We start from the raw sequence: 55345 nt of genomic DNA, 5'->3' as shown, positions 1-55345 counted from the left end.
ACAGCGAGCCACCGTTCTGACGCTGAAAAAAGGCGCAATAACCTTATAATCCGCGCAATTTCAGTCCCTTAGCGCGATCATGCTGATCTGGTTCGTCGTCCTCTACCTGCTCGTTTCCATCGGCATCGGCCTCGTCGCCGCCACCCGCGTCCATAGCGCCAAGGACTTCGCCATTGCCGGCCGCCACCTGCCGCTGCCGGTCGTCACCGCCACCGTCTTTGCCACCTGGTTCGGTGCCGAGGCCATCTTCGGCGTCTCCGCCACCTTCGTGAAGGAAGGCCTGCATGGCGTCGTCGCCGATCCGTTCGGCGCCTCGCTGTGCCTGATCATCGCCGGCATCTTCTTCTCGCGGAAGCTGTACAAGCTCAACGTGCTGACCCTGGGCGACTATTTTCGCCTGCGCTACAACCGCACCGTCGAAATCCTCACCACGCTGTGCATCGTGATTGCCTACCTCGGCTGGGTCTCGGCCCAGATCAAGGCGCTCGGCCTGCTGTTCAATGTCGTCACCGACGGCGCGATCAGCCAGACGGCAGGCATGATCCTCGGCGCCGCCATCGTCCTCACGTACACCACGCTGGGCGGCATGCTCTCGGTGGCCATTCTCGATTTCGTCCAGATGGGCGTCATCATGGGTGGCATGCTATTCATCGCCTGGCTGATTTCCGGCCAGACCGGCGGCGTCATGCCGGTCATCGCGCATGCCTCCGCCGCCGGCAAGCTCGATTTCTTCCCCGAGCCCGACCCGTGGAAGTGGATCGCCTTCATCGGTGCCGGGCTGACCATGATGCTCGGCTCCATCCCGCAGCAGGACGTCTTCCAGCGCATCACCTCGGCGCGCACGGCGAAGATCGCACTCTGGGGCTCGATTCTCGGCGGCAGCATCTATTTCTGCTTCACCTTCGTGCCGATGTTCATCGCCTACTCGGCGACGCTGATCAATCCCGCGCAGTACACCGCGCTGATGGCCAGCGACTCGCAGCTCGTGCTACCGACACTGGTCCTCGAACAGACGCCGGTCTTCGCCCAGGCCATTTTCTTCGGTGCCGTGCTGTCGGCCATCATGTCCTGCTCGTCGGCGACACTGCTCGCGCCGTCAGTGGCCTTCGCCGAGAACATCCTGCGCGGCTTCTTGCCGCAGATGGGCGACCACGAGTTCCTGCGCCTGATGCGCATCACCATCATCTGCTTCGCCGGCGCCGTGCTCGCCTTCGCGCTCAATTCCAACGCCAGCATCTTCAAGATGGTCGAGAATGCCTACAAGGTCACGCTGGCGGGCGCCTTCGTACCACTTTTCTTCGGCGCCTTCTGGAAACGGGCAACGACGCAGGGCGCGCTGGCCGCCATTTTCGGCGGTGTCGGCAGCTGGGTGCTGATCGAGGTGCTGGTCGGCGAAGCCAGCCCGGTACCGCCGCAACTGATCGGCCTGCTGGTCAGCATGGCCGGCATGGTGCTTGGCTCGCTAGTGCCGCAGTGGGTCGGCCACCGCCTGCCGGGCGAGGACATCCACGAGGCGCTGCACCACCGGGCAGCGGCGGAAACCCACCACACCGCCGAGCATCCACCCCACTAGCCAGTCAGCGGTCCCAATACGGCTCGCTACCGATGTGGGCAACTAGGAAATCGATGAACACCCGGACCTTGCTCGGCAGATGGCGCGTCGGCAGGTAGAGGGCATACACATGCCGCTCGACCGGGATATATTCCGACAGCACGGCCTGCAGATTGCCGTCCTGCAACGCCCGGCCAATGATGAAGGTTGGTAGCAGGCCCACCCCGAGTCCGCCCAGAACCGCCTGCGACAAGGCCTCGTCGTCATCGACATGGAGCGTGCCATTAACCGGCACGACAATCTCGCCCTGCGGGCCGGTAAAGCGCCAGCGGCCCGGTTCGCCGGAGCGGGTGTAGTCCAGGCAGTTGTGCCGGACCAGATCGGCCGGACTTTGCGGAATGCCGTGCCGCCGGAAATACTCGGGCGTCGCGCACAGCTTGCGGCGAACCGGCGCCAGCGGGCGGGCCACCAGATTCAGCTGCGGATCACCGGTAACGTGGATGGCCAGATCGAACCCCTCCTCGGCCAGATTGACCCAGCGGTCGGTGATGCTCAGATCGATCGTGAGTTCGGGATGAAGCGGCAGGAAGCGGGCGAGGGCCGGCGCGACATGCAGCGTCCCGAAGGCAACCGAGGCGCTGACGCGGAGCGTGCCGCGCACTTCACTGCTCAGACTGCCCACCAGCTTCTCCGCCTCGCTCGCTTCCTCCAGCATGCGGGTGCAGTGCTCGGCCACCGAGGCACCGATTTCGGTCAGGCTGAGATAACGTGTCGTCCGGTTCAGCAAATGGGCGCCGAGCGCCCTTTCCAGCTTGGCCACGGCCTTGCTGACCGCCGAACGGGAAGTCCCCATCCGCCGCGCTGCTTCGGCAAAGCTGCCGGCTTCAACGACACGGGCGAAAATCGCCATCAGATTCAAATCCGCCACTGCCCCTCCTCCCGGCTCCGCAGCAAGCATTGTTGCCAAAATGGATACATTCTGATGCCCGGCCAGGGGCTACCGTGAAGCCTGGTCGGGCATTAGCATTCATCCCCATGATGAATCAGAATATTCATTCTCGCCAGGGTTTTCCCGGCGAGACGACCGATCACGAGCCCCCTGTCGTCAGCTCCGCCGACCTGCTGCGCCTGCGTCAGTGGCCGCTGAGCGACGAGCTCGCCGACGAAATCGACCGGGCGATTGTCGTTCCTCAGGAACTGGTGCCGGATGATGTGGTGACCATGCACACCCGCTGCACCTACATCGACGAGGTGACGGGAACGCAGCGGGAAATCGAACTGGTCTACCCGGATGAAGCCGACCCGGCACGCGGCCGGATTTCGGTGCTGACGCCGGTCGGCAGCGCCCTGCTCGGATTGCGCGTCGGCCAGGAGATCGCCTGGAATTTCCCCGACGGCTCGGTACGCTGCCTGAAAATCGCCAGCGTCAACCGCAGCCCCCGCTGAAGGCGGGTACGACCAGCCCATTCATGACGGGAGGAGACCATGAACATGTTGCTTGAAACCATGACCGACAGCCAGCACCACACCCTGCGCGCCGCCGCCGACTGGACAGAAGCCTGCCTGGCGATGACCGAGCGGCAAACCCTCCTGACGCTCGAGGTCACCCGCACGACACTGGAACAATCGTCCGAGCTGCTCCTGCTTTGCTGGCAGGCCTGTTTGCCCGAGTCGTCCGCCGCACGCACACTCGCCCCGCTCTGGGCGCTACCCTGGTTGGTCGACGCCAGCGTGCTGGAATCGACATCCGACTAGCCACCCGAAGGCTTCCAGAGAAAGGGTTTCCAGCACCAGCAAAGGGGCGGAACAGGCTCGGCAAGACCGGCCGTAGGTATCGGCCGGGCGGGGTGCCGGGCGGCAGCGGAGCAGTCTGCTCCGGGTACAATCGGGCCATGCCTCATCACGGTATCGGTCCCATCCGCTTCGCCAGCTATCTGGCCCTCGCCTGGTGCGGGCTGGTGGTTTACGGCAGCCTGCACCCCTTCACCGGCTGGCGGGACACCGGGGTCTCGCCGATCGCCTTCCTCGAGGGCGGCTGGCCGCGCTACTGGACGGCATTCGACCTCGCGGCCAACGTCGCGGTCTATCTGCCGCTCGGCTTTTTCCTGACCCTGGCCCTCAGCCGACTGCCGGGACGTTTGACGGCGGCGGCGCTGGCCACGCTGTGCGCCGGCGGCCTCAGCTTCGGGCTGGAAACGGTGCAGACCTGGCTGCCCTCACGCGTACCGTCCAACCTCGACCTGGTCTGCAACACGCTCGGCGGGCTGCTCGGCGCGCTGGCCGGGAAGGCGCTCGGACCGCGCCTCTTCGCCCGCATCCTTGCCCTCGAACAACGGCTGATCGCACCGATTCCACATGCCGAACTGGGCCTGACCCTGCTCGGCCTGTGGCTACTCGTGCCCCTGTCGCCGGAAACGCTGTTGTTCGGGGCCGGCGATCTGCGCCAGATGACGGGGTTGACCGGCGCCGTGCCCTTCGTCGCCGAGAGCTTCGTGCTGATCGAGGCGAGCATCACCGCCTTCAACACGCTGGCTGTTGGCCTCATCCTGCGCCAGCTCTGCGCCCGGCTGCTCGTCGCCTATGCCGTGGTGCCGCTTTTCCTGCTGCTCTGCCTGATCATCGCCACGCTGTCGGCCGCCATCCTGGTCAGCCCGGCCGATGCGCTGGCCTGGCTGACGCCCGGCTCGCAGCTCGGGCTGACGGTCGGCACCGTCATCCTCGCCCTGGCCATGGCACTGCCCGCCACGCCGCGCCTGATGATCGCCGCGCTGGCCCTGATGGCGGGTACCGTGCTGGTCAACCTGGCGCCGCCCAACCCGTATTCCGCCGCCGCGCTGGCCGCCTGGCGGCAGGGGCATTTCCTCAATTTCAACGGCCTGACCCGCCTGATCGCCACGCTATGGCCCTTCCTGACCCTGCCCTTCCTGATGCTGACAGCGCGCCGCCGCTAGCCTGGCATGCCGACACGGCAGACAACGCCAGCCGCCGGCTGGGGGTCGACCACGCTGCGGGCCTCGACGATGGCGAAGCCGCCGAACGCCTGCGCCAGCATGGCCCGAACCGGCTGACCGAGCGGCCGGGCAAGCCGGCCTGGCGGCGCTTCGCGGCACAACTGGCGCAGCCGCTGGTCCTCGTCCTCATCGCGGCCGGCGCGGTGACGGCCGGGCTGGGCGAGGGCGTCGATGCCGGGGTGATCTTCGGCGTCGTACTGGTCAATGCGCTGATCGGCTACTGGCAGGAAGCCAAGGCGGAAGGGGCGCTGGCCGCCCTGGCACGCAGCGTCGCCACGCCGGTCACCGTGCGCCGGAGCGGGCATCGCCGGCAACTCGACGCCAGCCAGCTGGTGCCCGGCGACATCGTGCTGCTCGCCGCCGGTGACCGTGTTCCGGCCGACCTGCGCCTGATGCACCAGAACGAGTTGCAGACCGACGAATCACCGTTGACCGGGGAATCACAGCCGGTCAGCAAGCAGGCCGCTGCCCTGGCGGCCGATACGCTGCTCGCCGACCGCAGCAACATGGCCTGGGCCGGTACGACGGTGGTTGCCGGGCAGGGTAGCGGCCTGGTCGTCGCCACCGGCGACGCTACCGAAACCGGCCGCATCGCCGGCCTGATCGCTGCCGCCCCCGATCTGGCGACACCGCTCACCCGCAAGATGGCGCGCTTCTCCAACTGGCTGCTCTGGGCGATCGGCGGGCTGGCCGGGCTGACCTTCGCCGTCGGGCTGGCCCGCGGCGAGTCGGCCTTCGACATGTTCATGGCCGCCGTCGCGCTCGCCGTCGGCGCCATTCCGGAAGGCCTGCCGGCCGCCGTCACCGTCACGCTGGCCATCGGCGTCGCCCGCATGGCGCGACGCCGCGCCATCATCCGCCACCTGCCGGCGGTCGAGACGCTGGGCAGCACGACGGTGATCTGCTCCGACAAGACCGGCACGCTGACCGAGAACGCCATGACGGTGCGCGTCCTGTGGTGCGGCGGCGAAGGCTATGCGGTGGAGGGCCAGGGCTACACGCCCGACGGCGCCATCCGGCACGACGAAATGCCGGCGACAATCGCCGGCGCGGTGCGCGAATGCCTGATCGCCGGCGCCCTGTGCAACGACGCCTCGCTGCGCCACGAACGCGGCCGCTGGCAGATCACCGGCGACCCGACCGAGGCGGCGCTGCTGGTGGCGGCACGCAAGGGCGGGCTGGACGAGCGTACGCTGGCCGCCCTGTTCCCGCGGCACGACGTGCTGCCCTTCGACGCCTGCCGGCAGTACATGGCGACCGCCCATGGCGCCGACGGCGGCAACATGCTTTACATCAAGGGTGCCCTCGAACGCCTGTTGCCCCTGTGCGTCGCCCAACTGGCGACGAATGGCGATACGGTGCCGCTCGATGGCAACGCCGTCGAACAGGCCGCCCGCGCCTATGCCGGACAGGGCATGCGCGTACTGCTCCTCGCCCGGCGCCACATCGCCGCCGATGCCTCGCTCGCCGACGCGGTACGGGCCGACCTGACGCTGATCGGCCTGGTCGGCATGATCGATCCGCCGCGCCGCGCAGCCATCGCCGCCATCCGCAACTGCCACTCGGCCGGCATCCGGGTCAAGATGATCACCGGCGACCACGCCATCACCGCCCAGGCCATCGCCGGGCAGATCGGCCTCGCCGCCGAACGGGTGCTGACCGGCCGCGACCTGGCCGGGCTTGACGACGCGGCGCTGGCCGAAGCCGCGCTGGCCGTCGATGTCTTCGCCCGGGTCGAACCGGAACAGAAACTGCGCCTGGTGCGCGCCCTGCAGGGCAAGGGCGAGGTGGTGGCGATGACCGGCGACGGCGTCAATGATGCGCCGGCCCTCAAGCAGGCCGACATTGGGGTCGCGATGGGACTGGGCGGCACCGAGGTGGCCAAGGAAGCGGCCGCCATGGTGCTCACCGATGACAATTTCGCCAGCATCGAGGCGGCGGTCGAGGAGGGCCGGGGCGTCTGGGACAACCTGGTCAAGTTCATCACCTGGACGCTGCCGACCAATTTCGGCGAGGGCCTGGTCATCGTCGCCGCCATCCTGGCCGGCGCGACGCTGCCGATCACGCCGCTGCAGATCCTCTGGATCAACATGACCACTGCCGTGCTGCTCGGCCTGCCGCTCGCCTTCGAGCCGATCGAGCAGCGCATCATGCGCCGCCCGCCCCGCCGGCTCGACCAACCAGTGCTCGATGGCGCCCTGATCCGCCGCATCGTGCTGGTTTCCTGCCTGCTGCTGGCCGGTGCCTTCGGCCTCTTCCTGCGCGAACTGCAGCAGGGCCACACGCTGGCCGAGGCGCGCACCGTCGCCGTCAATCTTTTCGTTATGGTCGAGGCGGCCTACCTGTTCAACTGCCGCTCGCTGAGTCGCGGCTTCTGGCAGCAGGGTCTGTTCAGCAATCTATGGGTGTGGGGCGGACTGGGCGCCATGCTCGTCCTGCAACTGGCGATGACCTACCTGCCGGCGATGAACGCCGCTTTCGGCACGGCACCGATCGGCCTGCAGGCCTGGGCCGAGATCGGCGCCTTCGCGCTGTTCAGCTCGCTGCTCATCGGACTGGAGAAATGGCTGACCATCTCCCGCCGCCCAGCCGGCTGAAGGCTTGTGAAATGGTCCAATCCACCGCAAAAAAATCAGGGGAAAAACCGCAGCTTCCCTTGGTGGGGTCTTTCCGTCTTCGCGCCTTGACGGTCGGTTTTATCGCGTGAACCTCAGGCCGCCGGTGCCTTGACGCAAACCACCGGCACCTTGGCCAGGTGCAGCACCTTGTTGGCGACCGAGCCCAGCGTCAACGAGGCGACGCGACCCAGGCCGCGCGTTCCCATCACGATGGTGTCGCAGCCCAGTGCGTCGCACAGTTCGACGATGCTTTCCGCCGCATCGCCCAGTCGGACATGCGCGTGATGCGTCACGCCCGCCTCGCTCAGGGCATGCAGGACGGGCTTCATGGCCAGCATCGCCCGCGTCGACAGATGGCTGTGGATGGCTTCGGGCTCCATGCCATGCGTCTGCCAATCCATCGGCTTCGGTTCGATCGCCACGACATGCGCCTCAAGCTCGGCAATCCGGCGCTGCAGGCCGATCACGAAACAGGCAGCCTCGAAGGCATGCGGCGAACCATCAACCGGCAACAGGATCTTGCGCATTGCGTACTCCTTTCATTGGAAATCAATGACTGCTGCTTCCTACTTTACAAGCGAACGCGGGAATGGAACAGGCGCATCGCGAGACGCCAGAGGCAACCGATTGATGCCCGGGAATTGACGCGGACGGTATGACAATGCCACCATCCCGTACTCTGAAACGCCCATCTGGAGGGGAAATGCAGCGTTTTATCACTTTGATCATCACGGCCATCATGGCACTCAGCCTGGTCGGTTGCGCCAACCGGGCAAGCGCCCGGGTCGATCCGTCTGCCGACCTGAAGTCGCTCAAGACCATGCACGTCGTCAAGATACCGAACGAAACAGCCGGCATCAGCACGCTGATCGCCGACGACCTGCGCCGCCGCGGCTACACCGTCAGCGAAAGCACCGAGAAAGTCAGCACGGTGGATGCCGTGGTGACCTACGTTGACCGCTGGATGTGGGACATCACCATGTACCTGCTGGAACTGACGATCACCATTCGCGATGCCAAAACGGAGTTCCCGATGGCCTCCGGCAACTCCCTGCATGGCTCGCTGACCCGCAAATCGGCACCGGAAATGGTCGAGGAAGTCATGGGCAATATTTTCAACGAGGGGAAAAAATGAAATTCCGTCAGAGCATCACCCTGACCTGCTCGGCACTGCTCGTGATCGGTCTTGCCGGTTGCGCCTCGTCGGCCAACAAGGACGCGATGGTTGCTGCCAACCTGCAAACACTGAAGAAGCATGAACGTAGCGTCTCTGTCCGGACTGCCGGCGGCGCCGAGACGACGGCGATGGACAGCAGCAATATTGCCGACGCCGACCTGAAAGCCGCCATCGAGGAATCGATCATCCAAAGCAGACTCTTCCAATCGGTCGTCCAGGGCAAGGATGGCGACTACGACCTGGCGGTCAGCATCGTCCGGCTCGACAAGCCGATTTTCGGACTGACCTTTACGGTCGACATGGAGGCGACCTGGGTACTCGTCAAGCAGTCCGACAAGAGCATCGTCTTGAAGAAGAGCATTCAGTCGACCAGCACGGCGAGCTTCAGCGATGCAGCGGCCGCCGTCACCCGCTTGCGGCTGGCCGTCGAACGCGCCGCCAAGGCCAACATCGAACAAGGCCTGCAGGCGATTTCCGGTTTGACGCTGTAAACGCAAGCCCAGCCCGACACAAAGCGCGCCACCCGGCGCGCTTTTGCTTTCTGCGCCAGTCACTTGCCGCGCCTATAATCACGCTCCTGAAAGGAGAATCCGCATGAGCTACTTCAAACACCACGTCTTCGTCTGCACCAACCAGCGCGAGGCTGGCGAGCAGTGCTGCAACAACCTCGGCGGCGGCGACATGTTTGCCTATGCCAAGGACCGCATCGGCGCCCTGAAATTGAACGGCCCGGGTGCCGTCCGCATCAACAAGGCCGGCTGCCTCGGTCGCTGCGACAACGGTCCGGTGATGGTCGTCTACCCGGAGGAGACCTGGTATTCCTTCATCGACAAGGACGATGTCGATGAAATCATCGACCAGCACCTGATCGGCGGCAAAGTCGTCGAGCGTCTGAAGATCTGAACCATGCGCGTCGTCGAAGAGAAGATTCTGGTCGATGGCCCGGTCGGCAAGATCGAGGTCATCATGGAGCGGCCGGATGCGCCGAAGGGCATCGCGCTGATCGCCCATCCGCACCCGCTGGGCGGCGGCGCCAACACCAACAAGGTGGCCTACACGCTGGCCAAGACCTTCACCAACCTCGGCTATGCCGCCTTCCGCCCGAATTTCCGCGGCGTGGGCGGCAGCGAAGGCGTGCATGACGAAGGGCGGGGCGAGACCGACGACCTGCTGGCCGTGATCGAGGATGCGAAGTGCCGCTGCGGCAACATCCCGGTCGCCCTGGCCGGCTTCTCCTTCGGCGCCTATTGCCAGACGCGCGTCGCCAAGCGCCTGGCCGAGGCCGGCCATCCGGCGCAGCGCCTGGTGCTGGTCGGTACCGCCGCCGGCTTCGTCGAGGGCACGCGCCAATACGACACCGAAGCCGTGCCGCACGACACCATCGTCATCCACGGTTCCAAGGACGAGACGGTGCCGCTCGACAACGTCTTCGACTGGGCCCTGCCGCTCGACCTGCCGGTCGTCGTCGTGCCGGGTGCCGACCATTTCTTCCACCGTCGCCTGCACGTCATCCGCGACATCATCAGCCGGGCATGGCGGCACTAGACGTCCGCGACCTGCGCAAGACCTATGGCGACCAGGCCGTGGTCGCCGGTCTGTCGTTCGCCGTTGAACCGGGCACCTGCTTCGGGCTGCTCGGTCCGAACGGTGCCGGCAAGACGACGACCTTGCGCCTCTGCCTCGGCCTGACGGCGCCGGACAGTGGCCGCATCACGCTGAACGGTTTTGCCATTCCGGCCGATGGGCAACAGGCGAGGGCGCGGGTCGGCGTCGTGCCGCAGTTCGACAACCTCGACCCGGACTTCACCTGCGCCGAAAACCTGCTCGTCTTCGGCCGCTATTTCGGCCTGCGGGATGCCGACATCAAGGGCCGCATCCCGCAATTGCTCGATTTCGCCGGCCTCGGCAGCAAGGCAGACGCCCGCATCGCGACGCTCTCCGGCGGCATGAAACGGCGCCTGACCCTGGCCCGGGCGTTGGTCAACGACCCGGACATCGTCTTTCTCGACGAACCGACCACCGGCCTCGACCCTCAGGCCCGCCACCTGATCTGGGATCGCCTGAAGCAGCTCAAGGCGGCCGGCAAGACACTGATCCTGACCACGCATTTCATGGACGAGGCGGAGCGCCTGTGCGACACGCTGATCGTCATCGACCACGGCCGCAAGATCGCCGAGGGCAGCCCGCGCGGCCTGATCGCCGAACACATCGAGCCGCAGGTGATCGAGGTCTTCGACGAACTGCGCGGCCAGCTCGCTCCTTTCGTCGACGCCCACCGCAGCCTGGCCGAGCGCGTCGAAACCAGCGGCGAAACCGCCTTCTTCTATTGCCGTGCGCCGCAGCCGCTGCTCGCCAGACTGGCCGAGGCCGACGGGCTGCGCTACGTGCATCGTGCCTCCAACCTTGAAGACGTCTTCATCAAGCTGACCGGCCGCGAATTGCGGGATTGACCGCAGGCCGGGGGAAAGCGCCTCCCCTATCACCAAAGGACTAGTCCGTAAGAGTTTACTGATATTGATCTCGATCAACATCAGTAAATTACCGGTCGCTAATATAGCGTCAGGATTGTGTCTTTTGTCGACACAAGGGGTGCCGGACGACGGTCCGGAAGGGGGAGAGATATGAATTTCATCAAGTACACGCTGGCGACCATTGCCGCTCTGGCACTGATTGCGCCAGCCCAGGCCAACAATGCGCCGGAAAATCCGAAACCGAGTCCGAAACTGCTGAAGTCCACCGCTGACCACAGCAAGTTCAAGGAATTGCAACAGACCTTCAACTCCGGTCCGGAAGTGACCAAGGTCTGCCTGTCCTGCCACACCGAGGCAGCCAAGCAGGTGCACATGACCAAGCACTGGACCTGGGAATACCGTAACCCGGAAACCAACCAGTTGCTCGGCAAGAAGCACGTCATCAACAATTTCTGCACGTCGACCGCATCGAATTACGGCTTCTGCGCCACCTGCCACATCGGCTACGGCACCGAGAACCAGCATTTCGACCTGACCTCGGAAACGAACGTCGATTGCCTGGTCTGCCATGACCAGACCGGCAAGTACAAGAAGCCTTCCGGCTTCTTCGGCAGCCCGGTTGCCAAGGACACCGAATTCCCGCCGGGCTCCGGCAAGATCGTCAAGGGCATCAACCTGGCCGAAATCGCCCAGAAGATCGGCAAGACCCGCCGTCAGAACTGCGGCGGCTGCCACTACAACGGCGGCGGCGGCGACGGCGTCAAGCACGGCGATCTCGACAGCACGCTCGACAACCCGGACAAGGATCTCGACGTCCACATGTCGGCCGACGGGGGCAACTTCACCTGTGCCACTTGCCACAAGACGGACGGCCACCAGGTGCCGGGCAGCCGCTACGCGCCGACGGCGATGGACAAGGGCAGCCCGGAGATACGCGGCAAGCATGGCCACGACAACCCGAGCACCTGCCAGTCCTGCCACGGCCAGGCACCGCACAAGAAGGAAGCCAAGCTGAACACGCACACCGCCAAGGTGGCCTGCCAGACCTGCCACATCCCGGCCTTCGCCCGCGGCGACGTGCCGACCAAGATGTCCTGGGACTGGTCCACCGCCGGCAAGCGCGACAAGGACGGCAAGCCGCTCGTCATCAAGAACGAGGAGGGTCACACCACCTACATCGGCACCAAGGGGGATTTCGTCTATGGCGAGAACGTCCGTCCGGAGTACCTGTGGTTCAACGGCACCGTGAAGTACACGCTGGCTGACGACAAGATCGACAAGGCCAACGAGCCGATCTTCATCAACAAGTTCGAAGGCAGCCCGGATGACGGCAAGTCGATGATCTGGCCGGTCAAGGTTTTCAAGGGAAAGCAGCCGTACGACGTCGAGAACAAGACGCTGACCACCAATCACCTGGCCGGTGCCGACGACAGCGCCTACTGGACCAACCTCGACTGGCCGAAGGCGCTGCATGCCGGTGCCGCATCGGTCGGCAAGACCTTCTCGGGCAAGTACGACTTCATCGAGACACGCGGCATGTGGCCGATCACCCACATGGTCGCCCCCAAGGACAAGGCCGTTCCCTGCCAGGAATGCCATACCCGTGCCGACGACGGCCGCCTGAAGTCGATCACCGGCGTCTATATCCCCGGCCGCGACACCAAGGGCTGGCTCGACCTGCTCGGCGGCTTGATGATCGCCGGCGCCATCGGCGGTGGCCTGTTGCATGGCGTGGTTCGTATCGCGACCCGTCGCAAGGAGAAATGAACATGAGCAATCGCATCTACATCTACAAGCGTTATGAGCGTTTCTGGCACTGGTCGCAGGCCCTGCTGATCATCACCATGATGATCACCGGCTTCGAGGTGCATGGCAGCTACCTGCTGCTCGGCTTCAAGAAGGCCGTGCAGCTGCACACCCTGGCCGCCTGGACGCTGCTCACGCTGTGGGCCTTCACCATCTTCTGGCAATTCACCACCGGCGAGTGGCGGCAGTACCTGCCCTCGCTGAAGAATGTCGGCGCGATGATCAAGTACTACACGGTCGGCATCTTCACCAACGCGCCGCACCCGTTCAAGAAGACGGTCAGCCAGAAGCACAATCCGCTGCAGCGCCTGGCCTACCTGGCCCTGCTCGCCTTCATTTCGCCCCTGATCTGGGGCAGCGGGCTGTTCTACCTGTTCTACGGTGACTGGGCCCGCCTCGGCATCGACAAGAGCCTGTCGCTCGAGGTGATCGCCAGCCTGCACGTGCTGGGGGCCTACATGATCACCGCCTTCTTCTTCATCCACGTCTACCTGACCACCACCGGCCACACCGTCTTCGCCCACATCAAGGCGATGATCACCGGCTGGGAGGAAGAAGACGACCATCACCAGCCGCAAGCTGCCAAGAGCCGCTAACGCATTGTTCAAGGAAATAGTCACCATGACGCGCCCATTCATCACGCGCACGCGGCTGGCCGGCCTGGTCGCCAGCCTCTTCATTCCGTTCGGCGCCCAGGCCGCCGACGCCGAACTGTTGAAAAAGATCGAAGCCCTGACGCAGCAGCTGGAGCAGTTGAAATCGCAGGTCCAGGCCAGCCAGGAAGCCAGCAAGCAGGCGGTCGCCGCCGTCAGCGAAGTCAAGGACAAGGTCAAAAAGAACGAGGACAAGGCCCTCGACAAGTGGCTCACCGTCAGCGGCGACTACCAGTTCCGCATGGATAGTCTGAGCGGCGAGACCAAGGCCTACACTCAGCTTGGCATGGACAGCAGCGGCAATCCGACCTACACCGCCATGCCCGGCTACAAGCCGAAGAACGAAACGATGTACACCAACCGTTTCGGCCTGAACCTGAATGCCAAGGCAACGGAAAACGTCTCGGTCACCGCCCGCCTGATGATGTACAAGACCTTCGGCAACAACGACGACAGCGCCTCCACCGGCCCGTTCTTCGCCGATCGCCTCGGCGTCTTCGACGGCACCATCGGCCACATTCCGTCGAGCAACTACCTGAATGTCGACCGCGTCTATGCCTCGTGGAACAACATCGCCGACGAAGGCATCTGGTTCTCGGTCGGTCGTCGTCCGTCCACCAACGGCACCCCGGCCCACCTGCGCCAGAACGATCCACGCCCTGGTACCGGCGGCGCGCCGGCCCTACTGGTCGACTACGCCTTCGACGGCATGACCCTGGGCTGGGCGCCGGATATCGACGCGTTGCCCGGCGCCTTCGCCAAGATCTGCTATGGCCGGGGTTATGAGAGCGGTTTCAGCCGGGTGACCGGCAATTCGCTCAAGGATACCGACATGCTCGGCGTCTCCATCGTGCCGATCGATACCGACCAGCTGCGTTTCTGGCTGCAATGGAACCGCGGCATGAACGTCTTTGATTCGCCCAGCCTCTACGCGTCGCACTTTGCCAGCCTCGGCATGTCCAGCATGTCGCCGCGAACGAATGTGGGCGATATCGACTGGTATGGCGTCGGTGCGCTCGGCACCATCAAACGCGTCGGTCCGGGCGAACTCAACTGGTTTGCCGATTTCGGCCTGAGCCAGACGCATCCGAATGACAACCGCAACGGCTTGAACATGGGCCTGCTGACCGGCCAGGTCGGCGTCGCCGAAGGCGCCACCGACAAGACCGGCACCGCCGTCTATCTTGGCCTGCGCTACGACCTGCCGTCGAAGACCAAGCTGGGCGTCGAATACAACCACGGCTCGAAGAACTGGATCACTTTCTCGCCGGCGTCGTCGGATGCCTGGACCTCCAAGGTCGGCACGCGCGGCAACGTTTATGAGATCTACGCCATCCAGGAACTCGACCAGAAGCCGATCTCGTCCCGCCTGGCCAAGGCCTTCTTCCGCCTCGGCTTCCAGTATTACGATTTCCAGTACACCGGCAGCAACAACTGGATGGGCGCCCCGATCAGGCTGTCCGACGTAAGCGCCTCGACGGTGTTGCCGATGACGCCGCTGTCCAAGGCCTATAACGCCTATGCGACTTTCGAGGTCAGATTCTGATCATTTCATCATCTACAGGAGAACCCCATGCGTAAAATCACCCAGCTGTTCGTTTCCATCGCCCTCGCTTCCGCCGCCCTGACCATGTCGCCGATTGCCTCGGCCGAAGACATCAAGATGGTCGGCACCATCACCAAGCTGAAGGTCGCCGGCGACGGCAAGTCGGCCGAAGCCACCCTGAAGGACGTCAAGTCCGGCAATTCCGTCACCATCAACATCAACGATGACGAGACCCTCGACAAGTTCAAGGACAAGCGCATCCAGGAAGGTGACGAGATCCGCGCCAAATACGACAGCAACGGCAACAAGAGCAAGTCGTTCAAGCGTACTTCCGGCTGCTGATCCCCCCGGGCCGGCCAGCCCGGCCATCGACGAATGCCCCCGCTGTCGGCGCATAGCCGACAGCGGGGGCATTTTCCTTTCCGCCCGGGCCCTGGGTGCGACAAATCAAGGAACGGCCGAACCGGCCCGGCTACAGTGCAGCCTCGCTGACGCACGTCCTATAATCCTCTGCACCCAACCTGCCCGTATCGAACATGGAAGCCAGCCCGCACTCACCCGGCGCCCCGCATAAGCCGACGGCCGAAACCGTCGAGGCACGCATGAAAATCGCCGTACGCGACATCGGCATTCCGCCGCGACCAACCATCCTGAGCCAGATCGAGCAGGAAGCCGCGAAGGACGAGCCGGATTTCCTCCATCTCGCCCGCCTGCTCAGCCAGGATGTCGGCTTGTCGGCCGGCATCATCAAGGTCGCCAATTCCCCGTTCTTCTCCTTCCGCAAGAAGATCCCGACGGTCCAGGAAGCGCTGCTCGTCCTTGGCCTCAAACTGGTCGTCAACACCATCGCCGGCCTCGCCCTGAGACAGACTTTCCAGCATGTGCCGAACATGGAACGCTTCTGGGATGCCTCGGCCGCGACAGCGGAAACGTCAGCCATGCTGGTCCGGGAAATCGGCGGCGATCTCGGCCTACGCCCGGCGGACGCCCACACCTTCGCGCTGTTCCGCGATTGCGGCATTCCGATGCTGATGATTCCCTTCCCGGAATACCGGGAGATCCTGGCCAGCGCCAATCAGGAAGCCAGCCGGCCGTTCACCGCCGTCGAGGACGAGGCGATCGGGCTCAACCATGCCCTGGTCGGCGCCGAACTGGCCGAGGACTGGTTGCTGCAGCGGGACACCTGCCTCGCCATCCGCCATCATCACGACCGGGCGGTGCTCGACGGTGAACACGACGTATCGCTCCGCGCCCGCCGCCTGATCGCCATCGCCCAGCTGGCCGAATACCTGATCCAGCAAAGGACCGCCCAGTCCCAGACCAGCGAATGGCAGAAGCTGGGCAGCGCCTGCCTGGCCTGCCTCGACCTGCGGGAAGACGATCTGCCGGCGCTGGCCGAGGCCTGCCTGCCGGCCACCGCCACCTGAGTCGCCCCGGCGGCGTCACAAAGCATTACGACCGGGCGGGCCGGCTGGCCCTAGAATGGCGGTCTGTTCCCTGCCGCCCATCCGCCATCGCCCGATGTCCGCCACGCTGCCCGCCCATCGCCCGAATCCGCTCGGCTTCCTGCCCGTCTGGCAACGCAATTTCCTGGTCTGGCGCAAGCTGGCGCTGCCCTCCATCCTCGGCAACCTGGCCGATCCGCTGATCTACATGCTCGGCCTCGGCTACGGCCTGGGTGCCATGCTGCCCAGCATCGACGGCCAGCCCTACGTCGCCTTCCTCGCCGCCGGCACGGTGTGCGCCTCGACGATGAATGCCGCCACCTTCGAGGCCCTCTATTCGGCCTTCTCCCGCATGCATGTGCAGAAGACCTGGGACGCCATCCTCAACACGCCGCTCGGCCTGGCCGACGTGGTGGCCGGCGAGCTGTTCTGGGCGGCGACCAAGTCGCTGTTCTCCGGCGCCGCCATCCTCATCGTCATCACCGGCATGGGCCTGACCAACGGCCCGCTGGCCCTGTGGGCGCTGCCCGCCATCGTGCTGACCGGCCTCGCTTTTGCGGCGCTCGGCCTGATCTGGAACGCGCTGGCGCCGAGCTACGATTTCTTCATGTATTACTTCACGCTGTTCATCACGCCGATGACGCTGATTTCCGGCGTCTTCTTCCCGACTGACCAGCTGCCCGGCTGGCTGGCCGCCGTCGGCCAGTGGCTGCCACTCGCCCAGGGCGTCGCGCTGATCCGTCCGCTGCTCGCCGGGCAGGTGCCGGCCGACGCCCTGATCCACATCATGGCGCTGCTCGCCACCACCGCCGTAGCCTTCGCCATCGCCCTGCGCCTGACCCGGCGCCGCCTGCTAAAGTAGAATTCGCTTATGGATATCCGCCTCGTCATCACCAACTGCCCGGACGAAGAAACGGCCAACCGCATCGCGCTGGCCGTGGTCGAGGCAAAACTCGCTGCCTGCGTGAACATCCTGCCGCGCGTGCAGTCCATCTACCGCTGGCAAGGCGCGGTCGAATCGGTAGCTGAAGTGCCCTTGCTGATCAAGACCACCGCCGCGGCCTACCCGGCCCTCGAAGCCGCCATCCGCGAAAGCCACCCCTACGACGTCCCCGAAATCATCGCCCTGCCGATCACCGCCGGGTTGCCGGCCTACCTGAACTGGCTGGCCGCCGAAACACGCCAATGACCATGCGTATCCTCCTTTTCCTCTTCTCGCTGCTTGTTTCCCTGGCCCACGCCGAGGAATTCCTCGACCCGGCCGTTGCCTTCAAGCCCAGCGTGCGCGCCCTCGATGGCCAGACCCTTGAAGTCAGCTACGAGATCGCCAAGGGCTACTACCTGTACCGGGAAAAATTCCGCTTCGTCGCCGAGGGCGATACCGCGACGCTCGGCGAACCGAGCCTCCCGAAGGGCAAGGAGAAGAACGACGACAACTTCGGCAAGGTCGAGGTCTATTACAAGCAGGCCGTCGTCCGGGTACCGGTCGAACGCAACGCGTCCGGGCCGCTGACGCTGAACGTCAAGGTCACCTCGCAGGGCTGTGCCGATGCCGGCGTCTGCTACCCGCCGCAGACCCAGACGCTGAGCGTCACGCTGCCCGACCCGGCGACCACACCGAGCGCCACCGCGGCGGCCCGTGCCGGAGAGGGCGACGAGAGCGGCATGATTGCGGCGACCCTGAAGGATGCCGGTTTCTGGGCCATTCTCGCTTTCTTCTTCGTTGCCGGCCTCGGCCTGTCACTGACCCCCTGCGTCTTCCCGATGATTCCGATCCTCTCCGGCATCATCGCCGGGCAGGGCGACAAGGCTTCGCATGCCCGCGGTTTCGCGCTGTCCATGGCCTACGTACTGGGCATGGCCGTCACTTATGCCGCCGCCGGTGTCGCCGCCGGCCTGACCGGCACGCTGATCTCCAGTGCCTTGCAGAATGCCTGGGTACTCGGCGGATTCGCACTGGTTTTCGTCATCCTGTCCTTCTCGATGTTCGGTTTCTACGAGCTGCAGCTGCCGACCTCCCTGCAGAGCAAGCTATCGGAAGAATCTGGCCACCTGCAGGGCGGGCGCGGCATCGGTGTCTTCCTGATGGGCGCGCTGTCGGCGCTGATCGTCGGCCCCTGCGTCGCCGCCCCACTGGCCGGCGCGCTGCTCTACATCGGCCAGACCGGCGATGCGGTACTCGGCGGCACGGCGCTGTTCGTCATGGCGCTCGGCATGGGCGCGCCACTGATCGCCGTCGGCGTGGCCGGCGGCTCGCTGCTGCCGAAAACCGGGCCGTGGATGGAAGGTGTCAAGAAGGCCTTCGGCGTGCTGCTGCTCGCCACCGCCGTCTGGCTGGTGTCGCCGGTCGTACCGCCGATTGCCAGCATGCTGGCCTGGGCGCTGCTGCTCATCGTGCCGGCCATCTACCTGCACGCCCTCGACCCGCTGCCGCCACACGCCAAGGGCTGGCAACGCTTCTGGAAGGGCATCGGCATCGTCATGCTGCTCACCGGCGCCGCGCTGCTCATCGGCGCCCTGGCCGGCAGCCGCGACCCGCTACAGCCGCTGGCCGGCCTGCGCGGCACGGCCATCGCGGCCGAAACGAAGCATCTGCCTTTCGAGCGCGTGACCTCGGTGGCCGACCTGGAAGCCAAGATCGCCGCCGCCGGCAAGCCGGTGATGCTCGATTTCTATGCCGACTGGTGCGTGTCGTGCAAGGAAATGGAGAAATTCACCTTCGCCGACCCCGCCGTACAGGCCAAACTGGCCGGATACCGGCTGTTGCAGGCCGACGTGACGGCCAATTCGGCCGATGACAAGGCGCTGCTCGCCCGCTTCAAGTTGTTCGGCCCACCGGGCATCATCTTCTTCGACGCCCAGGGCCGGGAAAACACGGCGGTGCGCATCGTCGGCTTCCAAGACGCCGCGCAGTTCCAGAACACGCTGGCCCGGCTGGGAAGCGCCGGCTAAATCCGCTCGGCACGCAGGCTGCCGGTGGCGTGACGCAAGGCCGGCAGGGCGAAGGCCAGGCCGACGACCAGGCCGGCGACGACATCGAGCACGACGTGCTGGCGGGTGGCGACGGTCGACCACAGGATGGCCAGGCATTGCAGGGCATTCAGCCAGCGCAGCCAGGCCGGGCTACCGATGGCGAGGCAGATGCGGTCGAGCCAGAGCGCGGTGAAGACCGCAGCGGCGACATGCAGCGACGGGCAGGCGTTGCCGCCGGTATCGACGGTCTTGATCACCGCCATTTCCGGATACAGGCTCCAGTCGATGCCGGACGGCGGCACCGCGGTGGGAAACAGCCAGAATAGCCCGAGGCAGAACAGGCACATGGCGGCGATCCAGACGCCGAACAGGGCCAGGGTACGGAATTCGCGGAGCAGGGCGGGGGGCAGCGAGGCATAGGCCCAGAGCGAGACATAGGCCGGAAAAGCCAGCGGCGTGAAGGGAATCCAGGCATCGGCCGCGATCTGCGGCATGACCGTCGCCGGCGCCAGCGGAAAGCGCAGCACGCCGAAATACCCCCAGAAGAACAGGGCCATGAAGGCCATGGTGCCGAATGCCTTGAGCGGCACGAGGTACAGCAGACGGGCGACGATCTGCCGGGTCCAGTGCGGTCGTTCGGAAGCTGACATCGGGCGTCGGTGGCGGGGAAATGAAAAAGGAAGCGCCATGGTAGCAAATCACACCGGCCGGCCGTCGGTTTCCTCCCCAACCCCTTGTCATCGGGCAGAAACCTTTGGAAATCATGGGCTTTCGGCTAAAATTCGCGCCCATGGATTCCATTGGCCTGATTCGCGAATTTCTCAAGGACCGCCTCGGCGTTGAACCGGACAGGGTTGTTCCGGCAGCGGCGCTGGCGGAGCTCGGGGTCGATTCCCTGATGATGCTTGAACTGATGTTCGAGTTCGAGGACCGTTTCAACATCAAGCTGTCCAACGACACCACCGCGCCGAAAACCGTCGGCGACATGGTGTCCCTGATGGACGGCCTGATCGCCGCCACCCAGAGTTGAGCCATGAGCCAGCGGCGGGTTGCGATCACCGGCCTCGGGCTGGTCAATCCCTACGGTAGCGGCGGCCTGGCCGACTTCTTCGCTCGCCTGAGCGCCGGCGAATCGGCCATCCGCTACCTGCTGACCGACGACCAGCCGCGCCCGCTGTCCATCCCCTTCGTCAGCTGTCCCGCCTTCGATGCCGACACCGCGCTCGGCAAGCCGCTCGCCTCGATGATGGACCGCTTTGCCCAGCTTGGCATGGCGGCCGCCTTCGCCGCCTGGGACGATGCCGGCCTGCCGCGCCAGACCGACGGCGAATCGCGCGACAGCTGGGGCGTTGCCTGGGGCACCGCGCTGGGCGGCACGCTGGCTTACGAAAAGGGTTACCGCGAACTGTGGCAGAAGGGCCGCGAGCGCCTCTCGCCGCTCGCCGTCGTGCTCGGCATGAACAATGCCGCCAATGCCCACATCTCGATCCAGCTCGGTCTCGGCGGCATCAGCATGAGCCACACGGTGGCCTGCGCCTCGTCGGCCATCGCCATCGGCGAAGCTTTCCGCCGCGTCCGTTCCGGCGAGGCGACGATCATGGTCACCGGCGGCTCGGACGTGCCGCAGGCCTATGGCGTCGCCCGCGCCTGGGAAGCCCTGCGCGTCATGGCCCCCGGCGATGCCGACACCTCGCCGCAAGCCTGCCGCCCCTTCGCCGCCGACCGCCGCGGCCTAGTGCTCGGCGAGGGTGGCGCGGCGCTGGTACTCGAAGACTGGGAGCATGCCGTCGCCCGGGGCGCCACGATCCACGGCGAAATCGTCGGCTACGGCACGAGTTGCGACCACAGCCACCTGGTCAAGCCGGAAGTCGCCGGCCAGGTACGCGCCCTCCACCTGACCCTGGCCGACGCCGGCCTGACACCGGCCGACATCGACTACGTCAATGCCCACGGCACGGCCACGGCGGAAGGCGACCCGGTCGAGGTCGCGGCGCTGAAACAGGTCTTCGGCGAGCGCGCCGCGCAGCTGCCGGTCAGCGCCACCAAATCCATGCATGGCCACCTGCTCGGCGCGGCCGGCGCCATTGAGGCGATTGCCACCGTGCTGGCCCTGCGCGAGCAGGTCGTGCCACCCACCGCCCACCTCGACGGCAAGCTCGACCCGGCCTGTGCCGGCGTCGATCATGTCACCACCGGCCGCCGCCAGCCGCTGCGCGCCGCCCTCTCCAATTCCTTCGCCTTCGGCGGCAGCAACGCGGTCCTTGCCTTCCGCGCCGTCGCGCCGTAATTTCCCGGAAATTCCGTCATGTCCCAAGCCATTTCTCCGGAAGCCGTCGACGCCCTGTTGCCGGAAGTCGCCGACCTGATCGTCACGGCCCTCAACCTCGACATGAGCCCGGCCGAAATCGAGGCCGACGCGCCGCTGTTCGGCGACGGCCTCGGCCTGGATTCGATCGACGTGCTGGAAATCGCCCTGGTCATCTCGAAGAAGTACGGCTTCCAGCTCAAGTCGGACAATCAGGACAACGTCCGCATCTTCTCGTCGCTGCGCGCCCTGGCGACGCATATCGCCAGCCAGCGCACGCAATGACCGTGACCCCGGCCCAGCTGCTGCGCGGCCTGGCCGTGGTCGCCTTTCTCGTTGCCTGGGCACTGCTCGCCCACGTCGGCAGCGCCGGCGAAGGCTCGGCCGATCTGTCGGTCCTGCTCGGTGTGACGCCGATCATGGCGGCGGTCGGTCTGCTCCTCTGGCGCAGCCGCTACCCGCTGCTGGCCGGCGGCGGCAACCTGGCCATGCTCGGCGCCATCGTCTGGTTGTGGCCGACCCTGCGCCAGAACGTCGCCCTGCTGTTCTTCGTCCAGCACCTCGGCACCAACCTGGCGCTCGGCACCCTGTTCGGACGCAGCCTGCTCGGCGGCGGCGAGGCGCTGATCACCCAGCTGGCGCGCGCCGTCCATCAGGGCGCGCTGTCCGAGCGCAAGCGACGCCATACCCGCCAGGCAACGCTGGCCTGGACGCTGTTCTTCCTGGGCAACGCGCTGGTTTCCGTCATCCTCTGGCTGTTCGCACCGCCATCGGTATGGTCGATCTACGCCAACCTGTTGTCGATGCCGCTGCTCGCCGCCATGTTCGCCGCCGAGCACATCTGGCGCCTCATCGTCCTGCCGCCGGAGGAAAGGCCCAGCCTGGCCCAGGTTGCCCGCGCCTATCGCCTGCACAGCAAACAGACACCGCCGGCCAATCCGTCATGAATCGCCTCCCCTTGCTCGCCGGCGACGACCTCGCCGCCGTCTTCGCCTGGCGCCCGGAAGGCCCGGTCAGCGTCGGCGACTACCTGGCCGACGTGCATGCGCTGGCCGAACGGTTGCCGGCCACCGGCCACCTGCTCAACCTGTGCCACGACCGCTACCGCTTCGCAGTCGGTTTCGCGGCCGGCCTGCTGCGCGGCATGACCAGCCTGCAGCCCTCGTCGCAATCACCGGAAACCTTCCGCCGCCTGGCCGCCGATTTCCCCGATCTGGTTGCCTTGTGCGACGACCCGGTCGAGACGCCGGAGCTGTCACGTTTCGACTTCCCGCTCCTGGTCCGTGGCCGGAGCACCCCGACCATCCCGCAGATTGCCGTCGACCACCTGGCCGCCATCCTGTTCACCTCGGGTTCGACCGGCCTGCCGCAGGCGCAGAAGAAAACCTGGGGCAAGCTGGTGCTGAACGGCCGGGCCGGGGCCCAGGCGCTGGGCCTCGACCGTCGGCCGCATGTCCTGGTCGGCACCGTGCCGGTGCAGCACAGTTACGGCTTCGAATCGACCTTCCTGCTCGCCCTGCACGGCGGCTGTCCGTTCTGGTCGGGCAAACCCTTCTACCCGCAGGACATCGCCAGTACGCTGGCCGCCGTGCCGCAACCGCGCCTGCTGGTCACGACGCCCTTCCACCTGTCGGCGCTGCTCGCCGCCGGCATCGATCTGCCGGCCGTCGACCTGCTGCTCTCCGCCACCGCTCCGCTATCGACCAAGCTGGCGACCGAGGCCGAGACGCGGACTGGCGCACCACTGCTCGAAATCTACGGCTCGACCGAGTCCGGCCAGCTGGCCAGCCGGCGGACGACCGACGGGGCGACGTGGACCCTGCTGCCCGGCGTGCGCCTGGAGCAGGACGGCGACCACACGCTGGCCTGTGCCGGCCATGTCGAGGGGCGGGTCGCGCTGTCCGACGTCATCGAATTGCTGCCTGACGGCCGTTTCCTGCTGCACGGCCGGCATGCCGACCTGATCAACATCGCCGGCAAGCGCACCTCGCTCGCCTACCTGAACCATCAGCTGGCTGCCGTGCCGGGCGTGGCGGACGGGGCCTTCTTCCTGCCCGACGAGGAAAGCCCGGACGGCATTACCCGGCTGGCGGCCTTCGTCGTCGCCCCCGGCCTGACGGCCCGCCAGATCACCGTCGTGCTGCGCCAGCGGATCGAAGCCATCTTCCTGCCACGGCCGCTGGTGCTGGTCGATGAATTGCCGCGCAACAGCACCGGCAAGCTGCCGCGCAGCGGCCTGCAGACGCTCTATGCCGAGCACGTGGAAAGGGCAGGGCATGGCCGAAGCTGAATTCGCCTGGCACGTGCCGACCGACCATCCGGCCTTTGCCGGCCATTTCCCGGGCCGCCCCATCGTGCCGGGCGTCGTGCTGCTTGACCGGGCGATCCACTTTGCCGAAATCCTGCTCGGTCGCCCGGGGCTGGCCTGGCAGGTTGGCAACGCCAAGTTCTTCAGCCCGGTCGGCCCCGGGGAAACGCTGACGTTCGCGCTGCAGCAGAAAGCCAGCGGGGCGATTGCCTTCGCCGTGCAGGCTGCCGGCCGCGACATCGCCGCCGGCAGCCTGACGCCGCCCGCGCCATGAACCCGGGAAAACCCGCCGCAGCCGACTGGCGGCGCCAGCAGGAACGCAGCAATCTCGCCATCCTCAAGCTGATGGTCTGGATCTCGCTGACCTTCGGCCGCGCCATCGGCCGCCTCGTCCTGCACGGCATTGCCGCCTATTTCGTGCTCTTTTCACCGAAGGCCCGCCGCTGCAGCCGCGACTACCTGCACCGGGCGCTCGGCCGCTGGGCCGAATGGTCGGACGGCTACCGCCATGTCTTCAGCTTCGCCAGCACCATCCACGACCGCATCTACCTGCTCAACGACCGTTTCGACCTGTTCGATATCGAGGTGATCGGCGAAGCGGCGGTCAGCGCGGCAGCCCGCAGCCAGCCCGGCGTGCTGCTGATCGGCGCCCACCTCGGCAGCTTCGAGGCGCTGCGCGCCGTCGGCCGGGGGCAGGGCGGGCTGCCGGTGGCGATGCTGATGTACGAGGAAAACGCCCGCAAGATCAACGCCACGCTGGAAGCAATCAACCCGGCGGCCAGCCAGGACATCATCCCGCTCGGCCGGATGGATTCCATGCTGCAGGCCCGCGACAAGCTGGAAGCCGGCTACGCGGTGGGCATGCTGGCCGACCGCAGCCTGGGCGACGATGCGACCATCCCTTGCGATTTCCTCGGCCAGCCGGCCCCCTTCCCGGTCGGCCCCTGGCGGATGGCTGCCCTGCTGCGCCGGCCGGTCTTCTTCATGACCGGGCTTTACCTCGGCGGCAACCGCTACCGCCTGCACTTCGAGCCGCTGGCTGATTTTTCACAGACGCCGCGCGCCGATCGCGATGCCGCCATCCGCGCCGCCATGCAACGCTACGCCGACCGCCTGAGCCATTTTTGCCGGCAGGCGCCCTACAACTGGTTCAATTTCTTCGATTTCTGGCTGAAAAAATGATCAAACGCCTGCTCGGCTGCCTGTTCCTGCTCGCCATTGCCACTACCGCCAGCGCCGCCTTCGACATCGGCCAGCTGATGGGCGACCTGGCCCGCCACAAGGGCGGCAAGGCGAAGTTCGTCGAGAAGAAGTACTTCGCCATCCTCGACAAGCCGGTCGTCGCCACCGGCGAAATGACCTATACGGCGCCCGACCGTCTGGAGAAGCGGACGCTGACCCCCAAGGTCGAAACGATGATTCTCGACAAGGACATCCTGTCCATCGAACGCGACAAGCAGAAGCTGTCGATCAACCTGGCCAACCAGCCCGAGGCACTCGCCTTCGTGGACAGCATCCGCGGTACGCTGTCCGGCAACCGGGCGGCGCTGGAGAAGAACTACGCGCTACACCTGGCCGGCAACCGCGACAAATGGGTGCTCACCCTGCTGCCCAGCGACCAGAAGATCGCCAGCCTGGTGCAGCGCATCACGGTCAGCGGCAGCAAGAACCAGGTGCGCGTCATCGAATACCTGCAGGCCGACGGCGACCGGGCGGTGCTGAACATCGACCCGGTCGAAACCCAATGACCCGGCCGGCGACACGCGCCTTCCTTCTCTGGCTGCTGGCCATGGCCGCCGGTGCGCTGGTCGTCTGGCACAGCCGTTTTTCGGCCGACATGAGCTTCTTCCTGCCCGCCAGGCCGAGTGCCGAGCAGCAGGTCCTGGTCGACCAGCTGAAGGAGGGCGTCGTGTCGCGCCTGCTGATGGTGGCGGTCGAGGGCGGCGACCCGGCCGGGCGGGCGGCCGCCTCCCGCCAATTGCGCGCCCGGCTCGGCGCCCTGCCTGAATTCGTTTCGGTGCAGAACGGCGAAAGCGGCAGCCAGGATGCCGACCGCGATTTCCTGTTTGCCCACCGCTACCTGCTCAGCCCGGCCGTCACCCCGGCGCGCTTCACCGAGGAGGGCCTGCGCGCGGCCGTCGCCAACAGCATCGACCTGCTCGCCTCGCCGGCCGGCCTGATGCTCAAGCCGCTGCTGCCGCGCGACCCGACCGGCGAACTGGTCGAGATGATCGCCGGCCTCAACGCCGGCGCCCAGCCCAATGTGCGGGACGGCGTGTGGGCTTCGCGCGATGGCGAGCGGGCCATGCTGCTCATCCAGACCGCGGCGCTCGGCTCCGACACCGACGGCCAGGAGAGGGCCATTGGCCTGATCCGCAGCACCTTCGCCGCCCTTGCCCCGGCCGGCGAACTCCGCCTGCAGCTCTCCGGTCCCGGCCTGTTCGCCGTCAAGTCGCGGACGACCATCCAGCACGAAGTCAGCCGCCTGACCCTGATCAGCACGCTGGCCATCGTCGCCGTGCTGTTCTTCGTCTATCGCTCGCCGCGCCTGATGACCCTCGGCCTGCTGCCGGTGGTGAGCGGTGCGCTGGCCGGCATCGTCGCCGTCAGCCTGGCTTACGGCACGGTATTCGGCATCACGGTCGGCTTCGGCTCGGCCCTGATCGGCGAGGCGGTCGATTACTCCATCTACTATTTCGTGCAGTCTGGCCGGCTCGGCGTCGACCCGTGGCGGGCGCGCTTCTGGCCGACCATCCGCCTCGGCGTACTGACCTCGGTCGGCGGTTTCGCCGCGCTGCTTTTTTCCGGTTTTCCCGGACTCGCCCAGCTCGGCCTCTACGCCTTGAGCGGGGTACTGACCGCCGCGCTGGTCACCCGCTACATCCTGCCACCGCTGGCCGGCAGCGACATCCGGCTGCGCGACCTGAGCCATTTCGGTCCCGTCCTCAAGCGCGGCATTGCACTGCTCCAGGTCCTGCGCTGGCCGGTACTCGCGCTCACCGTGGCTGCTGCCATACTGCTTGCCGTCAACCGCGACCACCTGTGGCACCCCAACTTGTCGGCCCTGAGCACGGTCAGCGCCGAGGATGGCGCCATCGACCAGGCCTTGCGCGCCGACATTTCCGCCCCGGATGCCCGCTACATGGTGGTGATCACCGCCGCCGACCGCGAATCGGCCCTGCAGGCCGCCGAGCGGGCCGGCGAGCAGCTGGATGGCCTGATCGCTACCGGCCTCATCGGCGGCTACGACAGTCCGGCCCGCTTCCTGCCCTCCGCTGCCCGGCAGGCCGAACGCCGCGCCAGCCTGCCGCCCACGACCGAGCTGCAGCCGCGCCTGAAGGCCGCGCTGGCCGATTCGCCGCTGGCCGCCCACAAGCTGGGGGGCTTCCTCGCCGACCTCGAGCAGACCCGGCTGCACGGCCATATCGACCGCGCCACGCTGGACGGCACCGGCCTGGCGCTGGCCGTCGATTCCCTGCTGTTGCAGCGGTCGACCGGCTGGAGCGTACTGCTGCCCTTGCGCCCGCCGGGCGGCGAGCAGGGCGTCGATATCGCCATCGAGCCGGTGCGCGCCGCGCTGGCCGGTTCCGGCGCACTGTTCGTGGACATGAAGCACGAGTTCGACACGCTGTACAACGACTACCTGGACGAAGCGACGCTGCTCTCGCTGGCCGGCTTCGTCGCCATCGTCGGCCTGCTCGCCACCACGCTGCGCTCGGCCCGCCGCCTCGGCCGCCTGCTCCTGCCGCTGCTCGCTTCGGTCGCCCTGGTCATCGCCAGCCTGCACCTGGCCGGCGAGCAACTCCACCTGCTGCACCTGATCGGCATGCTGCTCATCGTCGCCGTCGGCTCCAACTACGCGCTGTTCTTCGACCATGCCGGGCAGACCGGTGAGCTGGACGACGCGACGCTGGTCTCGATGGTCGTCGCCAACCTGACCACGGCCATCGGCTTCGGCACGCTGGCCCTGTCCGATGTGCCGGTGCTGCATGCAGTCGGCGCCACGGTTGGCCCCGGCGCCATCCTGGCGCTGCTGCTCGCCGCCTGTTTCGTCAGCCGGCCGGAGCAGGCATGAGCCAGCCCCTGCGCAGCCTGCATCAGACCTCCGGCGGCGATACGCTGCTCGTCCTGCTACCGGGCGCCTACATGACGCCCGAGCACTATGCCGAGCATTGCTTCCCGACCGTCGCCGCCCGCCGCCTTGCGGTCGACCTGCAGGCCATCGACCTCGGCGTCGATGCGGTGACCAGCGGCGAAGCGATCCCGGCCGTCGTCGACCAGATTCTCCGCCCGGCCCGCGCCCGATACGCCCGGCTCTGGCTGGGCGGCATTTCGCTCGGCGGCCTGCTCGCCCTTTGCCTGAATGCCGACCACCCCGGCCTGGCCGACGGCCTGTGCCTGATCGCACCGTATCCGGGCAGCCGGCTGACCACCAATGCCATCGCCCGGGCCGGCGGACTGGACGCCTGGACGCCGACAGCCGCGGAACTGGCCGACCCGGAATTCCGCGCCTACCGCTGGCTCAAGGCGCCACCGGCCGACCTGCCGGTTTTCGTCGGCCATGGCCGCGAGGACCGCTTCGCGCCCGGCATGCAGGCCATCGCCGACCGCTTTCCGCCGGCTGCCCGGCAGGTGGTGGCCGGCGGCCACGATTGGCCGGCCTGGGGCCGATTGTGGGAACATTTTCTCGACCGCAGCCTCCTGACTGCCTGAGCATGCCGAACCGCTGGAAACCCTCGCCCGCCCTCCGCGCCACCTTCGCCATCCACGCCGGCGCCGCAGTCGGCTGCCTGCTCGCGCCGGCCATCTGGCCCTGGGCACTCGGCGCGCTGGTCATCAACCATGCGGTGATCACCGTCGCCGGCCTGCTGCCGCGCTCAACCCTGCTCGGCCCCAACCTGACCCGCCTGCCGCCGGCTTCCGTCGCGCTGCGCGAGGTGGCGATCACCATCGACGACGGACCAGACCCGGACGTCACGCCGCAGGTGCTCGACATCCTCGACGCAGCCGGTGCCCGCGCCACGTTCTTCTGCATCGGCTGGCGCGCCCGCGAAAATCCGGCCCTGTGCCGGGACATCGTCGCCCGCGGCCATCAGGTCGAGAACCATGGCGACAGCCATTCCAAGGCCTTCGCTTTTTTCGGGCCGCGCCGCATGCGGGCCGACATCGCCGCCGGCCAGGCCACCTTGGCCGGCATCACCGGCCAACCGCCGCGCTATTTCCGCGCCACCGCCGGTTTGCGCAACCCCTTCCTCGACCCGGTGCTGCACCGGCTCGGCATCCGGCTCGCCGCCTGGACGCGCCGCCCCTACGATACGCGCTGCGGCGACCCGGACACCGTCCTGGCCCGCCTGACCCGTGATCTCGCCCCCGGCGACATCCTGCTCCTGCACGACGGCCACGCCGCCCGCACGGCGGACGGCCAGCCGGTCATCCTCGCCGTGCTACCCCGCCTGCTCGCCGTGCTGCGCGAAAAGGAACTCAACCCCGTCACGCTGAACCAAGCCATTTCATGACCAAGCGTTTCCTCAACCAACTGCTCGACGAAGCCAGCCGCCCCTTCCGCCCCGGCGGCCATTTCGCCTACCACTACGCGCGCGGCAAGCTGTCCTCCGACAGCATCTTCCGTGAAATCCTCAAGCGCGGCCTGTTCACCGCGCCGGGCCGCTACCTCGACCTCGGCTGCGGCCAGGGCAGCCTGTTCGCCTGGCTGCTCGCCGCCCGCCAGCTGTACGAAGCCGGCCACTGGCCGAAGGACTGGCCGGCCGCCCCGAAGCCGCTGCTGCTGCATGGCATCGAGCTGATGCAGAAGGACGTGGACCGCGCCGCCCTGGCCTTCGGAGCGCACCACCCGATCGTCCGCATCGAGCAGGGCGACATGACGACGGCCGATTTCGGCCACGCCGACGTGATCACCATCCTCGACGCCCTGCATTACTTCGACCACGCCCGCCAGACGGACGTCATCCGCCGCATCCGCGCCGCCCTGCCGCCGGGCGGCCTGTTCCTCACCCGCGTCGGCGACGCCTCGGCCGGGCTGCCCTACCACCTGTGCAACTGGGTCGACCATGCCGTCACCTTCGTCCGCGGCCACCGCCTGCCGCGTCTTTACTGCCGGACGCTCGCCGACTGGGTGGCACTTCTCGAAAGCCATGGCTTCACGGTGGAAACCGACCCGATGAACGAAGGCAAGCCCTTCGCCAACGTCATGCTGGTTTGCCGCGTTCCGGGCTGATCCAATGCGCCGCCTGCTCCTCCCGGCCCTGCTGACGGCCCTCCTGCTCGCCGGTTGTTCGACCTTCGAGGAGGGCGAGGGTGAAGGGCCGCCCCTGCCGCCCGACATGGCGCGGCGGGCAGACGGCAAGACGGCGAGGGCCTGGCCGACCGCACTGAGTGAGGCGGAAGTCCGCAAGCGCATCGTTCGCCTGCTGCCGGCGGCGGTGAAGGACAAGGCCGGCTGGGCAGAAGACCTGTACACCGCCTTCAAGGCGCTGGACGTGCCGCACGCGACGCAGACCTATTGCGCGGCCATGGCCATCATCGAGCAGGAATCGAGCTTCCAGGCCGAGCCGGTGGTACCCGGCCTGCCCGCCATCGTGCGCAAGGAACTGGAGGCGCGCGCCGGGCGCTTCGCCGTGCCGTCGCTGCTCGTCACCGCCGCGCTGAGCAAGACCTCGCCGACTGGCAAGACCTACAACGAGCGGATCGACGCACTGAAGACCGAAACCCAGCTCAATGACCTGTTCGAGGACATGATCGGCGAACTGCCTTTCGGCCGGCAGCTTTTCGCCGACTACAACCCGGTACGCACCGGCGGCCCGATGCAGGTCAGCATCGAATTCGCCAGCCAGCACGTCAAGGAACGCAGCTACCCGTATCCGATCGCCAAAAAACTGCGCAACGAGGTGTTCACCCGGCGCGGCGGCATCTATTTCGGCAGCGCCATCCTGCTCGACTACGAAGTGCCTTACGACCAGGTCGTCTATCGCTTCGCCGATTTCAACGCCGGCCGCTACAGCAGCCGCAACGCCGCTTTCCAGATCGCCCTGGGCAAGGTCAGCGGCAAGCCGCTGGCACCGGACGGTGACCTGCTGCGCTATGAGAACGGCCTGCCGGCCAATGTCGCGAGCAGCGTCGAGGATGCAGCGCTGGGTATCGCCTACCAGCTGGAGATGAGCCGGCCGCAAATCCGCCGCGACCTGCTGCTCGAAAAGACGGCGGCCTTCAGCCGCAGCCCGCTATTCACCCGGGTTTTCGCGCTGGCCGACAAGGCGGGCAAGCCGCTACCCCGCCAGGCCATGCCGCAGATCGACCTGAAGAGCCCGAAGATCAGCCGCAAGCTGACCACCGAATGGTTCGCCCGCCGGGTCGAGGGGCGCTACAAGACCTGCCTCGGGCGGGGCAACTTCCGCTAAACGGCCCCCCTTCGCCAGCGGCTCGCTGGGCGCCATCCGGGGCAGGGAGCCGGGCCGGGGGGCTCTGTTAAAATCGCCTTTTACCGAAACGGACCGGAACCGTGACCCCGCTGCTTCTTTCCGCCACCACCGCGACGACCTGCCTCGGGCGCGGCCTTGCCGCCACCCGCTCAGCCTTGCGCGAGGGCCGTAGCGGGCTGGCGCCGTGCGCCTTCGAGACGGTCGAGCTCGCCACCTGGATCGGCGAGGTACCGGGCGTCGACAACGAGCGCCTGCCGGCCCCGCTCGCCGCCTACGACTGCCGCAACAACCGCCTGACGCAGATGGCGCTCGAAACCGACGGTTTCGCCGAGCGGGTGCGTCAGGCCATTGCCCGGCACGGCCGGGACCGGGTGGGCATCTTCCTCGGCACCAGCACGGCCGGCATCCTGCAGACCGAACTGGCCTACCGCCGCCGTGATCCACAAACCGGCGCGCTACCCGCCGACTTCCATTACCGGACGACGCACAACTCCTTCTCGCTGGCCGAATTCACCCGCGACTACTTCGGCCTCACCGGCATGGCGATGGCCATTTCGACTGCCTGCTCGTCGAGCGCCAAGGTCTTCGCCGCCGCTGCCCGCCAGCTGGCACTCGGCAGCATTGACGCGGCCATCGTCGGCGGCGTCGATACCCTGTGCCTGACCACGCTGTACGGCTTCGCCTCGCTCCAGCTGACCTCGCCGCAACCCTGCCGCCCCTACGACGCCGAACGTGACGGCATCTCGATCGGCGAAGGCGCCGCCTTCGCGCTGCTCGAACGCGCCGACGGGGTTGCCAATACGCCGGCAGCCGGCTCGGTCCTGCTGCTCGGCACCGGCGAATCGAGCGACGCCTACCACATGTCCTCGCCGCACCCGGAAGGGCTGGGTGCCAGGCTGGCCATGCAGGCCGCACTGCGCTCGGCCGGCCTGGGCACCGCCGACATCGACTACATCAACCTGCACGGCACTGCCACGCCAGCCAATGACGCAGCCGAGGGCAAGGCCGTCGCCGCGCTGTTCGGCGACCGCGTGCCGTGCAGTTCGACCAAGGGCGCCACCGGCCACACACTGGGCGCCGCCGGGGCCGTCGAAGCGGTGATCTGCGCCCTGGCGCTGACCGACGGCTTCCTGCCCGGCAGCCCGGGAACGCACCGCCGCGATCCGGCCCTGCCCATCGACTACCTGCTGCAGGGCCGGCCCGCCCATCCCCGTCATGTGCTGAGCAATTCCTTCGGCTTCGGCGGCAGCAACTGCAGCCTGATCTTCGGAGTCGCACCATGAACCCGCCCCTGACCGCCTGGCTCGAAGGCGTCGGCTGTCTCGCCCCCGGCCTGCCCGACTGGCCGACCGCCCGCGCCGTGCTGCGCGGTGAGCAGGTGTACGCCCATGTGCCGACCGTCCTGCCCGCCCCGGCCATCCTGCCGCCGGCCGAACGACGCCGCGCCAGCCGGGTCGTCAAGCTCGCCCTCGCCGTCGGGCTGGAAGCCGCCGCCCAAGCTGGCGCCGATGTCGCCCAAGCTGGCGCCGATGTCGCCCAACTGGCTACCGTCTTTTCCGCCTCCGGTGCCGACGGCCACAACTGCCACGCCCTGTGCGAACAACTGGCCAGCGATGACCGCCAGATTTCGCCGACCCGCTTCCACAATTCGGTGCACAACGCCGCCGCCGGCTACTGGGGTATCGCCACCGGCGCCATGGCGCCCTGCCAGGTCATCTGCGCCTACGACGCCAGCTTCGGCGCCGGCCTGCTCGACGCGCTCGGCCAGGTCGTCGTCGACCGGCAGACGACACTGCTCATCGCCTACGACAGCGAATATCCCGAACCCCTGTTCGCGACGCGCCCCGTGCCGGATTGCGCCGGCATTGGGCTGGTTCTGGCGCCGGATCGCACGCCGCGCTCGCTGGCGCAGATCACCGTCCGTCCGACCGCCGCCGTTGCCGAACCGCTGGCCGACGCGGCGCTGGAAACCCTGCGCATTGCCATCCCGGCCCTCCGTGCCTTGCCGCTGCTGCACCGGCTGGCGCTGGGCGAGGGCGGCTCGCTGGTCGTCGACTATCTGCCGCCGATGCAACTGAGCATCGCCCTGCAACCGTGCTAGACCGCGCCGGAATCGCCGCCCGCATCCCGCACCAGGGCAGCATGTGCCTGCTCGATGCGGTGCTCGACTGGGACGACGCGCGCATCACCTGCCGCGCCACCAGCCATGCCGACCCGGCCAACCCGCTGCGCGCCGACGGCCGCCTGGGCGCCGCCAACGGCATCGAATACGCCGCGCAGGCCATGGCCGTGCATGGCGCGCTGCTCGCCGGCGATGACGGCACACCGCGCCAGGGCTACCTGACCAGCGTGCGCGGCGTGACGCTGCATGTCGCCCGCCTCGACGATCTGGCCGACGAACTGCGGGTCGCGGCCGAGCGCCTGTCCGGCGACGCCAACCACATCCTCTACCAGTTTTCCGTCAGCCACGCCGGCCGCTGCCTGCTCGAAGGCCGCGCCGCCGTCGTCCTCGACGCCACGGTCCTGAGCCAGGAGCAACCATGAAACGCGCCCTCGTCACCGGCGGTAGCGGTGGCATCGGTGCCGCCATCTGCCGGCGCCTCGCCACCGACGGCCATCACGTCATCGTGCACGCCAACCGCAGCCTGGATAAAGCCGAAGCGGTCGTCGCCACCATCCGGCAAGCAGGCGGCAGCGCCGAAGCGGTCACCTTCGACGTCACCGACCGCACCGCCACCGCCGCCGCGCTGGAAAAACTGCTCGAAAGCGGTGCCATCCAGATCCTGGTCAACAATGCCGGCATCCACGCCGATGCCGTTTTCCCCGGCATGTCCGGCACGCAGTGGGATTCGGTCATCGCTGTCTCGCTGAACGGCTTCTACAACGTCACGCAACCGCTGACCATGCCGATGATCCGCACCCGCTGGGGCCGCATCGTCACCATTACGTCGGTCGCCGGCCTGGCCGGCAATCGCGGCCAGGTCAACTACTCGGCCGCCAAGGGCGCCCTGCACGCCGCCAGCAAATCGCTGGCCCTGGAACTGGCCAGTCGCGGCATCACGGTCAACGCCGTCGCTCCCGGCATCATCACCACCGACATGAGCGAAAACGCCTTCGACACCGATGCCATCAAGCAACTGGTGCCGATGAAACGCGCCGGCCAGCCGGAAGAAGTCGCCGACCTCGTTGCTTTCCTCGCCTCCGACCGGGCGGCGTACATTTCCGGGCAGGTAATTTCGATCAACGGCGGGATGATCTGACGTTCAGCCACCGATTGCCGACCCGCTCGGGAATCTCTAGAATCGCGCCAAATCATCTTGGGTAAATGAGAATAATGCGCATCCATATTGGCTGTACCCTGGCGCTGACCGCCTGCCTGCTCACCGGCAATGCGGCAGCCGCCACTTATAAGTGCACGCAGGCCGGCAAAACGATCATTTCCGACCTGCCCTGCGCCGCCGACGCCAACCGGGTGGACCATCAGGCCGACCGGGTGAGCCGCAGCCAGCTCCGGCAGGCGGAGGTGCAGCACATGCGCAATCACTCGCAGTTGAAGGAACTCGAATACAAGGCCGAACGCGACCGGCGGACGCCGGGTGGCGTGCTGGTCGTCCCCGGCCCGGCCAGCCCGGCGGATATCCCGCGTCGCCCGCGCTGAGGAACCGCCATGGCAAAGACCCTCTATGACCTGCTCGAAGTCAGCCAGACGGCCAGCCCGGAGAGCATCGCGGCCAGTTATCGGCGCTTGCAGGACACCCAGGCGGCGCTGGTCAGCGACCCGGAGCGCGGCGAGGATGCCACCAACCAGTTGATCGCCCTGCGCGAGGCCTACGCCACGCTCTCCGACCCGGTCCGCCGCCAGGCCTACGATGCCCGGCTCGCTGCCCGTACGGCCGATGACGGTCCACCGGAACCGGCCGTATCGCCGCGCCTGCGCCTGGCTGTGCTCGCCGTGTTGATCGGTGCCTGCGGCCTGGGCTACGCCAAATACCAGGCCGACCGCGAGAGGGCTGCCCTTGAACGGGAGCAGGCGGCTGCGGCGGCTGCCGTCCGGCAGGCCGAGATCGCCGCCCAGCAGGAACGGGAACAGGCCGAACGCGACCGGCGGGCAGCCCGCGATGCGGAATACCAGCGCCAGCGCGAGGAAGCCCGGGCCCGGCTCGAACATGAACGCGACCTGGCTTACGGCCGGCAGGTATCGCGTGACGTGCAGCGCGCCGAGCAGCAGGCTGAAAGGGAACGCCAGCGTGAGGCACAGCGCCAGGAACAGGAACGCCTGCGCGAGGAGCAGCAACGCGTGTACGAAGCCGAGCGCCGGCTAGCTCAGGAAAAGGCGACGCTGCGCCGCATCGAGGCCGAGAACGCCCGCTATCCGCGTTACTGAGCCCGGCCTCGGCGGGTACCAGCCACTCTGCTACAGTGGCTGAACCCGATCGGGCAAGGAGCGCATCATGAATGTGACAAACCAGCTGAGCCTGCATGACGCGGCAAAATCCCTGAGTTCGGCAGCGGATGACATCCACGCCATCGAAGTCGAACTCGCCCATGCCATCGAACACGGCGACCTGCACGCCAACGTCAAGCGCTGGGCGACGGAACAATGGGAAGGCAACCAGCTGCCGGGCAATATCAACCGGCTGGAAACCTTCATCGATCCGGCCGAACTGGCGGCCTGGCAGGCGCGTCGCCCGCCGGCCTGAGTCTCAGACGCCAGTCAGGCGGGCGAGGGCTGTCGCAATCGTTGCGGCATCCGCCGGGCGCACCAGGCGCTCGATCTCCTGCCCGTCACGCAACAGGATCAGCGTCGGCCACAGCTTGACGCGGTAGCTGCGCCCGAGCGGCCGGCCGGGGCCGTCCTCGACCCGGATGTGGCGCAGGCCCGCCAGGCCTTGCAGGGCTGCGGTGATGGGTGCCTGCGCCGCCTGGCAGTGGCCGCACCAGTTGGCGCCAAATTCGAGCAGCGTCGGGCCGGGCAGGGCGTCCACCTGGGCGCGGCTCAGGGTTTCCGGTGCATAGGGCATGCGTTCCTCCTCAGGCGCTGCGCCGGATCAGCGATGGCAGGCGGGCCAGCCGCGGCGCGACGACCGGCACGGTGAGCATGGTACTGGCCACCGCCATGAGCAGCAGCGCAGTGAAGGTTTCGCTGGTGATGATCTGCTTGTCGAGCAGGATGTTGGCAAAGATGATCATGATCAGCGCCTTGGTCTGCAACAACCAGCCGATGATACCCGCCTCACCCGCTTCCCATTTCAGGATGCGGCCGGCCAGTTGCACGCCGAGCAGCTTGCCGGCGATCGAGGCAACCAGCAGCAGGCCGGCGGCGACGAAGACGGCGGCCCCGCCGACCTCCCAGTTGGTCCGCAGGCCAGTGCTCAGGAAGAAGACCGGCATGATGACGAGCAGCACGTGGTGACGCAGCAGGTCCATCTTCTCCTGGTCGAACCACTCGGCTTCCATGCTCGCTCCGGCCAGGAAAGCGCCGACCATGAAGTGGAGCCCGGCCCAGTCGGCGCCGAAGGCCACGGCGGCCAGCCAGATCAGCGCGATATACCAGCGGTCGCGCTCGGCCAGCCGGACCATCAGCCGGTGAAAACCCCAGGCGGCGACGGAAAAGGCGACGAGGAAAGCCCCCTGCCGGCCGATGCGCTCCCAGTCCATCAGGATCAGGGCCAGGACGCCCCAGATGGCAATGTCGTCCAGGCTGGCATAGCGCAGGATGCGCTGGCCGATGGGCTGGCGCAGGATGTCGAGCTTCTCCATAAGCAGGATCAGGATGGGCAGCGCGGTCACCGCACAGGCCATGCCGACGCCGACGACGAATTGCCAGGTCTGCGCCTGCCGCCCCATCCAGCCATCGAAGCCGAGCAGCAGCGCGGCAGCCAGACAGCCGAAGAGGAGCGGCGTGCCGAGCGCCAGGCCAGCGGTGATGCCGCTCTCGCGGCGATGCGCCCAGGCCTTCCTGAGGTCGAGCTCGACGCCGGCGATCATCACGAACAGCATCACCGCCCACCACGCGATGCCGTTCAGCGACTGGACGACGGCCGGGTTGAAGACGAAGCCGTAGTAGTCGGGGAAGACCTTGCCGAGGATGCCCGGCCCGAGCAGGATGCCAGTGATGATCTGGACGACGACGAGCGGCGCGTAGTAATCGGTCCGTCCGAGGCGCCAGATCAGCCAGGGAACGGTGAAGATGATCGTCATGGCGATCAGGAAGATTTCCGTCGTATTCATTCGGTGCCGGCCATCAGGTAGCGGATCAGCAGGCGCGGCAGGCGCAGCACGAAGCCGATGAAGAGCCGGGTATGCATCCAGGTGAGCAGTGCGTTGTCGCGCAGGTACTTGAAGTGCGAGACGCCGCCTTCCGCCGCGGACAGGTAGCGTACCGGCGCGTCGAGGTTGAGCGGCCGCACGCCGGCCCAGCACAGGCGGACGACGGCTTCGGGGTCGAAGTCGAAGCGGCGCATGAAGCGGTTGCCGCGCATGATGCTGACCAGCGGCGCGATGGGATAGACGCGAAAGCCGTACAGCGAATCGCCGATGCCCATCCACAGCGTTTCGAGGTTGGCCCAGCCGTTCGACACCTTGCGGCCATTGACGCGGAGGGCCGGCGCCTCCGGCCCGAAGACCGGCTTGCCGAGCACCATCCGTTCCGGCGCGGCCTGCGACGCGGCCATGAAGGTGGGGATCAACTCGGCCGGGTGCTGGCCGTCGGAATCCATGGTCAGGGCGTGCGTGTAGCCCAATGCCGCAGCCTGCGTGATGCCTTCGAGCACGGCGGCGCCCTTGCCGCGGTTTTCCGGCAGCACGATCACCCGCAGGTCGTCGTCGCCCGCCGCCAGGGCCTGCAACTGCTCGGCCGTGCCGTCGGTGCTGCCATCGACCACGACCCAGACCGGTGCCCACTGCGCCCGGGCGGCGCGCACCGTGTCGAGCACCGGCAGGCCGGGGTTGTAGCTGGGAATCAGGACGAGATGGGTCGATGAACGGACGGGCATGGCGGCGGGATTCAGGCGGGGCGGCAGGCCGGCGAGCCGCCATTGTCGCCCAGTTCGGCCCGGAAATAGGCTTCCAGTTCGCCGGTAAAGGCCTGCACGTCGGTTGGCGGCGCAAACCGGCGGCCAAGGCGAATGCGGCAGGTCAGCGGCAGTTGCGGCCGGCGAAAAAGCGGCCAGGCCTTGCCGAGATAGGGCGTCGAGAACTCGATCAGCACGGTCTGCACCGGCACCCGCGCCCGATTGGCGATCAGGCCGGTGCTCGGCGAACAGGGATCGAGCGGGAAGTTGCCGGTGCGCGTCCCCTCCGGGAAGATGACCAGCCGGGCGCCGTCCTGCAAGGCCTGGCGGGCATTGAGGATCATCGCCAGCGGCGCGTCGTTGCGGATGTAGCGGGCGAGGCGGGCCGCCGCGCCGAACAGCAGGTTGTCCATCAGCGACGCCTTCATGACGCACACCGCATTGGGCAGACGGGAGACGATCATCACCGCATCGAGCAGCGAGGGGTGATTGGCGGCAACGATCAGCGGGCCCTCATCGCGCAGGCGATCGAGTTCGCCCAGATCGAAACGGCAGGCACAGCAGATTTCCAGGATGCGCAGATAGCAGCGGAAACCGTTCGCGATGAAGCCACGCCCGATGGCCTGCGCCCGGCGGCGCGGCAGCAGCGGACGCAGAAGCAGGGCAAAGGGCAGCCAGCCCAGGCAGATCAGCGCCAGCGTGCCCAGCCCGATGACCATCGCGATGGTCTCGTACACAGCCCACAGCGGATTGCCGCCCGGGCGGCGATCAGTCATCGACCTTCACGCGGGTCGAGGATTCCCCGAGGATCCAGGTGATGGCGATGCCGCCGGCCACGTAGTCCTTCTGGCGAACCAGCGGGCTGTCGGCGAAGGTGGCACCGCCCAGGTTGTCGTAGCGCACGAAGGCACCGACCCAGTAGCTCGGGAAGCGCTTGGAAACGGCCGCCAGGTATTGCATGCCGGCATAGCCGGCACCCGCCTCGTAGGCCGGACGGGCAGCACTGGCGTATTGCGGGGCGACCGAGTAGTAGTAGGCATGCTGGCGCTGGTCGCCAAACAGCGGGCCAGCCAGCAGGCCCAGATTCCAGCCTGGCAGGCCGGGGAGGTCGGTGATGTCCAGGTTCAGCTTGGGATGGAACACCCAGCCGATGTCCTTGGGCGAACCCTCGACGGTAAAGGCGGCGCGCAGGGGCAGCAGCAGCTTGACGAAGCGGGCGCGGCTGGCCGAGCGCCACAGGGTGAGGTCGATCTGCGGACCGATCTCGAAGGTTGCCTTGAGGTCCGGCATCCCGGTGCGCGCCGCGATGTCGTCGCTGTTTGCCGGCGGCGACAGGGCGGCGGACACCGTCAGGTCGAGACGGTCGGAATCGAAGAAACTGCCGCGCACGCCATGCCGGTCCGCCTTCAGGAATTGGCCGTGGTAGGTGAAATGCGGCACCGGCATCAGGAAATTGTTGCTCTGGTCCGAACCGCGATAAGACGGAAAACTGAAGGCGGCGACGCCGGCGCCGAGTTCCCACAGCGGTTTGTCTTCCGCTGCCTGGGCCGCCGCCATCATTCCGGTCAGGGCAAGCAGCACAGCCGCTTTGCCGGTCATCCACCTTCCAGCCATGTCAGTTCTCCAGCGCATGCGAGGCAAAGGCCTCGATTTCGAGCAGCAGGTCGTCCCGGCAGATGTCGGCCTGCACATAAATCACCTCGGCCCCGCCGATCAGTGGTTGCAGCGTGTCGCGCACCCGGGCGAAATCGTTGGCGTGGCGGACATAGACCCGGTAGCCCAGGGCAGCCAGGCCGAAGGCCGGCGAACGGCAGTAGCGGTTGGCCTCGGCGACGACAGCGGCAATGTTGGCCATGCTCTCCCGGCACTGGGCGACTACGTCGCCCGGGTGCACCGTCTGGTGCCCGACAATGCTCGCCGTACCGGAAACGAACAGCAACTCCTGACCGGCCGGGTAGGCCAGCACAGCGCGGGAAAAGGTCGGGCTGCGCGGGCCGTAGTCGGCCGGGTAGTTGTAGGCGCTGACCTGGCGCGGGTTCTCGACCGGCACGGCGGGCGTCGTTCCGGCCATGAAGGCGATGCTGAGCGGCCCGCCGGCCAGGCCGATGGCACAGGCGGCCGGCACGTTGCCGGTGGCACCGCGCCGGCATGCGAGGAAGGCATCCTGGCGGCCGATATTGAACTGACGATAACGTTCCAGGCCGCCGGTTTCCAGGTTGATGTCGGCCAGGTAGTTCCACACCCGCCACAGGTGCGGCATGTTCTGTGTGTCGAGCAGGCGGAACAGGCGGCGATAGGCTTCGGCGCTGGCCGCCTGCAAAGCCGAGCGGCCGGACGTTCCGGGAAAATCGGCTTCGTCCAGTTCGAGTACGCCGTAGAGCACGCCGTCCGTCCGGCACCAGGCGATACCCTCACTGCACCCGGCCTGCAGCGGCAGATCGCTCAGCCAGGTTTCGTGCATTGCCGGCACTCGGGTGCCGAGCAGGGGTGCGCAGATGCGCTGCACTGGCCAAGCCGGGCCGGCACCGTCGGGCAGTTCGCCGAGCAACGCACCGCCGAGTTCGTGACCGGCTTGCCGGGCGACGGCGGACGGGGAAGAAACGAGTCGCAGCGTCACTAGGCGTTGTAAACGACGTCGTCGTCGACCTTGCGAATGTTGAAACGGCGCCGCTTCCAGCCCAGATAGGCGCGCCGGGGCTGCAGGATGTTGGCGATGTAGTAGAGCATCTTGAAGGCGCGGATCGACGACCAGATCGGCGTCTTGCCGAATATGTCGCCGGCCAGCATGGAGAGCACGGCTTCCTTGGTGCGGAACAGGTTGCGCGGGCCCATGAAGAAGTCGCGCATGATCGGATTGGTCACCCGGTAGATGAACCAGGAAAACTCCTTCGGCCCGTGCTTCATCAAGGCATCGAATTTCTTTAGCGCCGCTACCGCCTTGGCCGGCGTCTTCAGACAGGTGTCGATCGCCTCGGCGGCGATCACGCCGCTGTTCATTGCGAGCAACACGCCGGACGAAAACACCGGGTCGATGAAGGCATAGGCGTCGCCGAGCATCACGTAGTTGTCCCCGTGGTTGCGCTCGGAAACGTAGGAGAAATTACCGGTCGCCTCGACCTCGTTGATCAGCTTGGCTTCGCCCAGGCGTTCAGCCAGTTTCGGGCACTGCGCGATACCGTCGCGCAGGAACTGCTCCAGGCTGCGCTCGCCCTTGGTCTTCATGTAGTACGGCCAGGTCACCATGCCGATGCTGGTCACGTCGTCGCGCATCGGGATGAACCAGAACCAGCCGTGTTCGAACCAGAAGATGGTGATGTTGCCGGCCGCCTGCCCCGGGTTGCGCTTCGCCCCGGCGAAATGGCCGTAAATGGCGGAACTGTTGTGGCGGGGATTGCGATGCTTGATCTGGAAGCGGTTGGCGAGGAAGGTATCGCGGCCCGAGGCATCGACCAGGAAACGGGCGTGCCATTCGATCTCGCTGCCATCGTCGTGGCGGGCCCGCACGAGAACCGTCCGGTCGGGCAGGAAATCGACCCCCCTGGCCTTGCAGCCTTCATGGACTTCGACGCCCTGATGCGCCGCGTTGCGGATCAGGATGGTATCGAACTCGTCGCGCCTGACCTGGTAGGCGAACGGCATCGTCTTGTCCCAGGCTTCGGCAAAATGAAAGACCGACGACGCATCGTGGTGGGGCGAAACGAATTCGGCGCCTGGCTTGAGCATGCCGATCGCCTTCACTTCGTCGGCAATGCCCATGCGCTCGAACAGCGGCAGGTTGGCCGGAAGCAGCGATTCGCCGATATGGAAACGCGGATGGCGGGCTTTTTCCAGCATCACGACGCGATGCCCCTGCTCAGCCAGCAAGGGCGCCACGGTGCAGCCGGCCGGGCCGCCGCCGATGACCAGCACGTCGCATTGCCGACGTTCGATCCTGTTTGCCTGCTGTTCCATCATTGCAACCTTTTGTTGATTTCCGGTGTGGCGATGACCTGGGTCAATGGCCGCAATCGGTCAGGGGTGCCAGGGCTCCCGGCTGGTCTACCCACGCCCGACCCCCGGTTCTTGCGGCGCAAGACCGAAAATTATACCGCTGCCCCGCAGCCTGCACTGTCGTAGGCGACCGGGATGATCCGCTTGGCCGCTTCGCGCCGGGTCAGCTTGATCGGCGACATCGACACGATGTTGTCGATCTGCAGGTCGGTCGATAGCTGCGGCTTCAGGCCGAGGGGCTGGCGCGGATGCAGCTTGAACTCCCGCTTGGCCTTCTCCAGTTGTGCCTTGTTGGCGCTGAAATAGCGCGCCGCCGCGATGGTTTCCGGCAGGTGCTTCATGACGTGCCACAAACTCCAGCGGTGCTGCCACAGGCGTTTCGCGAAGCGTCGGCGATACCCCTTGCTGTCGTAGAAGCGTTTGACGTGCCAGTTGTACAGCGCATCCATCTCCTCGCGCGTTTCGAAACCTTCCGGTTTGTAAACGAAGTTCAGGCAATTCATCAGGCGCCAGTCCTCGATGAAGTCGCCCTTCGGATCGTTGACGCACTCGTCCCAGATCGGTGCGCCATGCAGCGGGCTGAACTTGGTCATGTTCATCTCGTCCAGCCCGAGCGACAGGATGAAATCGCTGGTCGTGCGGACCGTTTCCGGCGTCTCGCCGGGCATGCCGAAAATGAACAGACCCTTGGCGCGCAGTCCGGCAGCGTGGATCTGGCGCACCGTATCGCGCACCGTATCGAGCGTCACGCCGGCCTTGTGACGTTCCATCATCGCCGGATCGGCCGACTCGATACCGAGCGAGACCATCAACGCGCCGGCCTGCTTCAGCTTGTGCAGCATCTCGTCCGAAGTATGCCCGGCCCGGATGGCGCAGTTGAACTGCATGCCGAGCGGCTTCTCGATCAACAGATCGCACAGATCCATCACCCGCTGCTTCTTGGCGGTGAACAGGTCGTCGTACATGTTGATATGCCAGACGCCGAACCTGTCCCGCAGGTATTTCATGTGATCGTAGATGTACTGCGGCGAGTTGGTCTTGTACAGCCGCTCGAACACCGTGCGGTCACAAAATGAACAGGTGTAGGGGCAACCACGCGAGGTGATCATCGTCGCGCCATGGCGCTTCTCGTAGGCGAACAGCGGCAGGTGGTAATCATGCGGAAAACCGGCCAGCTTTTCGTAGGCCGGGAAGGGCAGTTCGTCGAGGTCGACGATACGGTCGCGGCGCGGATTGACGATGATCTGCCCGGCTTCGTTCCGCCAGATCAGGTTGCCAATCTCGGCCAAAGGCTTGCCGTCGGCCAGTTCGAGCATCGCCCCTTCGCCCTCGCCAATGACCAGGTAGTCGATTTCCGGGAATTTTTCCAGGATCGGCGCGCCCAGCGACGAGACATGCACGTTGCCAAAAACGATCTTGATGTCCGGCCGGCGCTGGCGGATATGTGCGGCGATCTCGAAAGCATCCATGAAACCGGAAGTCGTTGCCGAAAAACCCACCATGTCCGGCTCGGTGGCCAGCACGATCTCGGCGTTTTCTGCTGTCGTCGGCGGCGCATACGGCCCCAGGCAATCGTGCAATTGCACCGAGTGGCCGAATTTTTCCAGCCAGGAAGCGAGCTGCATGATGCCGATTGGCGGCATACGGTTGGCCAGTACCGAAAAATCCGGCTGCCCCGGAACAAAATTGAAGCCAGCCGGATGAACGAGCGTAATGCGCATGACAATTGTCCGAACGAAGTGCCGTGATTTTATTAGAATTCCGCAGTTCGCCAGCCTTTCTGCCCGAACGTCGATACGGCGGTTGGCTGAAAGATTCATCAATGGGGTTTACCACAAACGATTGATGGCCGTTTTTATGCCATGATGATGACCCCTCGTTCCGCCTGGGCCATTACATGGACCTTCTGATCATCGCCATCCTGCTCGCCACGGCTGTTCTGGCCGTCGTGCTGTTGCGTGGTCGCAACCGGTATTCGCCCGATTCCGGCAGCAGCGATTCCATCATCGCCGTGCCGAGCCGGACACGGCTGCGCAAGAATCAGCCGTCCATCATCGAGCTCGATCCACAAACCCGTCTGGCCGACACCTCGCGTCGCAAGCAGTATCGTTTGCTCAACGATGCCGAGCAGATCCTCTATTGCCGGCTATGCGAGGCAATGCCCAACATGCTGATATTCGCTCAGGTTGGCGTGGCCCAACTCGCCCAGTTACGTGGCCGCCAGGAAGCGAAGCGCCTGAGCCGGATGGCCGGGCGCGGCGTTGACTTCATTGTCTGCGATAGCGAATTTGCCATCATCGCCGCCATCGAACTGGCCTGGCCAACCGACAGTACTGGCGAGAATTCGCCCGAGGAAGAAAAGCGGCATGCCCTGCAGAGTCTCGGCATTCCATTGATTGTCTATCGCCCGAATCAATTACCCGACGCGGAAACCCTGAGCCGGGAAATCGCCAGTGCCATCGTTCGGCGTAACCGCCTCGAAGCAGAACGCAACAAGGAAGCCTGAATGCCGGCCTGGAGGGCGGCATGTGCTGTACACAGCTTTTTATAAATACCGTGTATACGGTTAATACTGATAATACAGCGTTAACAAGTCTGTGAATAAGTCAGAATAAACGAAACGAATCAGTTGTTTATCGATTCATCCACAGGCTTGGCAAGGCTCTGGATCGCCTGTGGATGAAATCGGGACAATTTTTCAATTTTCTGGAACTAGTGACTTGCCCACATTGCATGGACAAGTTGTGCACAGGCTTATCGACAAGCCGTCAGTGGCTTACTTGCCAATGCAAAAACGGCTGAAAATGACGCCTAAAAGGTCGTCGGCAGTGAATTCACCCGTGATTTCGCCCAGTGCCTGTTGTGCCAGACGCAGTTCCTCGGCAAAGAGTTCAAGGGCAGGCAGAACGCCCTCGACGACGCTGCGGGCCCCGGCAACGTGTTCCTGAGCTGTAGCGAGGGCACGCAAATGTCGTTCGCGGGCAATGAACACATCTTCGGTCTGATGCCAGCCTGCGATACGCAGCAATTCCTGGCGCAGCAGGTCGATTCCCTGATTGGCCTTGGCCGATAGCGAAATGGCAACACCATCGGCTTCGTCATGTCTTTCAGACGGGCGTCCGGCGAGGTCGATCTTGTTGTAGATGGTGATGCGTTGCAGGTTTTTCGGCAGCCGCTCAAGAATTTCACGGTCGGCCTCGGTTACGCCGGTTCGGGAATCAACCAGCAGTAGGACGACGTCGGAGCGCTCGATTTCTTTCCAGCTGCGTTCGATACCGATTCGCTCGACTTCATCGTCTGTTTCGCGCAAACCGGCGGTATCGATGATGTGCAGCGGGATGCCCTCGATCTGGATGGTTGAGCGCAGGGCATCGCGTGTCGTGCCGGCAATCGGCGTGACGATGGCCAGGTCATCGCCGGCCAGGCGGTTGAGTAGCGAGGATTTGCCGACATTCGGCTGGCCCGCCAGCACGACATGAAGACCCGCCTGCAGCAGCTTGCCCTGGCCGGCCCGGTCGAAGATCTCGGCCAGCTTCCGTTGCAGCCGTTCCAGGCGGCCAAAGGCATCGGCGGCCTTGAGAAAATCGATGTCTTCCTCGGGGAAGTCGAGCGTTGCTTCGACCAGCATGCGCAGGTTGATCAATTCCTCATTCAGTTCGCCGATGGCGCGCGAGAACTCGCCCTGTAACGAACGCACCGCCGAACGGGCAGCGCTGGCCGTCGCGGCGTCGATCAGGTCGGCCACCGCCTCGGCCTGGGCAAGGTCCATCTTGCCGTTGAGGAAGGCACGCCGGCTGAATTCACCCGGTTCGGCCAGCCGGGCGCCAAGATCCAGGCAGCGGGCAAGCAGCAGTTGCAGGACGACCGGGCCGCCATGGCCCTGCAGTTCGAGGACATCCTCGCCGGTAAAGGAATGGGGATTGGGGAAGTAGAGCAGCAAGCCAGTGTCGATGGTGCTGCCGTCTGCCGCCAGGAAGTCGGCCAGCGTCGCGTAACGGGGCTTGGGTGACTTGCCGGTCAGCGCAAAAGCAAAGGGCAGCAAATTGCTGCCCGAGATGCGGATGACGCCGACACCACCACGACCGGGGGCCGTGGCGATGGCGGCGATGGTGCCCTTGTTCACACCTTAGGCTTTCGCATCGTTGGCAGCCTTGCCACCCGCATCGATCATGCGGGTGATCTGCCACTGCTGGGCGATGGACAATACGTTGTTGACCACCCAGTAGAGAACCAGACCGGCCGGGAACCAGAAGAACATCACACCGAAGATCAGCGGCATGGCCATCATGACCTTGGCCTGAATCGGATCCGGCGGCGTCGGGTTGAGCTTGGTCTGGATGAACATCGACGCCATCATGATGACTGGTAGGATGAAGTAGGGGTCCGGCGAAGCCAGGTCGGTGATCCAGCCGATCCACGGCGCATCGCGCATTTCGACCGCGCCGAGCAGCACCCAGTAGAGCGCGATGAAGACCGGAATCTGGATCAGGATGGGCAGGCAGCCGCCGAGCGGATTGACCTTCTCCGTCTGGTACAGCTTCATCATTTCCTGGTTCAGGCGCTGCTTGTCGTCGCTGAAACGTTCCTTGAGCTGCATCAGGCGCGGCGTGAGCAGCTTCATCTTGGCCATCGACTTGTACGACGCGGCAGACAACGGATAGAACACAGCCTTGATGCCAATGGTCAGGACGACGATCGCCCAGCCCCAGTTGCCGACCAGCTTGTGGATGGCTTCCAGCGCCCAGAAGATCGGTGCGGCGACGACGGTCAGCCAGCCGTAGTCGACCACCAGGTCGAGACCCGGGGCAACCTGCTTGAGGGCGGTCTGTTCCTGCGGGCCGGCATACAGACTGACACCGGATTCCCCCTTGGCGCCCGGCGCAATTTCGGCCACCGGCACGATCACGCCGGTCTGGAAGACATTGCCACCTTCCAGCTTGCGCATGTAGAACTCGCGCGGCGTCTTGTCCTTGGGTACGAACGCCGCAACGAAATAGTGCTGGACCATGGCCAGCCAGCCGTTATCGGCGGTCTTGGCGAACTTGGCTTTGTTATCGGCAATATGGCCGAAATCCACCTTCTGATATTTCTCGGCCTCGGTATACACGGCCGGGCCGGTAAAGGTGGACACCATCGCGGTTTCGCCGGCCGGTGCCTTGTCGTCGCGCTGCAGCTGGAAATAGGCGTGGGGGGCAATGGCCTTGTCGCTGCCGTTGGCGATTTCCCAGCTGACGTCAATCAGGTAGGAGCCGCGCTTGAAGGTCAGCAGCTTGGCGACCTTGATGCCGTTTTGCTCGGCTTCCAGACGCACTTTCAGCTCATTGCTGCCCTCGGCCAGTTCGGAAGCGCCGGCGATGCGGGTGAAGAGCGTGCGATGGGTGGGCAACCCTTCGCCAATCAGGCCGGACTGGGCAAAATACTGGTGCTGTGCATCGAACAGGACGAAATTCTGGTCCTTCTTGTCGTGTTCCCGGTATTTCAGCAGTTCCAGCTTGACCACGTCCCCGCCTTGCGCCGAGATGGTCGCCTTCAGCAGGTCGGTACTGACCGTGAAGGTTTCGACCGTACTTGCCGGAGCGGCGACAGTCGGCGTGACAGGCGCAGCCTTGCCCTGCAAGGTGGCCGACGGCACTGGCGCAGCGCCCGCTGCCTGGCCGGCCGCCGCGACTTCTGCAGCCGGTTTCGGCTGGTTGTACTTCTGCCAGTTTTCCCACAGCATGAAGCTGGAGAACGTGAAGATCAAAACCAGTATCAGGCGTCGAGTATCCATGAACAGCCTACGCAAAAATTCTTGAATCAGGGTACAGGATCATACCCGCCAGGATGCCAGGGATGGCAGCGGCAGACACGTTTGACGCCCAGCCAGCCACCCTTGCAGGCACCGTACTTCTGTACTGCTTCGACGGTATATTCCGAACAGCTCGGGAAATACCGGCATCGGCGCCCGAGCCAGGGGCTGATCGCGTACTGATAGATACGCACCAGGCCGACCAGCAGGCGCTTCATTCATTCTCCCGCTTCGGCCGTGGCCGTTGCAGCTTGTCGAACAGCATGACGATATCGTCGGCAATCTGCTTACCGTCGAGCGGAGCGGGTTTGACCGCCAGCCGGACAACAATATCCATCACCGGCAGGCTGGCCCGGCGCAGCCGGAATTGTTCGCGCACAATACGCTTCAGCCGGTTGCGGTCTACCGCATGCTTGAGCAACTTCTTGCCGACCACCAGGCCGAGCCTGGCATCGGTCATGCCTGCGGCGCGCGGCTGATAATGTAGCATCAGCAACTTGCCACGAATCGCCCTCCTGAAACCAAAAACGGATGAAAATTCATCCGTTTTGGTCAGGCGATAGCGTCTGGCGAAGCTTTGATCCACCTCGCCGGATTCCGGCTTATACAGCCAGGCGCTTGCGGCCCTTGGCGCGGCGAGCAGCGAGAACGGCACGGCCGCCCTTGGTGCGCGAACGAACCAGGAAGCCATGGGTGCGCTTGCGGCGCACGACCGACGGTTGATACGTGCGTTTCATGTCGTAATCCCTTGATGTGCTAAGAAAAACACGCGATTAGACCTTGTCCCGGTCAGGTTTGTCAAGGCCATTTATTTCGCAAAGCTGTGGATAACTCGCCGGATGGCGGGTAAAATCATCTGTTCGTCAGGCATCGGACGGTTTCTGACGAATCCAAAATATTTTATACAAATCATAGATTTATTAACCGCCATCGAATCGGAATCGGATGCGCGGGGAGGAGTGTTTTCGTCGATGGCCGGTTTTTGGGAATCCTGTCTGCAACGCTTCGAGCAGGAACTGCCCGCGCAGCAATTCAACACCTGGATCAGGCCCTTGCGTCTTGAAGGCGAAAGCACGGCGCTGGAAAGCGGGCTGCGTCTGGTGGCGCCGAACGGTTTCATCCTGAAATGGGTGCGCGACCGCTATCTGTCACGCATCGAGGACTACAGCCAGACTTTCTTTGCCGGCCCGGTCACCATCGCCCTGGTCATCGGTAGTGGCAAGGTCGCACCGCCCCGCGCCGAAACGACCCCGGAAGTCGCCGAGAGCAAGCCAGCCAAGCCGGGTGCGCCGGTCGAGCGCAAGGGCAGTGCCCAGGAAAAACCGGGGACCCGCAAGAACAACTACGAAAAATCCCGTCTCTTTCCGACCTTCACTTTCGACAACCTCGTCGTCGGCAAGGCCAACGACCTGGCCCGCGCCGCTGCCGTGCAGGTCGCCCACAACCCGGGGGGTGCCTACAACCCACTGTTCATCTATGGCGGTGCCGGGCTTGGCAAGACCCACCTGATCCACGCCATCGGCAACACCATCCTGGCCGAGAACCCGGAAAAGGTCGTCCGTTATGTCCATGCCGAGGATTATTACTCCGACGTGGTGCGTGCCTACCAGCAGAAATCCTTTGACAGCTTCAAGCGCAACTACCGTTCGCTCGACGTACTGCTGCTTGACGACGTGCAGTTCTTCAACGGCAAGAACCGCTCGCAGGAGGAGTTCTTCTTCCTGTTCAACGCGCTGATCGAGGCCCGCAAACAGATCATCATTACCTGCGACACCTATCCGAAGGATATCAACGGCCTGGATGACCGCCTGGTCACCCGGTTCGACTGGGGCCTGACGGTGCAGATCGAGCCGCCCGAACTGGAGATGCGTGTCGCCATCCTGAAGAAGAAGGCCGAGGCGGAGGGCATCCAGCTCGACGACGAAGTCGCCTTCTTCATCGCCAAGCACCTGCGCTCCAATGTGCGCGAACTGGAAGGCGCCCTGAAGAAGGTGCTGGCCTATTCCTCCTTCCACGGCCGGGCCATTGCGCTGGACCTGGCCAAGGAAGCATTGAAGGACGTCATCGGCTCGGTACGTAACGTTGGCATCGACAATATCCAGAAGACGGTGGCCGACTATTACAAGATCAAGGTCGCCGACCTGTTCTCCAAGAAACGGACACGGGCCATCGCCCGGCCGCGCCAGGTGGCGATGTGGCTATGTCGTGAAGTGACCTCGCACAGCTTCCCGGAAATCGGCGATGCCTTCGGCGGGCGCGACCACACGACGGTGATCCATGCAGTGAAGACCATCGATAGCCTACGCAGCAAGGAAAACGAGCTGAACCACGATTTGCACGTGTTGTTGCAAGTACTGAAAGGCTAGGGCTGTCGATAAACCTGTGCAGAACTTGTCGGCGCTTTGTGAATCATCAGGCGAAAGCGGCTTTGTGGGAAAATTATCCGGATTTCATCCACAGGCATTCCAGAGACTTTCGCAGACCGAATTTTTGATTTCAAGACACTGAAGTAAAACGAAAAATTTCAGTTATCCACAGAATTGTTCCCGATATAGTCTATAAAGGAATTTAATTTATGGTTCTTATTAAAACCCAAAGAGACACGCTTCTGGCCCCGCTGCAGTCTGTGTCGGGAATCGTCGAGCGTCGCCACACCCTGCCCATCCTGTCCAACGTGCTATTGGAAAAGCGGGGCGAGCGCCTGACGCTGCTGGCTACCGACATTGAAATCCAGATCACCACGACGACCGAAGGGGCTGGCGGCGAGGGTGACGGCGCAGTGACGGTTGGCGCCCGCAAACTGCAGGAAATCCTTCGCTCGTTGCCCGATACGAACGACGTCAGCCTGGTGCTCGAAGACAAGCGTCTGCAGGTCCGTGCAGGCAAGAGCCGCTTCAGCCTGCAGACCCTGCCGGCCGATGATTTTCCGCGCATGACGATCAGCGAAGGCGAGACCAGGCAGTTCTCCATTTCGCAAAAAGCTTTCCGCCAGTTGCTGGGTAAGACGCAGTACGCCATGGCGGCGCAGGATGTGCGTTATTACCTGAACGGCCTGCTGTTGCTGGTCGAAGGCACCGAACTGCGCGCCGTGGCCACCGACGGTCATCGCCTGGCGTTCGCCAGCGTCGGTATCGAGGCCGAGTTGCCGCGCCAGGAAATGATCCTGCCGCGCAAGACTGTGCTCGAACTGAACCGCCTGCTGGTCGATACCGACGATGCGCTGAACATCACATTGACGGCCAATCAGGTCCGCTTCGCCTTTGGCAACATCGTCCTTGTCTCCAAGCTGATCGACGGCAAGTTCCCGGACTACGAGCGCGTCGTACCGGCCAGTCTGCGCAACCACATGAAGGTTGGCCGGCAGACCCTGATGCAGGCCATGCAGCGCGCTGCTATCCTGACCAACGAGAAATTCCGTGGTGTGCGTGTCGTGCTCAGTGAGAACAGCCTGAAGCTGATCGCCGCCAACGCCGAGCAGGAAGAGGCACAGGAAGAAATCGAAGTCGATTACACCGGGGAAACCATCGATGTCGGCTTCAATGTCGGCTACCTGCTGGACGTGCTGAATAACGTCCATGCCGATGAAATCCAGTGGAGTTTCAACGACGCCAATTCGAGCGCCCTGATTACCCTGCCGGGTAACGAGCGCTTCAAGTACGTCGTGATGCCGATGCGCATCTGATTGTCCGAGCAGCATCCCTGGAAGGTCTGTCCAGCCGGGCAGACCTTTTGCAGTTTCACGTGGAACCAAAACAATGAGTGAAGAGAACGTCCCGCAAAGCGCCGCGCCGGCCTACGGCGAATCCAGCATCCAGATCCTCGAGGGACTGGAAGCCGTGCGCAAGCGTCCCGGCATGTACATCGGCGATACGTCCGATGGCACCGGCCTGCATCACCTGGTCTTCGAAGTCGTCGACAACTCGATCGATGAAGCTCTGGCCGGGCATTGCGACGACATCGTGGTCACCATTCATACCGACAACTCGATTTCTGTCTCCGACAACGGTCGCGGTATCCCGACCGGCGTCAAGATGGACGACAAGCACGAGCCAAAGCGCTCGGCGGCCGAGATCGCGCTGACCGAACTGCACGCTGGCGGCAAGTTCAACCAGAACTCGTACAAGGTGTCGGGCGGCCTGCACGGGGTGGGTGTTTCCTGCGTCAATGCGCTGTCGAAATTCCTGCGCCTGACCATCCGCCGCGATGGCAAGAAGCATTTCATGGAATTCTGCCGGGGCGTGCCGGTCGATCGCGTCATCGAAACGCGTGACGGTTTTGAGATCTCGCCGCTGAAAATCCTTGGTGATACCGAGAAGCGCGGGACCGAAGTGCATTTTCTGGCCGACGAGGAAATCTTCGGCCATGTCGAATTCCACTACGAAATCCTCGCCAAGCGTCTGCGCGAGCTATCCTTCCTCAACAACGGCGTCAGCATCAAGCTGGTCGACCAGCGTTCCGGCAAGGAAGAACTGTTCGCCTTCGCGGGCGGCGTGCAAAGCTTCGTCGAGTACGTTAACCGCACCAAGTCGGTCCTGCACCCCAAGATCTTCTACTCGTCGGGCGAAGCCAAGGTCGGTGACACTGGCGTGACCATCGGCGTCGAAGTGGCGATGCAGTGGAACGATTCCTACCAGGAACAGGTGCTCTGCTTCACCAACAACATCCCGCAGTCGGACGGCGGCACCCACCTGACCGGCCTGCGCGCCGCGATGACCCGTGTCATCAACAAGTACATCGACGAAAACGAGATCGCCAAGAAGGCCAAGGTCGACATCAGCGGCGACGATATGCGCGAAGGCCTGGCCTGCGTGCTGTCGGTCAAGATGCCGGACCCCAAGTTCGCCTCGCAGACCAAGATGAAACTGGTCTCCTCGGAAGCCCGTCCGGCTGTCGAAGAAGTCGTTGCCCAGAAGCTGGCCGATTTCCTGCTGGAAAATCCGATCGATGCCAAGACCATCTGCGGCAAGATCGTCGAAGCCTCCCGGGCTCGCGAAGCGGCCCGCAAAGCGCGCGAAATGACCCGCCGCAAGGGCGTGCTGGACGGCGTCGGTTTGCCCGGCAAGCTGGCCGACTGTCAGGAAAAGGACCCGGCGCTGTGCGAAATCTACATCGTCGAGGGTGACTCCGCCGGCGGCTCGGCCAAGCAGGGCCGCGACCGCAAGTTCCAGGCCATCCTGCCGTTGCGCGGCAAGGTGCTCAACGTCGAGAAGGCCCGCTTCGACAAGCTGATCTCCTCCGAGCAGATCGTCACGCTGATCACGGCGCTCGGTACCGGCATCGGCAAGGATGATTTCAACGTCGAGAAGCTGCGCTACCACCGCATCATCATCATGACCGACGCGGACGTCGACGGCGCCCACATCCGGACCCTGCTGCTGACGCTGCTTTACCGCCAGATGCCGGAACTGGTCGAGCGCGGCTACATCTACATCGCCCAGCCGCCGCTCTACAAGGTCAAGCACGGCAAGACGGAGCGTTACCTGAAGGACGACCAGGAATACAACCAGTTCCTGCTCAACATGGCGCTCGACGAGGCGGTACTGACGCCGCGCGCCGGGGCTGACGGCATCAGCGGTCCGGCCCTGGAAGCCCTGGCCCGTTCCTGGCTGGCGACCGAGGCGGTGATCGATCGCTTGTCGCACATCATCAACCCCGAAGTGCTCAACGCCATCGTCCGCCACAACCTGGCCATCGACCTGTCCAGCGAGGACAAGGCGCGGGCCAGTGGCGAACTGATCGCCGCCCACATTTCGGCCGGCACGCGCATCGTGCCCAAGTTCGACGACATTCAGGAACGCTGGATCCTGCGCATCGAGCGCATGCACCACGGCAACCTGAAGGTCGGCCTGATCGACGAGGACCTGCTGCTCTCCGGTGACTTCCTGCAACTCAAGCGGACGGCCGAAACCCTGGCCGGCCTGTTCGGCGCCGGGGCGGTGATGGCGCGCGGCGAAAAGAAGCAGGTTGTCGGTAATTTCGGCGATGCGATGAAGTGGCTGCTCAACGAAGTCGAACGCGGCATCAGCAAGCAGCGCTACAAGGGTCTGGGCGAAATGAACCCCGAGCAGTTGTGGGAAACGACCATGGACCCCAAGGTACGCCGCCTGCTGCGTGTGCAGATCGACGATGCGATCGCTGCGGACGAAATCTTCACCACGCTGATGGGCGAAAATGTCGAGCCGCGCCGCGAATTTATCGAAACCAATGCGCTCAACGCACGGATCGACATCTGATGCCGGGTTTTGTAGGATCCAGCTTAAGTCTGGATTTTTCCAGTTTTTCTGGATTTAGCTGGATTTGAAAAGCCGACCGCCCAGGTCGGCTTTTTTACCTTCTGCTTCTCGGCCAATCCGGCCGTTGAGTCTGACTCTGAAGAACGAGCGATTTTCATCAGTCAACAGACCTAGATCAGCTCAGCTTTCGCCTGGTTCTCATTCCTCCTGTGCAGTACCTGTTTGTCGCGGCAACGTCATATCAGCGTAACACTCAATAGGTATCGTGCCGGTCATCCACTTATCTAGATGACTACACATGAGCCTTTACGCCGTCACCCGTGAATCCGGTGAAGCCCTGTACGCCCAGATTGCGAGGCAACTGGAACAGGAAGTATCCGGACTGTACGCGCCCGGGGATTTCCTCCCTTCGGAAGGTGATCTGGCAGCACGATTTGGCGTCAATCGCCATACCTTGCGCCGAGCTATCGACGAACTGGTCGATACAGGGATGGTCGAGCGCCGTCATGGCAAGGGAGTAGTCGTTTTGGATAGCCAACTGGACTACCAGATTGGTACAGGCACCCGTTTCACTGAAAACCTGGCAGCCCTCGGCATGTTCACGGCCAACCGGATTCTCCGCAAACAGACCTTGCCTGCCATCAAGAGGGTAGCCGAGCGACTGGCCATTAGGGAAGGCGACCCGGTGCACTGGATCGAGACGCTGCGCACGGTCGACGAACGTCCCATGTGCGTCATTTCCCATTTCATTCCCGCAGAACGCTTCCCTGACCTGCTGTCGCGCTACCTCGGCGATTCGCTGCATGCCTTTCTCGCCGCCGAGTATGGCTGCCAGCTACGTCGCATCGAGAGTCTGGTGACGGCGGTGCTCCCGCAAGGAGATGACGCCAAGTGTCTGGGAATGCCGCAGAACCGGCCGGTGCTGCGGGTCAAGAGTGTCAACGTAGACGACCGGGATGGAGCCCCGGTCGAATACGCGATTACCCGGTTCCGTGCAGACCGGATCCAACTGCGCATCAA

General features: G+C 65.1%; 60 protein-coding genes (2 of these 60 only partly in view). 44 read left to right on the top strand and 16 right to left on the bottom strand.

Annotated elements, in window-relative coordinates; all coding sequences use genetic code 11:
- Both K420_RS0104780 and K420_RS0104775 read left to right on the top strand, forming a co-directional pair.
- Nucleotides 1-20: the end of an RluA family pseudouridine synthase gene (locus K420_RS0104780; protein ID WP_051452956.1), read on the top strand. The gene continues 634 nt to the left of window position 1, outside the view; only the last 20 of its 654 coding nucleotides appear in the window; its start codon lies off the left edge, out of view; its stop codon occupies nt 18-20.
- Between the two features lie 59 nt (nt 21-79).
- Complete coding sequence (locus K420_RS0104775) at nt 80-1573, top strand: sodium:solute symporter family protein (protein WP_027457050.1); 1494 nt, start codon at nt 80-82, stop codon at nt 1571-1573.
- A gap of 4 nt (nt 1574-1577) precedes the next feature.
- On the opposite strand, the gene K420_RS0104770 is transcribed toward K420_RS0104775, so the two are convergent.
- Nucleotides 1578-2480 (bottom strand): LysR family transcriptional regulator, encoded by a 903-nt coding sequence (locus K420_RS0104770; protein ID WP_027457049.1) that lies wholly within the window; start codon nt 2478-2480, stop codon nt 1578-1580.
- Nucleotides 2481-2587: 107 nt separating this feature from the next.
- On the opposite strand from K420_RS0104770, the gene rnk reads away from it, so the two are divergent.
- The 4 genes from rnk to K420_RS18175 all read left to right on the top strand — a co-directional run bounded on the left by rnk (nt 2588) and on the right by K420_RS18175 (nt 7160).
- On the top strand, nt 2588-2998 hold the full coding sequence (gene rnk, locus K420_RS0104765; RefSeq protein ID WP_198293796.1) for a nucleoside diphosphate kinase regulator: 411 nt from the start codon (nt 2588-2590) through the stop codon (nt 2996-2998).
- Nucleotides 2999-3037: 39 nt separating this feature from the next.
- On the top strand, nt 3038-3307 hold the full coding sequence (locus K420_RS0104760) for a hypothetical protein (protein WP_027457047.1): 270 nt from the start codon (nt 3038-3040) through the stop codon (nt 3305-3307).
- 137 nt (nt 3308-3444) lie between these two features.
- Nucleotides 3445-4503 (top strand): VanZ family protein, encoded by a 1059-nt coding sequence (locus K420_RS0104755; RefSeq protein ID WP_027457046.1) that lies wholly within the window; start codon nt 3445-3447, stop codon nt 4501-4503.
- A complete protein-coding gene (locus K420_RS18175; RefSeq protein WP_035854531.1) occupies nt 4452-7160 on the top strand; it encodes an HAD-IC family P-type ATPase in 2709 nt (902 codons plus the stop codon). Before K420_RS0104755 ends, K420_RS18175 begins: the two co-directional genes overlap by 52 nt.
- A 113-nt stretch (nt 7161-7273) precedes the next feature.
- Here K420_RS18175 and K420_RS0104745 read toward each other — a convergent pair whose 3' ends face one another.
- On the bottom strand, nt 7274-7708 hold the full coding sequence (locus K420_RS0104745) for a universal stress protein (RefSeq protein ID WP_027457045.1): 435 nt from the start codon (nt 7706-7708) through the stop codon (nt 7274-7276).
- Nucleotides 7709-7884: 176 nt separating this feature from the next.
- Here K420_RS0104745 and K420_RS0104740 point away from each other — a divergent pair, with 176 nt between their 5' ends.
- The 13 genes from K420_RS0104740 (at nt 7885) to K420_RS0104680 (ending at nt 19231) form a co-directional block, all read left to right on the top strand.
- On the top strand, nt 7885-8316 hold the full coding sequence (locus K420_RS0104740; RefSeq protein WP_027457044.1) for a hypothetical protein: 432 nt from the start codon (nt 7885-7887) through the stop codon (nt 8314-8316).
- On the top strand, nt 8313-8849 hold the full coding sequence (locus tag K420_RS0104735) for a hypothetical protein (protein WP_027457043.1): 537 nt from the start codon (nt 8313-8315) through the stop codon (nt 8847-8849). The genes K420_RS0104740 and K420_RS0104735 overlap by 4 nt, the downstream gene beginning before the upstream one ends.
- 103 nt (nt 8850-8952) lie before the next feature.
- Nucleotides 8953-9261 carry a (2Fe-2S) ferredoxin domain-containing protein gene (locus K420_RS0104730; RefSeq protein WP_027457042.1) on the top strand — a complete coding sequence of 103 codons (309 nt, stop codon included), beginning with the start codon at nt 8953-8955 and terminating at the stop codon, nt 9259-9261.
- Between the two features lie 3 nt (nt 9262-9264).
- On the top strand, nt 9265-9903 hold the full coding sequence (locus K420_RS0104725) for an alpha/beta hydrolase (RefSeq protein ID WP_027457041.1): 639 nt from the start codon (nt 9265-9267) through the stop codon (nt 9901-9903).
- Nucleotides 9891-10808 carry an ATP-binding cassette domain-containing protein gene (locus tag K420_RS0104720; RefSeq protein ID WP_027457040.1) on the top strand — a complete coding sequence of 306 codons (918 nt, stop codon included), beginning with the start codon at nt 9891-9893 and terminating at the stop codon, nt 10806-10808. Before K420_RS0104725 ends, K420_RS0104720 begins: the two co-directional genes overlap by 13 nt.
- 171 nt (nt 10809-10979) lie before the next feature.
- Entirely contained in the window at nt 10980-12596 is a 1617-nt protein-coding gene (locus K420_RS0104715; protein WP_027457039.1) for a tetrathionate reductase family octaheme c-type cytochrome, read from the top strand.
- 2 nt (nt 12597-12598) lie between these two features.
- Nucleotides 12599-13231: a cytochrome b/b6 domain-containing protein gene (locus tag K420_RS0104710; protein WP_027457038.1), complete on the top strand. Its 633-nt coding sequence runs from the start codon at nt 12599-12601 to the stop codon at nt 13229-13231.
- Between the two features lie 25 nt (nt 13232-13256).
- On the top strand, nt 13257-14834 hold the full coding sequence (locus tag K420_RS0104705; RefSeq protein WP_035854530.1) for a DUF3373 domain-containing protein: 1578 nt from the start codon (nt 13257-13259) through the stop codon (nt 14832-14834).
- A 27-nt stretch (nt 14835-14861) separates the two neighbouring features.
- Entirely contained in the window at nt 14862-15176 is a 315-nt protein-coding gene (locus K420_RS0104700) for a hypothetical protein (protein ID WP_027457036.1), read from the top strand.
- 260 nt (nt 15177-15436) lie between these two features.
- The gene (locus tag K420_RS18170; protein WP_198293795.1) at nt 15437-16261 is read left to right on the top strand and encodes an HDOD domain-containing protein; all 825 of its coding nucleotides are present in this window, start codon (nt 15437-15439) and stop codon (nt 16259-16261) included.
- Nucleotides 16262-16316: 55 nt separating this feature from the next.
- Nucleotides 16317-17141, top strand: coding sequence for an ABC transporter permease (locus K420_RS0104690; RefSeq protein WP_332308162.1), 825 nt, complete (start codon nt 16317-16319; stop codon nt 17139-17141).
- A gap of 9 nt (nt 17142-17150) precedes the next feature.
- Nucleotides 17151-17468, top strand: a complete 318-nt coding sequence (gene cutA, locus K420_RS0104685; RefSeq protein WP_027457034.1) for a divalent-cation tolerance protein CutA — start codon at nt 17151-17153, stop codon at nt 17466-17468.
- Nucleotides 17465-19231, top strand: a complete 1767-nt coding sequence (locus tag K420_RS0104680; RefSeq protein ID WP_027457033.1) for a protein-disulfide reductase DsbD — start codon at nt 17465-17467, stop codon at nt 19229-19231. The genes cutA and K420_RS0104680 overlap by 4 nt, the downstream gene beginning before the upstream one ends.
- On the opposite strand, the gene K420_RS0104675 is transcribed toward K420_RS0104680, so the two are convergent.
- Complete coding sequence (locus K420_RS0104675; protein ID WP_035854527.1) at nt 19228-19902, bottom strand: phosphatase PAP2 family protein; 675 nt, start codon at nt 19900-19902, stop codon at nt 19228-19230. The two genes, K420_RS0104680 and K420_RS0104675, sit on opposite strands and share 4 nt — an antisense overlap.
- Before the next feature lie 140 nt (nt 19903-20042).
- On the opposite strand from K420_RS0104675, the gene K420_RS0104670 reads away from it, so the two are divergent.
- The 20 genes from K420_RS0104670 to K420_RS0104575 all read left to right on the top strand — a co-directional run bounded on the left by K420_RS0104670 (nt 20043) and on the right by K420_RS0104575 (nt 36001).
- Entirely contained in the window at nt 20043-20282 is a 240-nt protein-coding gene (locus K420_RS0104670; RefSeq protein ID WP_027457031.1) for an acyl carrier protein, read from the top strand.
- A gap of 3 nt (nt 20283-20285) precedes the next feature.
- Complete coding sequence (locus K420_RS0104665) at nt 20286-21539, top strand: beta-ketoacyl-[acyl-carrier-protein] synthase family protein (protein WP_027457030.1); 1254 nt, start codon at nt 20286-20288, stop codon at nt 21537-21539.
- Nucleotides 21540-21557: 18 nt separating this feature from the next.
- Nucleotides 21558-21842 carry a phosphopantetheine-binding protein gene (locus K420_RS0104660; protein ID WP_027457029.1) on the top strand — a complete coding sequence of 95 codons (285 nt, stop codon included), beginning with the start codon at nt 21558-21560 and terminating at the stop codon, nt 21840-21842.
- A complete protein-coding gene (locus tag K420_RS0104655; protein ID WP_027457028.1) occupies nt 21839-22504 on the top strand; it encodes a COG4648 family protein in 666 nt (221 codons plus the stop codon). The genes K420_RS0104660 and K420_RS0104655 overlap by 4 nt, the downstream gene beginning before the upstream one ends.
- A complete protein-coding gene (locus K420_RS0104650) occupies nt 22501-23847 on the top strand; it encodes an AMP-binding protein (protein ID WP_027457027.1) in 1347 nt (448 codons plus the stop codon). Before K420_RS0104655 ends, K420_RS0104650 begins: the two co-directional genes overlap by 4 nt.
- Nucleotides 23834-24139 carry a 3-hydroxyacyl-ACP dehydratase FabZ family protein gene (locus K420_RS20685; RefSeq protein ID WP_027457026.1) on the top strand — a complete coding sequence of 102 codons (306 nt, stop codon included), beginning with the start codon at nt 23834-23836 and terminating at the stop codon, nt 24137-24139. Before K420_RS0104650 ends, K420_RS20685 begins: the two co-directional genes overlap by 14 nt.
- Entirely contained in the window at nt 24136-25047 is a 912-nt protein-coding gene (locus tag K420_RS0104640) for an LpxL/LpxP family acyltransferase (protein ID WP_027457025.1), read from the top strand. The genes K420_RS20685 and K420_RS0104640 overlap by 4 nt, the downstream gene beginning before the upstream one ends.
- Complete coding sequence (locus K420_RS0104635; protein WP_027457024.1) at nt 25044-25613, top strand: LolA-related protein; 570 nt, start codon at nt 25044-25046, stop codon at nt 25611-25613. The genes K420_RS0104640 and K420_RS0104635 overlap by 4 nt, the downstream gene beginning before the upstream one ends.
- Nucleotides 25610-27940 carry an MMPL family transporter gene (locus tag K420_RS0104630; protein WP_027457023.1) on the top strand — a complete coding sequence of 777 codons (2331 nt, stop codon included), beginning with the start codon at nt 25610-25612 and terminating at the stop codon, nt 27938-27940. The genes K420_RS0104635 and K420_RS0104630 overlap by 4 nt, the downstream gene beginning before the upstream one ends.
- Nucleotides 27937-28578 carry a hypothetical protein gene (locus K420_RS0104625; RefSeq protein WP_027457022.1) on the top strand — a complete coding sequence of 214 codons (642 nt, stop codon included), beginning with the start codon at nt 27937-27939 and terminating at the stop codon, nt 28576-28578. Before K420_RS0104630 ends, K420_RS0104625 begins: the two co-directional genes overlap by 4 nt.
- Before the next feature lie 2 nt (nt 28579-28580).
- A complete protein-coding gene (locus K420_RS0104620; protein WP_027457021.1) occupies nt 28581-29381 on the top strand; it encodes a polysaccharide deacetylase family protein in 801 nt (266 codons plus the stop codon).
- Nucleotides 29378-30100: a class I SAM-dependent methyltransferase gene (locus tag K420_RS0104615; RefSeq protein WP_027457020.1), complete on the top strand. Its 723-nt coding sequence runs from the start codon at nt 29378-29380 to the stop codon at nt 30098-30100. Before K420_RS0104620 ends, K420_RS0104615 begins: the two co-directional genes overlap by 4 nt.
- Nucleotides 30101-30104: 4 nt before the next feature.
- Nucleotides 30105-31280, top strand: a complete 1176-nt coding sequence (locus K420_RS0104610) for a DUF1615 domain-containing protein (protein WP_027457019.1) — start codon at nt 30105-30107, stop codon at nt 31278-31280.
- A gap of 101 nt (nt 31281-31381) precedes the next feature.
- Nucleotides 31382-32584, top strand: coding sequence for a beta-ketoacyl-[acyl-carrier-protein] synthase family protein (locus K420_RS0104605; protein ID WP_027457018.1), 1203 nt, complete (start codon nt 31382-31384; stop codon nt 32582-32584).
- Nucleotides 32581-33402 (top strand): beta-ketoacyl synthase chain length factor, encoded by an 822-nt coding sequence (locus K420_RS0104600; RefSeq protein ID WP_027457017.1) that lies wholly within the window; start codon nt 32581-32583, stop codon nt 33400-33402. Before K420_RS0104605 ends, K420_RS0104600 begins: the two co-directional genes overlap by 4 nt.
- Nucleotides 33396-33845: a hotdog family protein gene (locus K420_RS0104595; protein ID WP_027457016.1), complete on the top strand. Its 450-nt coding sequence runs from the start codon at nt 33396-33398 to the stop codon at nt 33843-33845. The genes K420_RS0104600 and K420_RS0104595 overlap by 7 nt, the downstream gene beginning before the upstream one ends.
- Nucleotides 33842-34561 (top strand): 3-oxoacyl-ACP reductase FabG, encoded by a 720-nt coding sequence (gene fabG, locus K420_RS0104590; RefSeq protein ID WP_027457015.1) that lies wholly within the window; start codon nt 33842-33844, stop codon nt 34559-34561. The genes K420_RS0104595 and fabG overlap by 4 nt, the downstream gene beginning before the upstream one ends.
- A gap of 74 nt (nt 34562-34635) precedes the next feature.
- A complete protein-coding gene (locus tag K420_RS0104585) occupies nt 34636-34959 on the top strand; it encodes a DUF4124 domain-containing protein (protein WP_027457014.1) in 324 nt (107 codons plus the stop codon).
- A gap of 9 nt (nt 34960-34968) precedes the next feature.
- Complete coding sequence (locus tag K420_RS19605; RefSeq protein ID WP_027457013.1) at nt 34969-35685, top strand: DnaJ domain-containing protein; 717 nt, start codon at nt 34969-34971, stop codon at nt 35683-35685.
- A 67-nt stretch (nt 35686-35752) separates the two neighbouring features.
- Nucleotides 35753-36001: a hypothetical protein gene (locus K420_RS0104575; RefSeq protein WP_027457012.1), complete on the top strand. Its 249-nt coding sequence runs from the start codon at nt 35753-35755 to the stop codon at nt 35999-36001.
- Nucleotides 36002-36004: 3 nt separating this feature from the next.
- Here the strand turns inward: K420_RS0104575 and K420_RS0104570 are convergent, their stop codons facing one another.
- The 8 genes from K420_RS0104570 to K420_RS18160 form a co-directional block, all read right to left on the bottom strand.
- Nucleotides 36005-36322 carry a thioredoxin family protein gene (locus tag K420_RS0104570; protein ID WP_027457011.1) on the bottom strand — a complete coding sequence of 106 codons (318 nt, stop codon included), beginning with the start codon at nt 36320-36322 and terminating at the stop codon, nt 36005-36007.
- 10 nt (nt 36323-36332) lie between these two features.
- A complete protein-coding gene (locus K420_RS0104565) occupies nt 36333-37532 on the bottom strand; it encodes a cation:proton antiporter (protein ID WP_027457010.1) in 1200 nt (399 codons plus the stop codon).
- Nucleotides 37529-38296 carry a glycosyltransferase family 2 protein gene (locus tag K420_RS0104560; protein WP_035854523.1) on the bottom strand — a complete coding sequence of 256 codons (768 nt, stop codon included), beginning with the start codon at nt 38294-38296 and terminating at the stop codon, nt 37529-37531. The genes K420_RS0104565 and K420_RS0104560 overlap by 4 nt, the downstream gene beginning before the upstream one ends.
- A gap of 11 nt (nt 38297-38307) precedes the next feature.
- On the bottom strand, nt 38308-39090 hold the full coding sequence (locus tag K420_RS0104555) for a lysophospholipid acyltransferase family protein (protein ID WP_027457009.1): 783 nt from the start codon (nt 39088-39090) through the stop codon (nt 38308-38310).
- On the bottom strand, nt 39083-39928 hold the full coding sequence (locus K420_RS0104550; RefSeq protein ID WP_088177828.1) for a MipA/OmpV family protein: 846 nt from the start codon (nt 39926-39928) through the stop codon (nt 39083-39085). The genes K420_RS0104555 and K420_RS0104550 overlap by 8 nt, the downstream gene beginning before the upstream one ends.
- Before the next feature lies 1 nt (nt 39929).
- Nucleotides 39930-40931 (bottom strand): chorismate transformation enzyme, FkbO/Hyg5 family, encoded by a 1002-nt coding sequence (locus K420_RS0104545; protein WP_027457007.1) that lies wholly within the window; start codon nt 40929-40931, stop codon nt 39930-39932.
- Nucleotides 40931-42265 (bottom strand): NAD(P)/FAD-dependent oxidoreductase, encoded by a 1335-nt coding sequence (locus K420_RS0104540; protein WP_035855290.1) that lies wholly within the window; start codon nt 42263-42265, stop codon nt 40931-40933. Before K420_RS0104540 ends, K420_RS0104545 begins: the two co-directional genes overlap by 1 nt.
- 131 nt (nt 42266-42396) lie before the next feature.
- Complete coding sequence (locus K420_RS18160; RefSeq protein WP_035854521.1) at nt 42397-44025, bottom strand: B12-binding domain-containing radical SAM protein; 1629 nt, start codon at nt 44023-44025, stop codon at nt 42397-42399.
- A 176-nt stretch (nt 44026-44201) separates the two neighbouring features.
- Between K420_RS18160 and K420_RS0104530 the strand changes: the two genes are divergently transcribed.
- Entirely contained in the window at nt 44202-44810 is a 609-nt protein-coding gene (locus K420_RS0104530; RefSeq protein WP_027457005.1) for a DUF2726 domain-containing protein, read from the top strand.
- 270 nt (nt 44811-45080) lie between these two features.
- Here K420_RS0104530 and mnmE read toward each other — a convergent pair whose 3' ends face one another.
- From mnmE to rpmH, 5 genes are read right to left on the bottom strand one after another with little or no spacing between them, the layout of a single operon-like run.
- Nucleotides 45081-46427 carry a tRNA uridine-5-carboxymethylaminomethyl(34) synthesis GTPase MnmE gene (gene mnmE, locus K420_RS0104525; RefSeq protein ID WP_027457004.1) on the bottom strand — a complete coding sequence of 449 codons (1347 nt, stop codon included), beginning with the start codon at nt 46425-46427 and terminating at the stop codon, nt 45081-45083.
- A gap of 3 nt (nt 46428-46430) precedes the next feature.
- On the bottom strand, nt 46431-48074 hold the full coding sequence (gene yidC, locus K420_RS0104520; protein ID WP_027457003.1) for a membrane protein insertase YidC: 1644 nt from the start codon (nt 48072-48074) through the stop codon (nt 46431-46433).
- A gap of 26 nt (nt 48075-48100) precedes the next feature.
- Nucleotides 48101-48310, bottom strand: coding sequence for a membrane protein insertion efficiency factor YidD (yidD, locus tag K420_RS0104515; RefSeq protein ID WP_027457002.1), 210 nt, complete (start codon nt 48308-48310; stop codon nt 48101-48103).
- A complete protein-coding gene (gene rnpA / locus K420_RS18155) occupies nt 48307-48678 on the bottom strand; it encodes a ribonuclease P protein component (RefSeq protein ID WP_051452954.1) in 372 nt (123 codons plus the stop codon). Before rnpA ends, yidD begins: the two co-directional genes overlap by 4 nt.
- A gap of 16 nt (nt 48679-48694) precedes the next feature.
- Nucleotides 48695-48829: a 50S ribosomal protein L34 gene (rpmH, locus tag K420_RS0104505; protein WP_027457001.1), complete on the bottom strand. Its 135-nt coding sequence runs from the start codon at nt 48827-48829 to the stop codon at nt 48695-48697.
- A 234-nt stretch (nt 48830-49063) separates the two neighbouring features.
- Between rpmH and dnaA the strand changes: the two genes are divergently transcribed.
- The 4 genes from dnaA to phnF all read left to right on the top strand — a co-directional run.
- A complete protein-coding gene (gene dnaA / locus K420_RS0104500; protein ID WP_027457000.1) occupies nt 49064-50458 on the top strand; it encodes a chromosomal replication initiator protein DnaA in 1395 nt (464 codons plus the stop codon).
- 209 nt (nt 50459-50667) lie between these two features.
- Nucleotides 50668-51774 (top strand): DNA polymerase III subunit beta, encoded by a 1107-nt coding sequence (gene dnaN / locus K420_RS0104495; RefSeq protein ID WP_027456999.1) that lies wholly within the window; start codon nt 50668-50670, stop codon nt 51772-51774.
- A gap of 73 nt (nt 51775-51847) precedes the next feature.
- Nucleotides 51848-54325: a DNA topoisomerase (ATP-hydrolyzing) subunit B gene (gene gyrB / locus K420_RS0104490; RefSeq protein ID WP_027456998.1), complete on the top strand. Its 2478-nt coding sequence runs from the start codon at nt 51848-51850 to the stop codon at nt 54323-54325.
- A gap of 298 nt (nt 54326-54623) precedes the next feature.
- Nucleotides 54624-55345 carry the 5' portion of a phosphonate metabolism transcriptional regulator PhnF gene (gene phnF / locus K420_RS0104485; protein ID WP_027456997.1) on the top strand. It continues 7 nt past the right edge of the window, so the window shows 722 of its 729 coding nt (coding positions 1-722); its start codon is at nt 54624-54626; its stop codon lies beyond the right edge, outside the window.

It is taken from the genome of Dechloromonas agitata is5, from assembly GCF_000519045.1.
Classification (GTDB): Bacteria; Pseudomonadota; Gammaproteobacteria; order Burkholderiales; family Rhodocyclaceae; genus Azonexus; species Azonexus agitatus.
Note: the sequence above shows the minus strand (reverse complement) of the source record. Positions and strands in the feature narration are given on the sequence as shown.

What these genes read in the sequence shown, in the direction of transcription:
- K420_RS0104775 (WP_027457050.1), top strand. Translation starts at nt 80, where the DNA reads ATGCTGATCTGGTTCGTCGTCCTCTACCTGCTCGTTTCCATCGGCATC.
- rnk (WP_198293796.1), top strand. Translation starts at nt 2,588, where the DNA reads ATGATGAATCAGAATATTCATTCTCGCCAGGGTTTTCCCGGCGAGACG.
- K420_RS0104760 (WP_027457047.1), top strand. Translation starts at nt 3,038, where the DNA reads ATGAACATGTTGCTTGAAACCATGACCGACAGCCAGCACCACACCCTG.
- K420_RS0104755 (WP_027457046.1), top strand. Translation starts at nt 3,445, where the DNA reads ATGCCTCATCACGGTATCGGTCCCATCCGCTTCGCCAGCTATCTGGCC.
- K420_RS18175 (WP_035854531.1), top strand. Translation starts at nt 4,452, where the DNA reads ATGGCCCTTCCTGACCCTGCCCTTCCTGATGCTGACAGCGCGCCGCCG.
- K420_RS0104745 (WP_027457045.1), bottom strand. Translation starts at nt 7,708, where the DNA reads ATGCGCAAGATCCTGTTGCCGGTTGATGGTTCGCCGCATGCCTTCGAG.
- K420_RS0104740 (WP_027457044.1), top strand. Translation starts at nt 7,885, where the DNA reads ATGCAGCGTTTTATCACTTTGATCATCACGGCCATCATGGCACTCAGC.
- K420_RS0104735 (WP_027457043.1), top strand. Translation starts at nt 8,313, where the DNA reads ATGAAATTCCGTCAGAGCATCACCCTGACCTGCTCGGCACTGCTCGTG.
- K420_RS0104730 (WP_027457042.1), top strand. Translation starts at nt 8,953, where the DNA reads ATGAGCTACTTCAAACACCACGTCTTCGTCTGCACCAACCAGCGCGAG.
- K420_RS0104725 (WP_027457041.1), top strand. Translation starts at nt 9,265, where the DNA reads ATGCGCGTCGTCGAAGAGAAGATTCTGGTCGATGGCCCGGTCGGCAAG.
- K420_RS0104720 (WP_027457040.1), top strand. Translation starts at nt 9,891, where the DNA reads ATGGCGGCACTAGACGTCCGCGACCTGCGCAAGACCTATGGCGACCAG.
- K420_RS0104715 (WP_027457039.1), top strand. Translation starts at nt 10,980, where the DNA reads ATGAATTTCATCAAGTACACGCTGGCGACCATTGCCGCTCTGGCACTG.
- K420_RS0104710 (WP_027457038.1), top strand. Translation starts at nt 12,599, where the DNA reads ATGAGCAATCGCATCTACATCTACAAGCGTTATGAGCGTTTCTGGCAC.
- K420_RS0104705 (WP_035854530.1), top strand. Translation starts at nt 13,257, where the DNA reads ATGACGCGCCCATTCATCACGCGCACGCGGCTGGCCGGCCTGGTCGCC.
- K420_RS0104700 (WP_027457036.1), top strand. Translation starts at nt 14,862, where the DNA reads ATGCGTAAAATCACCCAGCTGTTCGTTTCCATCGCCCTCGCTTCCGCC.
- K420_RS18170 (WP_198293795.1), top strand. Translation starts at nt 15,437, where the DNA reads ATGAAAATCGCCGTACGCGACATCGGCATTCCGCCGCGACCAACCATC.
- K420_RS0104690 (WP_332308162.1), top strand. Translation starts at nt 16,317, where the DNA reads ATGGCGGTCTGTTCCCTGCCGCCCATCCGCCATCGCCCGATGTCCGCC.
- cutA (WP_027457034.1), top strand. Translation starts at nt 17,151, where the DNA reads ATGGATATCCGCCTCGTCATCACCAACTGCCCGGACGAAGAAACGGCC.
- K420_RS0104680 (WP_027457033.1), top strand. Translation starts at nt 17,465, where the DNA reads ATGACCATGCGTATCCTCCTTTTCCTCTTCTCGCTGCTTGTTTCCCTG.
- K420_RS0104675 (WP_035854527.1), bottom strand. Translation starts at nt 19,902, where the DNA reads ATGTCAGCTTCCGAACGACCGCACTGGACCCGGCAGATCGTCGCCCGT.
- K420_RS0104670 (WP_027457031.1), top strand. Translation starts at nt 20,043, where the DNA reads ATGGATTCCATTGGCCTGATTCGCGAATTTCTCAAGGACCGCCTCGGC.
- K420_RS0104665 (WP_027457030.1), top strand. Translation starts at nt 20,286, where the DNA reads ATGAGCCAGCGGCGGGTTGCGATCACCGGCCTCGGGCTGGTCAATCCC.
- K420_RS0104660 (WP_027457029.1), top strand. Translation starts at nt 21,558, where the DNA reads ATGTCCCAAGCCATTTCTCCGGAAGCCGTCGACGCCCTGTTGCCGGAA.
- K420_RS0104655 (WP_027457028.1), top strand. Translation starts at nt 21,839, where the DNA reads ATGACCGTGACCCCGGCCCAGCTGCTGCGCGGCCTGGCCGTGGTCGCC.
- K420_RS0104650 (WP_027457027.1), top strand. Translation starts at nt 22,501, where the DNA reads ATGAATCGCCTCCCCTTGCTCGCCGGCGACGACCTCGCCGCCGTCTTC.
- K420_RS20685 (WP_027457026.1), top strand. Translation starts at nt 23,834, where the DNA reads ATGGCCGAAGCTGAATTCGCCTGGCACGTGCCGACCGACCATCCGGCC.
- K420_RS0104640 (WP_027457025.1), top strand. Translation starts at nt 24,136, where the DNA reads ATGAACCCGGGAAAACCCGCCGCAGCCGACTGGCGGCGCCAGCAGGAA.
- K420_RS0104635 (WP_027457024.1), top strand. Translation starts at nt 25,044, where the DNA reads ATGATCAAACGCCTGCTCGGCTGCCTGTTCCTGCTCGCCATTGCCACT.
- K420_RS0104630 (WP_027457023.1), top strand. Translation starts at nt 25,610, where the DNA reads ATGACCCGGCCGGCGACACGCGCCTTCCTTCTCTGGCTGCTGGCCATG.
- K420_RS0104625 (WP_027457022.1), top strand. Translation starts at nt 27,937, where the DNA reads ATGAGCCAGCCCCTGCGCAGCCTGCATCAGACCTCCGGCGGCGATACG.
- K420_RS0104620 (WP_027457021.1), top strand. Translation starts at nt 28,581, where the DNA reads ATGCCGAACCGCTGGAAACCCTCGCCCGCCCTCCGCGCCACCTTCGCC.
- K420_RS0104615 (WP_027457020.1), top strand. Translation starts at nt 29,378, where the DNA reads ATGACCAAGCGTTTCCTCAACCAACTGCTCGACGAAGCCAGCCGCCCC.
- K420_RS0104610 (WP_027457019.1), top strand. Translation starts at nt 30,105, where the DNA reads ATGCGCCGCCTGCTCCTCCCGGCCCTGCTGACGGCCCTCCTGCTCGCC.
- K420_RS0104600 (WP_027457017.1), top strand. Translation starts at nt 32,581, where the DNA reads ATGAACCCGCCCCTGACCGCCTGGCTCGAAGGCGTCGGCTGTCTCGCC.
- fabG (WP_027457015.1), top strand. Translation starts at nt 33,842, where the DNA reads ATGAAACGCGCCCTCGTCACCGGCGGTAGCGGTGGCATCGGTGCCGCC.
- K420_RS0104585 (WP_027457014.1), top strand. Translation starts at nt 34,636, where the DNA reads ATGCGCATCCATATTGGCTGTACCCTGGCGCTGACCGCCTGCCTGCTC.
- K420_RS19605 (WP_027457013.1), top strand. Translation starts at nt 34,969, where the DNA reads ATGGCAAAGACCCTCTATGACCTGCTCGAAGTCAGCCAGACGGCCAGC.
- K420_RS0104575 (WP_027457012.1), top strand. Translation starts at nt 35,753, where the DNA reads ATGAATGTGACAAACCAGCTGAGCCTGCATGACGCGGCAAAATCCCTG.
- K420_RS0104570 (WP_027457011.1), bottom strand. Translation starts at nt 36,322, where the DNA reads ATGCCCTATGCACCGGAAACCCTGAGCCGCGCCCAGGTGGACGCCCTG.
- K420_RS0104565 (WP_027457010.1), bottom strand. Translation starts at nt 37,532, where the DNA reads ATGAATACGACGGAAATCTTCCTGATCGCCATGACGATCATCTTCACC.
- K420_RS0104560 (WP_035854523.1), bottom strand. Translation starts at nt 38,296, where the DNA reads ATGCCCGTCCGTTCATCGACCCATCTCGTCCTGATTCCCAGCTACAAC.
- K420_RS0104555 (WP_027457009.1), bottom strand. Translation starts at nt 39,090, where the DNA reads ATGACTGATCGCCGCCCGGGCGGCAATCCGCTGTGGGCTGTGTACGAG.
- K420_RS0104550 (WP_088177828.1), bottom strand. Translation starts at nt 39,928, where the DNA reads ATGGCTGGAAGGTGGATGACCGGCAAAGCGGCTGTGCTGCTTGCCCTG.
- K420_RS0104540 (WP_035855290.1), bottom strand. Translation starts at nt 42,265, where the DNA reads ATGGAACAGCAGGCAAACAGGATCGAACGTCGGCAATGCGACGTGCTG.
- K420_RS18160 (WP_035854521.1), bottom strand. Translation starts at nt 44,025, where the DNA reads ATGCGCATTACGCTCGTTCATCCGGCTGGCTTCAATTTTGTTCCGGGG.
- K420_RS0104530 (WP_027457005.1), top strand. Translation starts at nt 44,202, where the DNA reads ATGGACCTTCTGATCATCGCCATCCTGCTCGCCACGGCTGTTCTGGCC.
- yidC (WP_027457003.1), bottom strand. Translation starts at nt 48,074, where the DNA reads ATGGATACTCGACGCCTGATACTGGTTTTGATCTTCACGTTCTCCAGC.
- yidD (WP_027457002.1), bottom strand. Translation starts at nt 48,310, where the DNA reads ATGAAGCGCCTGCTGGTCGGCCTGGTGCGTATCTATCAGTACGCGATC.
- rpmH (WP_027457001.1), bottom strand. Translation starts at nt 48,829, where the DNA reads ATGAAACGCACGTATCAACCGTCGGTCGTGCGCCGCAAGCGCACCCAT.
- dnaA (WP_027457000.1), top strand. Translation starts at nt 49,064, where the DNA reads ATGGCCGGTTTTTGGGAATCCTGTCTGCAACGCTTCGAGCAGGAACTG.
- dnaN (WP_027456999.1), top strand. Translation starts at nt 50,668, where the DNA reads ATGGTTCTTATTAAAACCCAAAGAGACACGCTTCTGGCCCCGCTGCAG.
- gyrB (WP_027456998.1), top strand. Translation starts at nt 51,848, where the DNA reads ATGAGTGAAGAGAACGTCCCGCAAAGCGCCGCGCCGGCCTACGGCGAA.